Source organism: Halomonas sp. ML-15 (assembly GCF_014779595.1).
In the GTDB taxonomy this organism is placed as follows: domain Bacteria; phylum Pseudomonadota; class Gammaproteobacteria; order Pseudomonadales; family Halomonadaceae; genus Franzmannia.
In genome coordinates this window covers 1456621-1512227 of the sequence record NZ_JACXZT010000019.1, presented here as the reverse complement: position 1 = coordinate 1512227, position 55607 = coordinate 1456621, and the positions used below count along the sequence as shown (strand labels likewise).

General features: G+C 65.4%; 56 protein-coding genes (1 of these 56 running past the window's edge). 19 read left to right on the top strand and 37 right to left on the bottom strand.

The window, feature by feature from the left end; all coding sequences use genetic code 11:
• From IEI94_RS18710 to IEI94_RS18685, 6 genes are all read left to right on the top strand, one after another.
• Window positions 1–1308: the 3' portion of an aldehyde dehydrogenase family protein gene (locus tag IEI94_RS18710; protein ID WP_191168758.1), read on the top strand. 135 nt of this gene lie to the left of the window's left edge; only the last 1308 of its 1443 coding nucleotides appear in the window; its start codon lies beyond the left edge, outside the window; the stop codon is at window positions 1306–1308.
• Window positions 1309–1323: 15 nt separating this feature from the next.
• Complete coding sequence (locus IEI94_RS18705) at window positions 1324–2313, top strand: dipeptidase (protein ID WP_191168757.1); 990 nt, start codon at window positions 1324–1326, stop codon at window positions 2311–2313.
• Window positions 2314–2381: 68 nt separating this feature from the next.
• On the top strand, window positions 2382–3965 hold the full coding sequence (locus IEI94_RS18700; RefSeq protein WP_191168756.1) for a BCCT family transporter: 1584 nt from the start codon (window positions 2382–2384) through the stop codon (window positions 3963–3965).
• Window positions 3966–5723 carry a hypothetical protein gene (locus IEI94_RS18695; RefSeq protein WP_191168755.1) on the top strand — a complete coding sequence of 586 codons (1758 nt, stop codon included), beginning with the start codon at window positions 3966–3968 and terminating at the stop codon, window positions 5721–5723.
• Window positions 5720–6487 carry an Ldh family oxidoreductase gene (locus IEI94_RS18690; RefSeq protein WP_191168754.1) on the top strand — a complete coding sequence of 256 codons (768 nt, stop codon included), beginning with the start codon at window positions 5720–5722 and terminating at the stop codon, window positions 6485–6487. The genes IEI94_RS18695 and IEI94_RS18690 overlap by 4 nt, the downstream gene beginning before the upstream one ends.
• 14 nt (window positions 6488–6501) lie before the next feature.
• Window positions 6502–6879, top strand: a complete 378-nt coding sequence (locus tag IEI94_RS18685) for a RidA family protein (RefSeq protein ID WP_191168753.1) — start codon at window positions 6502–6504, stop codon at window positions 6877–6879.
• Between the two features lie 18 nt (window positions 6880–6897).
• Here the strand turns inward: IEI94_RS18685 and IEI94_RS18680 are convergent, their stop codons facing one another.
• From IEI94_RS18680 to IEI94_RS18670, 3 genes are all read right to left on the bottom strand, one after another.
• On the bottom strand, window positions 6898–7221 hold the full coding sequence (locus IEI94_RS18680; protein WP_191168752.1) for a hypothetical protein: 324 nt from the start codon (window positions 7219–7221) through the stop codon (window positions 6898–6900).
• Window positions 7222–7308: 87 nt separating this feature from the next.
• Complete coding sequence (gene gdhA / locus IEI94_RS18675) at window positions 7309–8661, bottom strand: NADP-specific glutamate dehydrogenase (RefSeq protein ID WP_191168751.1); 1353 nt, start codon at window positions 8659–8661, stop codon at window positions 7309–7311.
• Window positions 8662–8883: 222 nt separating this feature from the next.
• The gene (locus tag IEI94_RS18670; RefSeq protein ID WP_191168750.1) at window positions 8884–9612 is read right to left on the bottom strand and encodes an ABC transporter substrate-binding protein; all 729 of its coding nucleotides are present in this window, start codon (window positions 9610–9612) and stop codon (window positions 8884–8886) included.
• A gap of 159 nt (window positions 9613–9771) precedes the next feature.
• Here IEI94_RS18670 and IEI94_RS18665 point away from each other — a divergent pair, with 159 nt between their 5' ends.
• The gene (locus IEI94_RS18665; protein ID WP_191168749.1) at window positions 9772–10578 is read left to right on the top strand and encodes a sulfite exporter TauE/SafE family protein; all 807 of its coding nucleotides are present in this window, start codon (window positions 9772–9774) and stop codon (window positions 10576–10578) included.
• 24 nt (window positions 10579–10602) lie between these two features.
• Here IEI94_RS18665 and IEI94_RS18660 read toward each other — a convergent pair whose 3' ends face one another.
• From IEI94_RS18660 to IEI94_RS18600, 13 genes are all read right to left on the bottom strand, one after another.
• Complete coding sequence (locus IEI94_RS18660; RefSeq protein WP_191168748.1) at window positions 10603–10809, bottom strand: DUF3820 family protein; 207 nt, start codon at window positions 10807–10809, stop codon at window positions 10603–10605.
• A 93-nt stretch (window positions 10810–10902) separates the two neighbouring features.
• On the bottom strand, window positions 10903–11619 hold the full coding sequence (locus IEI94_RS18655) for an ABC transporter ATP-binding protein (protein ID WP_191168747.1): 717 nt from the start codon (window positions 11617–11619) through the stop codon (window positions 10903–10905).
• A complete protein-coding gene (locus IEI94_RS18650) occupies window positions 11612–12376 on the bottom strand; it encodes an ABC transporter ATP-binding protein (RefSeq protein ID WP_224750199.1) in 765 nt (254 codons plus the stop codon). The genes IEI94_RS18655 and IEI94_RS18650 overlap by 8 nt, the downstream gene beginning before the upstream one ends.
• Window positions 12369–13616: an ABC transporter substrate-binding protein gene (locus IEI94_RS18645; protein ID WP_191168746.1), complete on the bottom strand. Its 1248-nt coding sequence runs from the start codon at window positions 13614–13616 to the stop codon at window positions 12369–12371. Before IEI94_RS18645 ends, IEI94_RS18650 begins: the two co-directional genes overlap by 8 nt.
• Window positions 13613–14587: a branched-chain amino acid ABC transporter permease gene (locus tag IEI94_RS18640; protein ID WP_191168745.1), complete on the bottom strand. Its 975-nt coding sequence runs from the start codon at window positions 14585–14587 to the stop codon at window positions 13613–13615. Before IEI94_RS18640 ends, IEI94_RS18645 begins: the two co-directional genes overlap by 4 nt.
• Entirely contained in the window at window positions 14584–15441 is an 858-nt protein-coding gene (locus IEI94_RS18635) for a branched-chain amino acid ABC transporter permease (protein WP_191168744.1), read from the bottom strand. Before IEI94_RS18635 ends, IEI94_RS18640 begins: the two co-directional genes overlap by 4 nt.
• A 76-nt stretch (window positions 15442–15517) precedes the next feature.
• Window positions 15518–16351, bottom strand: a complete 834-nt coding sequence (locus tag IEI94_RS18630) for a phosphoenolpyruvate hydrolase family protein (RefSeq protein WP_191168743.1) — start codon at window positions 16349–16351, stop codon at window positions 15518–15520.
• Window positions 16348–17568 (bottom strand): Tm-1-like ATP-binding domain-containing protein, encoded by a 1221-nt coding sequence (locus IEI94_RS18625; RefSeq protein WP_191168742.1) that lies wholly within the window; start codon window positions 17566–17568, stop codon window positions 16348–16350. Before IEI94_RS18625 ends, IEI94_RS18630 begins: the two co-directional genes overlap by 4 nt.
• A 10-nt stretch (window positions 17569–17578) precedes the next feature.
• Window positions 17579–18013 (bottom strand): SRPBCC family protein, encoded by a 435-nt coding sequence (locus IEI94_RS18620; protein WP_191168741.1) that lies wholly within the window; start codon window positions 18011–18013, stop codon window positions 17579–17581.
• 200 nt (window positions 18014–18213) lie between these two features.
• Window positions 18214–19041, bottom strand: coding sequence for a phosphoenolpyruvate hydrolase family protein (locus IEI94_RS18615; RefSeq protein ID WP_191168740.1), 828 nt, complete (start codon window positions 19039–19041; stop codon window positions 18214–18216).
• A complete protein-coding gene (locus IEI94_RS18610; RefSeq protein WP_191168739.1) occupies window positions 19038–20051 on the bottom strand; it encodes a branched-chain amino acid ABC transporter permease in 1014 nt (337 codons plus the stop codon). The genes IEI94_RS18615 and IEI94_RS18610 overlap by 4 nt, the downstream gene beginning before the upstream one ends.
• 2 nt (window positions 20052–20053) lie before the next feature.
• Complete coding sequence (locus IEI94_RS18605) at window positions 20054–20941, bottom strand: branched-chain amino acid ABC transporter permease (protein WP_224750197.1); 888 nt, start codon at window positions 20939–20941, stop codon at window positions 20054–20056.
• An 82-nt stretch (window positions 20942–21023) separates the two neighbouring features.
• Window positions 21024–22256: an ABC transporter substrate-binding protein gene (locus tag IEI94_RS18600; RefSeq protein WP_191168738.1), complete on the bottom strand. Its 1233-nt coding sequence runs from the start codon at window positions 22254–22256 to the stop codon at window positions 21024–21026.
• A 121-nt stretch (window positions 22257–22377) separates the two neighbouring features.
• On the opposite strand from IEI94_RS18600, the gene IEI94_RS18595 reads away from it, so the two are divergent.
• Window positions 22378–23223 (top strand): helix-turn-helix transcriptional regulator, encoded by an 846-nt coding sequence (locus IEI94_RS18595; protein WP_191168737.1) that lies wholly within the window; start codon window positions 22378–22380, stop codon window positions 23221–23223.
• 7 nt (window positions 23224–23230) lie between these two features.
• On the opposite strand, the gene IEI94_RS18590 is transcribed toward IEI94_RS18595, so the two are convergent.
• From IEI94_RS18590 to IEI94_RS18570, 5 genes are all read right to left on the bottom strand, one after another.
• Entirely contained in the window at window positions 23231–23959 is a 729-nt protein-coding gene (locus IEI94_RS18590; RefSeq protein WP_191168736.1) for an ABC transporter ATP-binding protein, read from the bottom strand.
• Window positions 23952–24707 carry an ABC transporter ATP-binding protein gene (locus IEI94_RS18585; protein ID WP_191168735.1) on the bottom strand — a complete coding sequence of 252 codons (756 nt, stop codon included), beginning with the start codon at window positions 24705–24707 and terminating at the stop codon, window positions 23952–23954. Before IEI94_RS18585 ends, IEI94_RS18590 begins: the two co-directional genes overlap by 8 nt.
• Window positions 24708–24899: 192 nt before the next feature.
• The gene (locus IEI94_RS18580) at window positions 24900–25838 is read right to left on the bottom strand and encodes a biotin-dependent carboxyltransferase family protein (RefSeq protein ID WP_191168734.1); all 939 of its coding nucleotides are present in this window, start codon (window positions 25836–25838) and stop codon (window positions 24900–24902) included.
• Window positions 25838–26539, bottom strand: coding sequence for a 5-oxoprolinase subunit PxpB (gene pxpB, locus IEI94_RS18575; RefSeq protein WP_191168733.1), 702 nt, complete (start codon window positions 26537–26539; stop codon window positions 25838–25840). Before pxpB ends, IEI94_RS18580 begins: the two co-directional genes overlap by 1 nt.
• The gene (locus tag IEI94_RS18570; RefSeq protein ID WP_191168732.1) at window positions 26536–27288 is read right to left on the bottom strand and encodes a 5-oxoprolinase subunit PxpA; all 753 of its coding nucleotides are present in this window, start codon (window positions 27286–27288) and stop codon (window positions 26536–26538) included. The genes pxpB and IEI94_RS18570 overlap by 4 nt, the downstream gene beginning before the upstream one ends.
• 338 nt (window positions 27289–27626) lie before the next feature.
• Here IEI94_RS18570 and IEI94_RS18565 point away from each other — a divergent pair, with 338 nt between their 5' ends.
• The 4 genes from IEI94_RS18565 (at window position 27627) to IEI94_RS18550 (ending at window position 31597) form a co-directional block, all read left to right on the top strand.
• Window positions 27627–28595, top strand: a complete 969-nt coding sequence (locus IEI94_RS18565) for a LysR family transcriptional regulator (protein ID WP_191168731.1) — start codon at window positions 27627–27629, stop codon at window positions 28593–28595.
• 35 nt (window positions 28596–28630) lie between these two features.
• Window positions 28631–29620 carry a TRAP transporter substrate-binding protein gene (locus IEI94_RS18560; RefSeq protein ID WP_191168730.1) on the top strand — a complete coding sequence of 330 codons (990 nt, stop codon included), beginning with the start codon at window positions 28631–28633 and terminating at the stop codon, window positions 29618–29620.
• A gap of 78 nt (window positions 29621–29698) precedes the next feature.
• Window positions 29699–30262: a TRAP transporter small permease gene (locus IEI94_RS18555; RefSeq protein WP_191168729.1), complete on the top strand. Its 564-nt coding sequence runs from the start codon at window positions 29699–29701 to the stop codon at window positions 30260–30262.
• Between the two features lie 30 nt (window positions 30263–30292).
• Window positions 30293–31597, top strand: a complete 1305-nt coding sequence (locus IEI94_RS18550; RefSeq protein ID WP_191168728.1) for a TRAP transporter large permease — start codon at window positions 30293–30295, stop codon at window positions 31595–31597.
• On the opposite strand, the gene IEI94_RS18545 is transcribed toward IEI94_RS18550, so the two are convergent.
• Window positions 31594–32166 carry a hypothetical protein gene (locus IEI94_RS18545; protein ID WP_191168727.1) on the bottom strand — a complete coding sequence of 191 codons (573 nt, stop codon included), beginning with the start codon at window positions 32164–32166 and terminating at the stop codon, window positions 31594–31596. The genes IEI94_RS18550 and IEI94_RS18545 overlap by 4 nt on opposite strands.
• A gap of 229 nt (window positions 32167–32395) precedes the next feature.
• On the opposite strand from IEI94_RS18545, the gene IEI94_RS18540 reads away from it, so the two are divergent.
• From IEI94_RS18540 to IEI94_RS18525, 4 genes are all read left to right on the top strand, one after another.
• Complete coding sequence (locus IEI94_RS18540; RefSeq protein WP_191168726.1) at window positions 32396–34096, top strand: methyl-accepting chemotaxis protein; 1701 nt, start codon at window positions 32396–32398, stop codon at window positions 34094–34096.
• A gap of 81 nt (window positions 34097–34177) precedes the next feature.
• On the top strand, window positions 34178–34609 hold the full coding sequence (locus tag IEI94_RS18535; protein WP_191168725.1) for a hypothetical protein: 432 nt from the start codon (window positions 34178–34180) through the stop codon (window positions 34607–34609).
• A 94-nt stretch (window positions 34610–34703) separates the two neighbouring features.
• Window positions 34704–35954, top strand: a complete 1251-nt coding sequence (gene zigA / locus IEI94_RS18530; protein WP_318153421.1) for a zinc metallochaperone GTPase ZigA — start codon at window positions 34704–34706, stop codon at window positions 35952–35954.
• A gap of 378 nt (window positions 35955–36332) precedes the next feature.
• Window positions 36333–37688 (top strand): D-alanyl-D-alanine carboxypeptidase family protein, encoded by a 1356-nt coding sequence (locus IEI94_RS18525; protein ID WP_191168724.1) that lies wholly within the window; start codon window positions 36333–36335, stop codon window positions 37686–37688.
• Window positions 37689–37699: 11 nt separating this feature from the next.
• Here IEI94_RS18525 and IEI94_RS18520 read toward each other — a convergent pair whose 3' ends face one another.
• The 6 genes from IEI94_RS18520 to IEI94_RS18495 are packed head-to-tail and all read right to left on the bottom strand — an operon-like array spanning window position 37700 to window position 44071.
• Window positions 37700–39157: an ABC transporter ATP-binding protein gene (locus tag IEI94_RS18520; RefSeq protein ID WP_191168723.1), complete on the bottom strand. Its 1458-nt coding sequence runs from the start codon at window positions 39155–39157 to the stop codon at window positions 37700–37702.
• Entirely contained in the window at window positions 39154–39984 is an 831-nt protein-coding gene (locus IEI94_RS18515) for an ABC transporter permease (RefSeq protein WP_191168722.1), read from the bottom strand. Before IEI94_RS18515 ends, IEI94_RS18520 begins: the two co-directional genes overlap by 4 nt.
• A complete protein-coding gene (locus IEI94_RS18510; protein WP_224750196.1) occupies window positions 39981–40964 on the bottom strand; it encodes an ABC transporter permease in 984 nt (327 codons plus the stop codon). Before IEI94_RS18510 ends, IEI94_RS18515 begins: the two co-directional genes overlap by 4 nt.
• Window positions 40961–42493, bottom strand: a complete 1533-nt coding sequence (locus IEI94_RS18505) for an ABC transporter substrate-binding protein (protein WP_191168721.1) — start codon at window positions 42491–42493, stop codon at window positions 40961–40963. Before IEI94_RS18505 ends, IEI94_RS18510 begins: the two co-directional genes overlap by 4 nt.
• Window positions 42494–42522: 29 nt before the next feature.
• The gene (locus tag IEI94_RS18500) at window positions 42523–43392 is read right to left on the bottom strand and encodes a metal ABC transporter permease (protein ID WP_191168720.1); all 870 of its coding nucleotides are present in this window, start codon (window positions 43390–43392) and stop codon (window positions 42523–42525) included.
• 10 nt (window positions 43393–43402) lie between these two features.
• Window positions 43403–44071, bottom strand: a complete 669-nt coding sequence (locus tag IEI94_RS18495) for a DUF1826 domain-containing protein (protein WP_191168719.1) — start codon at window positions 44069–44071, stop codon at window positions 43403–43405.
• Window positions 44072–44247: 176 nt separating this feature from the next.
• Here IEI94_RS18495 and IEI94_RS18490 point away from each other — a divergent pair, with 176 nt between their 5' ends.
• Complete coding sequence (locus IEI94_RS18490) at window positions 44248–45123, top strand: DMT family transporter (RefSeq protein ID WP_191168718.1); 876 nt, start codon at window positions 44248–44250, stop codon at window positions 45121–45123.
• 6 nt (window positions 45124–45129) lie between these two features.
• Here IEI94_RS18490 and IEI94_RS18485 read toward each other — a convergent pair whose 3' ends face one another.
• From IEI94_RS18485 to IEI94_RS18475, 3 genes are read right to left on the bottom strand one after another with little or no spacing between them, the layout of a single operon-like run.
• The gene (locus IEI94_RS18485; protein ID WP_224750310.1) at window positions 45130–45999 is read right to left on the bottom strand and encodes a metal ABC transporter permease; all 870 of its coding nucleotides are present in this window, start codon (window positions 45997–45999) and stop codon (window positions 45130–45132) included.
• A gap of 43 nt (window positions 46000–46042) precedes the next feature.
• The gene (locus tag IEI94_RS18480) at window positions 46043–46831 is read right to left on the bottom strand and encodes a metal ABC transporter ATP-binding protein (RefSeq protein WP_191168716.1); all 789 of its coding nucleotides are present in this window, start codon (window positions 46829–46831) and stop codon (window positions 46043–46045) included.
• On the bottom strand, window positions 46824–47735 hold the full coding sequence (locus IEI94_RS18475; RefSeq protein ID WP_191168715.1) for a metal ABC transporter solute-binding protein, Zn/Mn family: 912 nt from the start codon (window positions 47733–47735) through the stop codon (window positions 46824–46826). Before IEI94_RS18475 ends, IEI94_RS18480 begins: the two co-directional genes overlap by 8 nt.
• A 155-nt stretch (window positions 47736–47890) precedes the next feature.
• On the opposite strand from IEI94_RS18475, the gene mntR reads away from it, so the two are divergent.
• Window positions 47891–48370: a manganese-binding transcriptional regulator MntR gene (gene mntR, locus IEI94_RS18470; RefSeq protein WP_191168714.1), complete on the top strand. Its 480-nt coding sequence runs from the start codon at window positions 47891–47893 to the stop codon at window positions 48368–48370.
• A gap of 9 nt (window positions 48371–48379) precedes the next feature.
• Here mntR and IEI94_RS18465 read toward each other — a convergent pair whose 3' ends face one another.
• Window positions 48380–48877 (bottom strand): C40 family peptidase, encoded by a 498-nt coding sequence (locus IEI94_RS18465; RefSeq protein ID WP_191168713.1) that lies wholly within the window; start codon window positions 48875–48877, stop codon window positions 48380–48382.
• Window positions 48878–48967: 90 nt separating this feature from the next.
• On the opposite strand from IEI94_RS18465, the gene gloA reads away from it, so the two are divergent.
• On the top strand, window positions 48968–49501 hold the full coding sequence (gene gloA / locus IEI94_RS18460) for a lactoylglutathione lyase (RefSeq protein WP_191168712.1): 534 nt from the start codon (window positions 48968–48970) through the stop codon (window positions 49499–49501).
• 54 nt (window positions 49502–49555) lie between these two features.
• Here gloA and IEI94_RS18455 read toward each other — a convergent pair whose 3' ends face one another.
• From IEI94_RS18455 to IEI94_RS18435, 5 genes are all read right to left on the bottom strand, one after another.
• Complete coding sequence (locus IEI94_RS18455) at window positions 49556–50578, bottom strand: type I asparaginase (RefSeq protein ID WP_191168711.1); 1023 nt, start codon at window positions 50576–50578, stop codon at window positions 49556–49558.
• Window positions 50563–51981, bottom strand: a complete 1419-nt coding sequence (locus tag IEI94_RS18450) for an aspartate ammonia-lyase (protein WP_191168710.1) — start codon at window positions 51979–51981, stop codon at window positions 50563–50565. The genes IEI94_RS18455 and IEI94_RS18450 overlap by 16 nt, the downstream gene beginning before the upstream one ends.
• Window positions 51982–52050: 69 nt before the next feature.
• Window positions 52051–53526 carry an alanine/glycine:cation symporter family protein gene (locus IEI94_RS18445; protein WP_191168709.1) on the bottom strand — a complete coding sequence of 492 codons (1476 nt, stop codon included), beginning with the start codon at window positions 53524–53526 and terminating at the stop codon, window positions 52051–52053.
• Window positions 53527–53762: 236 nt separating this feature from the next.
• Window positions 53763–54734 (bottom strand): Bug family tripartite tricarboxylate transporter substrate binding protein, encoded by a 972-nt coding sequence (locus tag IEI94_RS18440; protein ID WP_191168708.1) that lies wholly within the window; start codon window positions 54732–54734, stop codon window positions 53763–53765.
• Between the two features lie 88 nt (window positions 54735–54822).
• Window positions 54823–55607: tripartite tricarboxylate transporter permease (locus IEI94_RS18435; RefSeq protein WP_191169663.1), on the bottom strand; the 785-nt coding region annotated here is incomplete at its 5' end.

The window sequence follows — 55607 nt, the reverse complement described above, 5'->3', positions numbered from 1 at the left end:
GCCATCGTCGCCGCCAGGCAGGGCCAGCGCGAGTGGGCCAAGAGTGGTCTGGAGCAGCGCTATACGCTGCTGATGGCCATCGGCGATGAACTGGCGGTACGTAAGGAGGAGTTGGGACGCCTGCTGTCCCGGGAGGAGGGCAAGCCGTTGGCCGAGGGCATCGGTGAAGTGGGCCGCTCGGCGCAGTTTTTCCACTACTACGCCGCCGAGGTACTGCGCCAGATCGACGAGCGGGTGGACTCGGTGCGTCCTGGGGTCGAGGTGGAGACCCGCCGTGAGCCGGTGGGGGTGGTGGGGGTGATCAGTCCCTGGAACTTCCCCATGGCCACGGCGGTGTGGAAGATCGCCCCGGCACTGGCTTTTGGCAATGCGGTGATCTTCAAGCCCGCCAACCTGGTGCCCGCCAGTGCCTGGGCACTCACCGAGATCATCAGTCGCCAGCCGCTGCCTGCCGGCACCTTCAACCTGGTAATGGGCGCCGGTGGCAGCGTTGGCGAGGCACTGATCTCGAGCCCCGAGATCAATGCCCTGACCTTTACCGGCTCGCTGGAGGTGGGACGCCGCGTGGCGGCGGCCACCGCCGGCAACCTGGTCAAGTGCCAGCTGGAGATGGGCTCCAAGAATGCGCTGATCGTCGCCGCGGACGCCGATCTCGACCTGGCCGTGGAGGCCGCTTTCAATGGCGCTTACTCGGGCACCGGTCAGAAGTGCACCGCCTCGTCACGGCTGATCGTGCATACGGCGATTCATGACGCCTTCGTCGAGAAGTTGGTGGCCCGGTTGGCCAGCGCCAAGGTGGGACCGGCGCTGGTGGAGGGGGTGCAGATTGGCCCAGTGGCCGAGGCGCGCCAGCTGGAATCCAACCTGGCCTGGATCGAACGCGCCAAGGCCGACGGCGCCGTGCTCGCCTTCGGCGGCGAGCGACTCGACTGCGGCAGCGACGGCTATTTTATGGCACCGACCCTGTTCACCGGCACCACCAACGCCATGGCCATCAACCGTGAGGAGGTGTTCGGCCCCATCGCTTGCGTGATCAAGGTCGCGGATATGGACGAGGCCATCGACACCCTCAACGACACCCATTTCGGCCTCACCGCCGGGATCATCACCGACTCCCTGGCCTTGGCCAGCGAGTTCAAGGCTCGCGCCGAGACCGGCTGCGTGATGGTTAACCTGGCCACCGCCGGCACCGATTATCACGTGCCCTTTGGCGGTCGCAAGGACTCCAGCTTCGGCCCCCGCGAGCAGGGACGCTATGCGCGCGAGTTCTACACCGTGGTCAAGACCTGCTACGTCAAAGCCCGCTGACGCGAGGAGCGTTCCATGTCCAAGCAACTTCTGACCGTCGACGGCCTGCAGTACTCCCACTGGTCCCGGGAGATCTTTCAGCAGATGCGTGAGGGCGGCGTCGATGCCGTCCACGCCACCCTGGTCTACCATGAGACCACCCGCGAGACCCTCTCCCGGATGGGGGAGTGGAACCGCCGCTTCGAGCAACACGACGACCTGATCATGCCGGTGCTTGTTCCCGGCGATATCCTGCGTGCCCAGGAGGCCGGCAAGGTGGGGATCTTCCTGGGTGCCCAGAACTGTTCGCCCATCGAGGACGATATCGACATGGTGGCGGTGATGCGCCGCCTGGGCCTGCTGATCATGCAGCTCACCTACAATAATCAGAGCCTGCTGGCATGCGGCTGCTACGAGAACGAGGATAGCGGCATCACCCGCTTCGGGCGTCAGGTGATCCGCGAGATGAACCGGGTTGGCATGGTCATCGACATGTCGCATAGCGCCGAGCGCTCAACCCTCCAGGCGATCGAGCTTTCTGAGCGCCCGGTGATCATCTCCCATGCCAATCCCAGCTTCTTCCACGAGGCCAAGCGCAACAAGTCCAACCGCGTACTCTCAGCGATTGCCGAGAGCGGCGGGCTGTTGGGCTTCTCTGCGTATCCGTTTCATCTCAAGGATGGGCCGGACTGCACCCTGGAGGCCTACTGCGAGATGATTGCCCGCACCGTGGATCTGATGGGCATCGAGCATGTGGGCCTGGGCACCGACCTGTGCCAGGAGCAGCCGGTCGCGGTACTCGAATGGATGCGCAACGGCCGCTGGTCCAAGGAGATGGACTACGGCGAAGGCAGCGCCAGCAACGCCGGCTGGCCGCGACCGCTGGCCTGGCTGCGCGACAGCCGCGATTTCCCCCAACTGATCGATGGGTTGCGCAAGCACGGCTTCGCCGAGGTGGACGTCGAACGCATCATGGGACGCAACTGGGTGGCGCTACTGGAGCGTGCAACCACCCCCTCCGGCTGACACACCCAGGTTGCCCAGCCGCATCACGCCCGCTTCTCCTTATAACAACGCACAACGAGGCAAACCTCATGAGCAGTCAACTCGACTCACCGGCCAGCCAGTCTGCCGCCGCTCGCCCGGCCCAGGGCCTGGGCGACCCCGTCGTCCTCGGTCTGAGCGGCGGCTTTATCGTGCTCTTCGTGCTGCTGTCGCTGTATAACCCGGAGGGCATGGCCGACGCCATCGGCGCCGGCTTCGCCTGGACCGCGGCGGTGTTAGGCTCCTACTTCCAGCTACTGCTGTTGCTGACCTTCTTCATCGCCATGGGGCTGGCGGTCTCGCCAGCGGCCAGCGCCAGGATCGGCGGCCTGGATACTCCGGAGCTGAGCACCTTCAAGTGGCTCTCGATCATCATGTGTACCCTGTTGGCGGGGGGCGGAGTCTTCTTCGCCGCCGGCGAGCCGGTCTATCACTTCGTGGTCACCCCGCCGGCCTTCGACAGTGAACCGGGCACCGTAGGGGCGGTAGCCGGGGCGCTGGCCCAGTCGTTCATGCACTGGGGCTTCCTGGCCTGGGCGGTGCTGGGGTCGCTGACTGCGGTGGTGCTGGCCTACTGGCACTATGACCGCGGCCTGCCGCTGCAGCCGCGCACGCTGCTCTATCCGGTGCTGGGGGAGCGGCTGATGCGCGGCTGGGTGGGTGGCGTGGTGGATGCCTGCTGCGTAATCGCGGTGGTGGCGGGCACCGTGGGCCCCATCGGTTTCCTGGCGACCCAGGTCAGCTTCGGGCTGCATGAGCTTTTTGGGGTGGGCTCGGGCTATGCCACCCAACTGGTCATCCTGGTGGTGCTGGGGGTGCTCTATGTCACTTCGGCGGCCACCGGTATCCATCGCGGCATCCAGCTACTGAGTCGCTTCAACGTCTTCCTGGCGCTGGCCATCGCCGCGGTCATCTTTCTGTTCGGGCCGACCCTGTTCCTCACCAACGCTTATCTGCAGGGCTTTGGTGAGTACCTGAGTTCCTTCCTGGCCATGGCCACCATGACCTCGGAAACCGCCCCCGGTTGGTGGATGCAGTGGTGGACGGTGTTCTTCTTCGCCTGGTTCATCGGCTACGGCCCGCTGATGGCGATCTTCGTGGCGCGTATCTCCCGGGGGCGCACCATCCGCCAGATGATCCTGGCGGTGGCGGTGATGGCACCTATCGCCACCACGGTGTGGTTCACCTTGCTGGGCGGCTCGGGGATCCACTACCAGCTCACCGGCGTGATCGACCTCGGCGAAGCGCTCAACAACTTCCAATTCGATGTGGCGACACTCACTGTGGCCCAGGCGCTCCCCGGAGGCACGGTGATGGCCCTGGCGATCCTGCTGCTGACCACCATCTTCGTGGCTACCACCGGCGACTCCATGAGCTATGCCATCGCCGTGGTCTGCACCGGTCATGATCACCCGCATACCGCCGTGCGCGTCTTTTGGGGCGTCACCATGTCGCTGATGGCGGCCATCCTGCTCTATATGGGGGCCGGGCAGATCGGTGTGCTGCAGCAGTTCATCGTGATCACCGCGATACCCGTCTCCCTGGTGCTGCTGCCTTCACTGTGGCTCGGCCCCCAGGCGGCCTATGCCATGGCCCGGGAGCAGGGACTGACCTCGCGCAGCAAGGTGGCATGAATGATGAATCCCGAGTTTGCCTTGACGCCCCTGAGCCTGCGCCCCGCCAATGTGGTGATGTGCCTGGAGCGCTTGGGGAGTCTATATGCCTGTCGGCTGAGCTTCGTGCGCACTCTGGTGCGCCAGATGGGGCGCCAGCGCTGGCAGATCAGCCGGGTACGCTTCGATCTGAATGCCGAGGGGCACGGCACCGCCATCTATCGCCTGCAGACGCCCCATGGCCGCTATCACGGGGTGATGTTCGCCCAGCCGCTGGAGGATGAGCGGCGCTCCGATCGGGTCATCGCCGAGGCCTGGGACGTCACCTTCGGCCTGGTGGAGGGAGACGTGGACGACGAACTGTTGGAGCAGATGGCCGCCAACGTGCCGCTGCAAGAGGCGGGGCGTCAGCATCCGAAGGTGCTGGTACTGTCGCGGGCCAACAAGAGTCTGCGCAACTTCGCCCACTTCGTCGACGCCCTGGCGGAAGGCGAGCAGCCCGACCCTGCCTGGCTGACCCGGGTCGGCTATCTCTATCGCACGACGGCAGTCTACGGCAACGGTAAGTTCGGCATCGCCGATTTTGCCCGCCTGCATGACAACCCGGACTTCCGCCGCCCCTTCTCGGCGCAGATGGCCGGGGTCTATCTGCTGCGCCACTTCTCCATCGAGCAGGTGGAGCATTTGGCGGCCTGCCGGGCGCCTGCGACCGCTTGTCCACTGGCCACCGAGCTGCGGCGCTACCTGGGTATCGGCAACTCCACCGGGCTCGGCATGGCGCCCTTCCTGATCAATCACCCGCAGCTGATCGCCCAGTGGATCACCCAGCGGGAAACCGCGCTGGCCCTGGCGCTGCGCCAGGTCCCCGAGGAGCACGACCGGAAACGCTTGATCGCGCTTACGCGGCGTGCCAAGCAGCACCTGGCAGAAACGGTGACCGAAGATCGCGAGCAGAGCGAGCGCAATGCTGCCAGCGTGGCGGCATTGCCGGACGTGCTGACCTGGCTGGCCAGCGTGCCTCTGGAGCCGGACCTGTGGTCACAGCTGGTAGCCTGGGGGGCGCAGACTCTGCCCCTGGAAGCCCAGGAGCTGATCAATACCCTGCTGATCGAGCTCTACCCGGAGGTGGTCGATCCTCTGGAGGAGCAGATGGGCGTTGACGAGAACCTCGACCTCGAACCGGATATGCCGCTGATGCGCCTGCGCCAACTGATCGAGACCCACTACGGCTGGGCGCTGTCCCACGACTATCAGAGCGCCGAGGGAGCCTACTGGTTCTGGTATCGCTCTGCGGAGAAGGAGGAGCCCCGCCTCGGGGTGCGCCACGTCGAGCCTGGCGTGGAGAAGGAGATGTCCATCGCCATCGGCCCACGGGTGGCGCATAGCCACCGGGCGATCTGTGACTTCCTGGAGGCGGCGCCCCGCGCCAAGGTGGTCGACTTCCTGCTCGAGCGCCCGCGGCACAAGGAGATCGTGCGCCGTGTGCAAAGCCTGGTGAAGGCGCCCTACGGCGATATTCACGCCAACCTCTGGCATCGCGACATGAAGCCCATGCATCTGCTGCGTGCCAAGCTGGCCTTCTTCGGTGCCAGCCGCTTCGATCCCAAGTCGGACCGCTGGGTCAGGATCACCCTTTTTCAGGGCGCCCCGCTGGTCGAGGAACTCAACGCCGAGCCGCAAGACCTGGCTGATTTCGATGACTGGAGCTTTCCCCTAGAGCCCCGCCGCGAGGGCAAGGCAGTATGTCCCCAGTCGCTATCGGGGGAGATATCCACATGAAGGTGTCATTCAATGAGCTGCAAGGGCTCTGCCGCAAGGCCTTCGGAGGGATCGGCTTCGACGAGGGCGACGCCGCCGACGCCGCCGACATGGTGGCCTGGATGCAGTGCCACGGCTTCAACGGCGTCGATCAACTCAATCGAGGCCTGGATTTCCTGCTCGCCGAAGATCCGGAAGCCCTGCCCCGGGTGATCTATCAGGATGGCGACCTGGCGGTGCTCGACGGGCAGGGGCAAAGCGTACTGCGCAGCATCAGCCTGGCCACCGAGCTGGGTTATGCCAAGGCGCGAGCGCGTGGGCTCTCGGTAGTGAAGATTCGTCGCTGTCACAACCGCCAGCTGATCATGGGCTATCTGGCGCGCCTGGCCGGACGCGGTATCAATATCAGCGCATTCTGGCGCAATGCCCAGGAGCCGCTGACCGAGCAGGTGGTGGGCTTCCGCGCCGGTCATACCACCCCGGAGATGCGGGTCTACTCGGTGCGCGAGGTGCCCGAAGAGAACGAGCCCAACGACGGCATCACCCTGGTGATGGCCAACCACGTAGAGCTGCTGCCCTCCCTGGGCGCCGACCACGACCTCGACCTGCTGGCCCACCACTCCGAGTCGGAGCTGCTGGCCTGCCGCCAGCGGGCGCTGCAAGACGGCATCGAGGTGGACGACGCCATCTGGGCGCGGCTCAAGGCGCTGGCCCATCGCCTGCTGGTGGAAGCCAGCGAGGCTTCCCGCAGCGGCGCCGGCAGCGGCGTCAACGACAACGACTGATCGAGCGAGATCTCATGATTTATCCTGTAAGCACCGACCTCTTCGCCGCCAAGGCGCCCCTGGAATGGGCCGTGATCGGTAACGGCATTCTGTTTACCGCCCAGATCCCCATTGGAGCCGATGGGGCAGTGGTCGAGGGTGGCATCGAACTCCAGGCTCGCCAGACCCTCGAGAACCTGCGGCATACCCTGGAGTGTGCGGGGGGCAGCATGCTGAACCTGACCCAGGTGCTGATCTATGTGACCCGTCGCGAGGACCTGGCCACGGTCAACCGCCTGTATGCCGAGTACGTCACGGCGCCTTACCCCAACCGCGCAGCTATCATCGTCTCCGGCTTTGCCCGCGAGGAGATGCTGGTGGAGATGGTGGCCTATGCTGCGGTGCCATCATAGCGGGGGTGAGCGCGTGTCCTACAGCCGCTGAATATCGATCACGTAGCCGACGATGGGGTAGCCAGCCTTGCGGGCGGCCTTCTCGGCGTCCATCTGCGCTTCCAGCTTGGAGATGCTGGTGGAGTGGTACTCGAAGGCGGTGTCCATCTCGAGCTGCTTGGTGCGTACCGCCAGCTTGACGATATGGCCGGTCTTCATCGACTTGGCGTCTTGCTTGTCGAGCTTGACGGGGCGCTCGGCGCGTTTGGTCGGGGTGGTCTGCTTCTGCTCAGCGTCAGGCTTGAGGAAGTTCTCGATCTCCCGCTGCATGCGCTGTTCGAATTCGGTCAACTCTGAGCTCATGGGCTTCCTGTGGGTGACTATTGGATGCCTGCATGATAGCCGAAGAAGCCCAAGCCCGGCTATCGCCGGGCGGTGGTGGTTGCCTGCTCAGCAGACGCCCTGTTCGATCATGGCGTCGGCGACCCTGCGGAAGCCGGCGATATTGGCGCCCAGTACCAGGTTGGTGGGCTCGCCGAACTCCTCGGCGGTGTCGGCGCACTGCCGGTGAACGTTGGCCATGATCTCCTTGAGCTTGGCGTCGACCTTCTCTAGCGGCCACTGCTGCATGCTGCCGTTCTGGGCCATCTCCAGTTGGCTGGTGGCCACGCCTCCCGCGTTGGCTGCCTTGCCGGGTCCGTAGGCGATCCTGGCGGCCAGGAAGAGGTCAACGGCATCCGCGGTGGAGGGCATGTTGGCGCCCTCGCTGATGCAGCCGACGCCATTGTCGAGCAGCGCTTCGGCATCGCCCTTGGTCAGCTCGTTCTGCGTGGCGCAGGGGAAGGCGGCATCGGCCGGGATGCGCCATACGGCATGGCCATCGGCCGGGTAGTCGCTGGCCGGGATGTAGTGGGCCTCGGGGTGCGTGGCCAGGTATGCCTCCAGCGAGACGCGCTTGACCTCCTTGAGCTCCTTGAGCAGCTCCAGGTCGATGCCGCGCGGGTGGTGGAGTGTGCCGCGGGAGTCTGAGCAGGTGATCGGGGTGGCGCCCAGCTCGTAGAGCTTCTCGATGGTGTAGATAGCCACGTTGCCGGCCCCCGAGACCAGGCAGCTCTTGCCGTCGATGTCCTCGTCGCGGGCTGCGAGCATGCTCTGGGCGAAATAGACCGCACCATAGCCGGTGGCCTCCTTGCGGCCCAGAGAGCCGCCCCAGCTCAGTCCCTTGCCGGTGAGCACGCCTTCGTGGCAGCCGGTCAGGCGCTTGTACTGGCCGTACAGGTAGCCGATCTCGCGGGCACCCACGCCGATATCACCGGCCGGCACATCGGTCGTCGGGCCGATATGGCGATAGAGCTCGGTCATGAATGACTGGCAGAAACGCATGATCTCGTTGTCGGACTTGCCCTTGGGGTCGAAGTCCGAGCCACCCTTGCCGCCGCCGATGGGCAGGCCGGTCAGGGCGTTCTTGAAGATCTGTTCGAAGCCGAGAAACTTGATGGTGCCCGAGGTGACGCTGGGGTGGAAACGCAGGCCGCCTTTGTAAGGGCCCAGCGCCGAATTGAACTGCACCCGATAGCCCTTGTTGACCCTCACCTTGCCGGCATCATCGGTCCAGCAGACGCGGAACATGATCTGGCGCTCAGGTTCGACGATGCGCTCGATGATGCTGTGGTCGTGGTAATAGGGGCTGTGTTCGAACAGAGGACGCAGGCACTCGAGGACTTCTTCGGCGGCCTGATAGAACTCGGTCTGGGCGGGGCTGCTGTGGCGCAGCTGAGTAATGGTGTCATGGACGTAGGGCATTCACGTATTTCCCGAGCAGTAACAAGCGATATCTGATTGCACCATTATGCAGCGTGGGCATGGCCCATGTCGGAAATGGTCGTCATCTCGGGACGAAAATCGGCAAAAAAGGGAAAAAACAGCACCAAATCGGTGCGGAGGCGAATGTAGGACAAACGCTGATTTAACGCCCCGGCAGGGCGAAATGCCAGGGCGACCACAGGGTGTGGCGGGGTATTGGGGTCAGGGCGCTACGCTGGCGCCCCGGATGCCGTGGCGCTCGAGCGCATCGGCGACGAAACCGCTGGTCTTCATCTCCTCGACGAACTTACGCAGGCAGTCGGCGGCTTGCTCACCGCGGCCCTTGGGCAGCCCCATGGCCTGCTGAATCACCATGAAACGGCCCGGCAGCAGGCGCAGTCCGTCATGCTGCTGGCTGTCCTGCTCGAGCTGCTGCTTGACCCCGGCGGCGACGTCGAGCTGCTGCTCGACGAACTGTGCCACCACGGCGGTGGAGGTGGGGGCACGGACGATCTCGGCCTGCTTGAGTTCGCGGCTCAGGTAGAGGTCGTAGGCGCTGCCCTTGCCCACCACTACCCTGGTGCCGGCGCGGTCGACCTGGTCGTTGTCGGTCAGGGGGGAGTCGTTGCGCACCAGATAGCAGCCCTCGATCAGCACATAGGGGGCGGTAAAGTGGATGCCCTCGCCGCGTAGCGGGTCGACGGCGAAGAAGCCGATATCGGCACGTTCGGCGGTGACGGTCTCCACCGACTGGCTGGCGGAGTCGAAGGCCAGCAGTTCGAGCTCGACACCGAGTCGCTCGGCGAAGGCGCGAGCCAGGTCGACCGAGACGCCGCAGGGCTCGCCGCTCTCGGAATCGCGGCCGGCGAGGATCGGGTTGCCCAGGTTGATGGAGGCGCGGAGCACGCCGGTGGGAGCCAGGGTGTCGCGTAGGGCGGGGGAGATCTGCATGTAAGCCTCTCGAACGATCAGTGGTCGATAGTCGCCAAGGTAAGCAATCGCCGCGCCGGTGGGAAGCCAGACCTTGTACGGGGGCGGCCGCGGCAGCGTGGTTTTGCTCTACACTAGCCGACTTTGGCTATGTGCGGCCCGAACAGAAGGAGTGCGACCTTGGATCTCGTATGGTGGTTGGCCTATATGGCGCTGGGTGGTTTCGTGGGGCTGATGGCGGGGCTGCTGGGTATCGGCGGTGGCGGCATCATGGTGCCGGTGCTGACCTCGCTGTTCGTGCTGCAGGGCGTGCCCCACGAGCATCTCGCTCACCTGGCCCTGGGTACCTCGATGGCCGCTATCGTGCCATCGTCGCTGTCGAGCCTGCGCTCGCATCATCGCCACGGCGCGGTGCACTGGCAGGTGGTGCGCTATATCACCCCGGGCATTCTGGCCGGCACCTTCCTGGCGACCTTCGTTGCGGCGCTGATTCCCACCCGCGGGCTGGCGATCTTCTTCGCCTGCTTCATGCTGCTGATGGCGGCGCAGATGCTGGTCAACCTCAAGCCCAAGCCGTCGCGGGGTCTGCCGGGGGCGCTCGGGATCAGCGGTGCCGGCGCCGGCATCGGCGGCATCTCGGCGCTGGTGGCGATCGGCGGCGGGGCGCTCACGGTACCCTTTCTCACCTGGTGCAACATCAAGGTGCAGCACGCCATTGGCACGTCAGCGGCGGTGGGTCTGCCGATCGCATTGGCCGGGGCGCTGGGCTATCTGATCAACGGCTGGAGCGTCAGCGGTCTGCCGAGTGCTGCGCTGGGCTATATCTACCTGCCGGCGCTGCTGCTGATGGCGCCGCTGAGCATTCTTACGGCCCCCCTGGGGGCACGGCTCGCCCATCGGTTGCCGGTGGCGACCCTCAAGCGGGTGTTCGCCGTCATGCTGGTGCTGCTGGCCGTGCAGATGGTCTATACGGTCTCGACGGCCTGAGTGCAGCCCTTTTCTAGGCACCCCCTAACGAAGGGGATCGAGCAGCTCGCTTAGCCCATTATGATCGATCTCGTGCATCAACTGCAGTAGCCGGCCGAGTTCGCCCGGAGGAAATCCCTCGCGGGCGAACCAGGCCAGGTAGGGGCCGGGCAGGTCGGCGATCAGGCGACCGGCGTACTTGCCGTAGGGCATCTTCATGGTGACCAGGGTCTGCAGGTCTTCGGGGTGCATCGGCAGCGGTCCTCGATGGGTGAATCGCCGCCACTCTACGATGCCTGCCGTGGCAAGGCCATCCTCCTGCGGTCCAATCCGGCAGTCGTCACGCTATACCGAGACCCCGAGATAGCGCCCCAGCGTCGCTTCATCGGACATCGATTCACCGTCGACGGTCTCATGCACGATCTGGCCCTCCGACATGAAGTAGGCGCGATCGGCGGCCAGTACGGCGGCCTTGACGTTCTGCTCGATCAGCAGCACGGCGACCCCCTCGCGGCTGAGCGCCTTGAGACTCGCAGCGACATCCTCGACGACTGCCGGTGCCAGACCCTCGGTGGGTTCATCGAGTATCAGGCAGCCCGGGTTGGTTACCAGGGCGCGGCCGATGGCCAGCATCGAGCGTTCGCCCCCGGAGATCTGATCGCCGTAGGCCTTGCGGCGTCGGCCCAGTGAAGGGAACAGCTCGAATACGCGATCTGCCGACCAGCGCTGCCCGGCGGGGCCCTTGCGCGCATTCAGCTGCAGGTGTTCATCGACGCTGAGCGACGGAAAGAGGCGCCGCCCCTGGGGCACGTAGCCGACCCCGAGGTGGGCGATACGCTGCGGCGACCAGCCCAGGACCTGCTCGCCGAGCAGTTCCACCGACCCCCGCGCCTGCGGCGGGTCGAGCCCCATCAGCGCGCGCGCCAGGGTGGTCTTGCCGACCCCGTTACGCCCCATCACCGCGACGCACTCCTTGCCGACGCGGAAGTTGAGGTCCTGCAGCGCCAACCCGAGCCCGTAGTGGGCCTCGAGATGTTCGACGCATATCATCGTGTCAGCCATTGGCACGCCCCAGGTAGATATCGCGCACGCCCTCGTGGGCGGCAATCTCGTCAGGCGACCCTTCGGCGAACATTTCGCCCTGATGCAGCACCGAGATGCGATCGCTGAGTGCCAGCACCATCTCCATGTCGTGTTCGATCATCAGCAGGGTCACTTCCTTTGGCAGCGCTTGCAGAATGCCCTGAAGCACCTGGCGCTCGGCATGGGAGAGGCCGGCGGCAGGCTCGTCGAGCAACAGTAGCCTCGGCTTCTGGGCCATCACCATGGCCAGCTCCAGCTGGCGCAGGGTGCCGTAGGAGAGGTTGGCCACCGTCTCATCGAGCACCGGCGTCAACCCTAACTGGTCGGCGGTGGTCATCAGGTCGTCGTCGAGGCGCGACTGCCAGGGCTGCCACAGCGATGGCAGCCGGCCGTCGCCCCGCGCCAGGGCCAGGTTCTCCCTGACCGTGACCGAGGGCACCAGCGTCGACACCTGATAGGTGCGGCCGAGCCCCTTGAGGGTGCGCTGGATGACCGAGTCGCCGCTGATCTCATCGCCGAAGAAGCGAATCGTGCCGCGATCGGGCTTGAGCTCGCCGGCGATCATGTTGAACAGCGTGGTCTTGCCGGCGCCGTTGACGCCGATCAGCCCGCGCCGCTCACCGGGGGCGACGCGCAGATGGACATCGCTGGCCACCATCAGCGAGCCGAAGGACTTGGCCAGGCCGGCGACCTCCAGCGCCGGCTCAGGGCTCATCGAAGGCTGTGCATCAGTCATAGTAGGGATCCGCACAGTTGCCCGGCGGGAAGTCGCGGCTGTCGGGCTCCCCGGCCAGATACGCCTCGGCCTCGAAGGGGCCGAACTGGCTAACGTCCTCGTAGGTCTTGATCGGCACGTTGACCAGTCGGCCGTCGACTTCCTGGACCTCGTTGATGTAGATGTTCTGCACCGGGTTGCCGTAGTCGTCGAGGTGGAAGGGGCCGCGTGGCGCATCCGGCATCTCGGTGTCCCGCAGTGCGGCAATCACCGCGTCGCGGTCGCCGCCGTTGGCGCTCTCGAAAGCGTTCACGGCCATCATGAAGGCCACATAGCCGTGCTCGGCCGGGGCCAGCGGCATGACGTCATCGCCGTGCATGTCCCAGAAGGCGTCGCGGAAGGCCACGAAGTTGTCCGTCTCCAGCCCCTCGGCATACTGCAGCGCCGAGAGTCCACCGATAGCCTGCTCGCCCATCTCCGGCAGGTCGCCCACGGCGTAGAAGTTGGAGCCGCCCAGCAGAGGCATTTGTGCGTCGATGCCGAAGTCGTGGTACTGCTGGAAGAACGCCAGCCCATCGCTGCCGGCGCCGTTGTAGAGCAGCGCATCGCCGTCCGGCAAGGTGGCCAGGATAGAGCTGTAGTCCGAGGTGCCGGTGGGGTGCCAGATGCGTTCCACCGACTCCCCCCCGGCGGCGCAGAAGCCCTTGAGGAAACCGCCCAGCTGGTTATAGGGGAAGGCGTAATCCTGACCCACCATGACGATGCGCTGGTGGCCGAGCTCCTCGGCGACATATTCGCCGAAGGCGAACATCGGCTGGGCGCCGGTCCAGCCGGCGCGTACCACGTTCTCGGCGCGATCACGCATGGTGATGTCTTCCGGTGCCGAGTAGGAGATCACCGTCGGCATACCCGAGCCCTTGGCCCACTCCAGCCCGGCCAGGCCGGTGCCGCCGAGCACCGGTCCGATCACCAGGTCGACATCGTCGCGGGACTCCATGGCCCGCAGTCGATCCACGGTGGTCTCGGCGTCGCCCTGGGAGTCGTAGAAGTCGACCTCGATATTGAGCGCCTCGAGCCGCTCGGCTAGCTCCTCGGCGGCCAGCTCCACGCCCATGCGCTGCTGCTCGCCGAAGAAGGAGAACACGCCGGTGGTGGGGCCGATCACCCCGATGCGCAGGGTGTCGTCGGCGTGCAGGTGGGCGGTGGCGGCCAGCGAAAGGGCCGACACTCCACCGATGATTAGCGTCTTGGCGTACTTCATGGTTCGTCTCCTTGGGGAGTTGTTGTCATCGAAGCCGGTGGCTTCGCCTTGCGCTTGAAGCGCTGCTCCAGCACGTCTGCCAGCCCGCGCGGCATCAGCAGAATCGAGAGCAGCAGGACCAGACCGATCACCATCATGTGGCGGTCGGTAAACTGGGCAACCAGGGTTTCCAGGGTAATGAGTACCGCCACGCCCAGGGCGGGGCCCAACAGGCTGCGATAGCCGCCCAGCACCGCGGCAGTCAGCACCCAGACGGCGTGCCCCAGGCCCAGCGGCGATGGCGACATGATGCCCATGTCGTAGACCAGGAAGACGCCCGCCACCCCGGCGATGACGCCGGCCAGTACGAAGGCGCTGAAGCGAGCCAGGGCAACCGGATGGCCGAGGGCGCGCATACGCTGCTCGTTCTCCTGGATGCCCAGCAGCAGCAGCCCGAAGGGCGAGCGGTAGAGGCGCCACACGGCGAGGAAGATGGCCACCGTGACCGTGGTCACCAGCGCGTAGAAGACCCGGGTGTCGTTGAGGTCGACACCGCCATAGACCGGCATGCGCACCCCGGCGATGCCGTTGTAGCCGCCGGTGACGTCGACCCACTGGAACGATAGCGCCCACACCATCTGACCCAGTGCCAGGGTCAGCATCAGGAAGCTGACCTTGCGTGAGCGCACGGTGAGCAGGCCGAAGATGACGGCACTCAGCGTGGTGAACAGCAGCGCCAGCGTCACCACCAGTGGAAAGGGCAGGCCGAAACGTACCCCCAGGATGGCGATGGTGTAGCCGCTGATGCCGGCGAAGGTGGTCTGGCACAGCGAGAACCAGCCCAGCCGGCCCGCTAGCAGCGAGAAGCTCAGCGCCGCCAGGGCGTAGATCATGGCCCGGCTGCCCTGGGAGACCGCATAGTTGCCCATCAGCAGTGGCCAGGCCACCAGGGCGGCGAGTATCGCCAGAATAAGCACGTATTCACGTTTCATGCGGTCCTCCCGAACAGTCCTTGAGGCCGAAACACCAGGATCAGCGTCATGGGCAGAAACAGGAAGAACAGCGCGAACTGCGGCAAATAACCGGTGGCGAAGCTGGACACCATGCCGGTGATCAGCGCGCCGACGGCTGCCCCCTTGAGTGAGCCCATGCCGCCGATGATGATCACCACCAGTGAGAGCATCAGCACGCGCACGTCGAGCCCCTGGGTCAGCGACATGTAGGAGGTACCCACCACGCCGGCAACGCCGGCCAGGAAGCTGGCCACGGCAAAGACGCCACCGAACAGCAGCGGCACGTTGATGCCCTGGGACATGGCGGTTTCGCGATCATCGACCCCGGCGCGAATCGCTGCCCCGATGCGGGTATAGGTCATGACCAGCCACATGGCGATGCCCAGCAGCACGGCAAAGACCATGATCAACACCCGGAAGTAGGGGTACATCATGACGCCCAGGTCTACCGGCGCGCGCAGCTCTCGGGGCAGCGGCAGGCTCACCGGCTGCCCGCCGTATATCACCAGCAGGGCATCGGCGATGATCAGCCCCACGGCGATGGTCAGCAGCGCCTCGGAGAGGTCCATGCCGCGCACCCGCTGCAGCAGGAAGCGCTCCATCAGCAGCCCGCCCACCAGGGCGCTGATGCCGCCGGCCAGGATGCCCAGGGTCAGGCTGCCGGTGTCGCGGATCACCTGGACCCCGACATAGCCACCCAGCAGATAGAAGGCGCCGTGGGCCAGGTTGACCACCCGCATCAGCCCGAAGGCCAGGGTCAGGCCGCTGGCCATGATGAACAGCAGTGCGGCCATGGTCAGGCCATTGAGGGTCAGAAAATAGAAGGTGTTCACGGCTGCACCTCCTGTCTGGACGAGCATGGCGTTGCCGTTGCCTGGCGGCAGTTATTATCGTCACAACACATGGCGATCAGCCCCGGCGGATATTCTTGAAAGCCCGCGTCTGTTCGGTCAGGGCGCGCTCGGTGGGCAGGCGCTCCATGCTCGAGGCGCCGTAGAAGCCATGACAGTCGTGGCAGCGCGCCAGGATATACTCGGCATCCTGCGGATCGGCGATGGGGCCGCCGTGACAGAGCACGATGACATCGTCACGCACGGCCCTGGCCGCCGCGGCCCAGTCGTTGATGGCCGTGACGCAGTCGTCGAGGCTCATGGCGGTCTCGGCGCCGATGCTGCCCCCGGTGGTCAGGCCCATATGACAGACGATGATGTCGGCGCCGGCCTCGGTCATGGCGCGTGCGTCGTCGGCGTTGAACACATAGGGAGTGGTGAGCAGTCCGGCCTCCCGCGCCTGCCGGATCATCTCCACTTCCTGGGCATAGCGCATGCCGGTCTCTTCCAGGTTGGCGCGGAAGGTGCCGTCGATCAGGCCCACGGTGGGAAAGTTCTGCACCCCCGCAAATCCCATTGCCTTGAGCTCGGCGAGAAAGGGCTCCATGAACACGAACGGGTCGGTGCCGCAGACGCCGGCCAGTACCGGGGTCTTCTGGGTCACGGGCAGTACCTCGCGGGCCATCTCCTTGACGATCTCGTTGGCGTTGCCATAGGGCATGATGCCTGCCAGCGAGCCTCGACCGGCCATGCGGTAGCGTCCGGAGTTATAGATCACGATCAGGTCGATACCACCGGCCTCTTCACACTTTGCCGACAGGCCCGTCCCGGCGCCGCCGCCTACGATAGGCTCGTCGCGTGCCACCATGGCCTGGAAGTGCGCCACTAGCGTTTCTCGATTCCACTTCTTCAATGTGATCTCCTAGAGTGTGTTGCCATGACCCCGCGGAACTGCTCGACCAGCTGCGCGGCGAAGGCCGGGTCATTGATGTGATGGGGCGAGCGAATCAGCTGTCGCTCAGGGGTCTGCTCGACGGTCTGCTCCAGCGCCTCGAACAGCGCCGCGTCGGCGTCGGGGTCGTGGAAGCGCTGTCCAGGTGCGTCGAGCGCCGAGATGCCGCCTTCGGGGAGCAGAAAGCGCACCGGCCCGCGGCTGCGGTTGAGCTTCTCGCCGATCCAGCGGCCCATGCGCGCATTCTCCTCGGCGGTGGTGCGCATCAGGGTGATCTGCGGGTTGTGCTCATAGAACAGGCGCTGGCGATAGGCCGAGGGCACCGTGTCCGGCGCGCCGAAGTTGACCATGTCCAGCGCCCCCACCGAGCCGACGTAGGGCAGCGCCGTGCGGGCGATGACGTCGAGGCGCTGCTCGCCAGCACTGAACACGCCGCCCATGAACAGATCGCAGATCTCGGTGGTGGTGACATCCAGCAGCCCTTCGATCATGCCGCTGTCGGCCAGCTTCTCCAGCGAGCGGCCGCCGGTGCCGGTGGCGTGGAACACCAGGCAGTCATAGTCGGCCTCGAGGGCGCTGATGAGCTGATTGACGCAGGTCGTGGTCACGCCGAACATGCTCAGGCCGATGGCCGGCTTGTCCTCGGCGACCTCGGGTATCTGACTCTGCAGCATGCCGGCCAGGGCGTGGGCGGCATTGCCCAGCACGCGGCGCGAGATGCGGTTGAGGCCGGCGACGTCGGTGACCGAGTAGAGCATGGCGATATCGCTGGGCCCGACGTAGGGCGCGACGTTGCCGGAGGCGATGGTCGAGACCAGCAGCTTGGGTACGCCGATATCCAGCTCGCGCAGCGCCGGGGCGATCAGTGCGGTGCCGCCGGAGCCGCCGATGCCCATCACGCCGCCGAGATCGCGCCGGGTGGGCAGCCAGTGGCGCAGCGCCTCGGCCATGGCGGCCACCGCGCGGCCGCGGTCGTTGACGAAGACGGTGGCGGGGCCCTCGGGGTGACAGGCCGCCACCTCGGCAGCGCTCACGTCGGCGACGCCCTGGTCGTCACCCTGGGTGCCCACGTCGACGATGCAGGCAGCGACGCCGGCGGCTGTGAGGCGCTCGCGCAGGTAGCGCAGCTCGCTGGCCTTGGTGTCGCAGGTGCCGATCAGATAGGCGATAGATTGCATGACATGTCTCCTAGCTGGCGCGTTCGGCGGCGCCTTCGAAGGCCAGGCGGAAGGTGTCGCCGACGCGCTGGACCACGTCGTCGTGGTCGCCGTCATCGACCTCGAACTCCGCCCACCACTCGCCGAAGCAGTGGCCGCTGGTGGTGATTGGCTTGAGGCGCATCTCCGACACATAGCCGCGCACCGGCAGCGCCGGGGCATCGAGAATCCGATAGCAGCAGAGATGCTCACGGTCGGAGAGCGACAGCAGCTCTTCGCGGATGGCGTTGCCGTCGTGGTCGTGGAAGTGGCGTACGCAGCCCACCTGGTCGGCGGGCTTGCCGTCCTCGATATAGCTCTTGGCGAAGAACGGGTGATAGTCGGGCAAGCCGTTGAAGTCGCGCAGCACGCGCCAGGCTTGCTCCAGGCTGATTGGCATGACGGCACTGACATAGACGCGAGTCATGGTGTGCTCCTTATTTTATGTTTATGGCGATATCTTCAGGGCGACTGCATGGCTGCACCGCTCGGGACTGATCTGCCGGCAGGCCTGCGAGGAGGCGCTGTAAACCCATCCCTGGGCGCTACCTACGCCATCCATGGCGTAGAACCTCCTCTGCGGCCTGCCGCCAGCGTCCCTCGCTATCTGCAGTGGCCCTAGCTGAGTCACGAGATGGCCTTGAACTGGCGGATTTGCTCGGTAAGCGCGATCTCGGTGGGCAAACGCTCCATGCTCGAGGCGCCGTAGAAGCCGTGGCACTGCTGGCTGTTGCGCATCACGTAGGCGGCGTCCGCCGGGGTGGCGATGGGGCCGCCGTGGCACAGCACCAGGACGTCGTCGCGCACCTCGCGTGCCGCGGCTGCCCAGGCGTCGATCAGCCGTACCGACTCGTCGAGGGTCTTGGCGGTGGCGGCGCCGATGGTGCCGCCCACCGTGACGCCCATGTGCGCGACGATGATGTCGGCGCCGGCCTCGGTCATCGCCACCGCCTCCTCGGCGGAGAACACATAGGGGGTGGTCAGCATGTCCATCTCGTGGGCCTGGCGGATCATCTCTACTTCCTGGGCGTAGGTGATCCCGGTCTCCTCCAGGCTGATGCGGAAGGTGCCGTCGATCAGGCCCACGGTGGGAAAGTTCTGCACCCCCGAAAAGCCCAGGTCCCTCAGCTCGCGCAGCAGCTTGGGCATGATCACGAAGGGGTCGGTGCCGTTGACCCCGGCCAGCACCGGGGTGTGCTTGACTACCGGCAGCACCTCCAGCGCCATCTCCTGGACGATCTGGTTGGCGTTGCCGTAGGCCAGCAGCCCGGCGGAGGAGGCGCGGCCGGCCATGCGGTAGCGCCCCGAGTTGTAGATCACGATCAGGTCGATGCCGCCGGCCTCCTCGCACTTGGCCGAGATACCGGTGCCGGCGCCGCCGCCGATGATCGGCTGGCCGCGCTCGGCCATATCGCAAAAGCGCTCCATCAGGGTGGTTCTATCGAGTGAGCTCATGGGGTACCCCGGTCATTGTTGGAGAGCGAGTTGAGGGATGGGCGGCGCTCGGTGGCTGGCGCGGGCGGCGCGGGACGCCGCCGCTTCAGCAGCCGCTCGAGCTCACCGATCACGCCCTGGCGGAACATCAGCACGCAGGTCATGAACACCACGCCGATGATCACCGTGACCCAGGCCCCGAACGGGTCCAGATAGTGGTTGAGGGCGGAGACGATGGCGGCGCCCACGGCGGGACCAAACACGGTGTTCATGCCGCCCAGCAGGGTCATCAGGATGACGTCGCCGGAGGTGTGCCAGTGGACGTCGTAGAGCGCCGCGAGCTGGAAGATGATCGCCTTGAGCGAGCCGGCGATGCCGGATAGCCCCGCCGACAGAGCGAACACCAGCACCTTGTAGCGCGCCACCGGATAGCCCAGTGAAATGGCCCGCGGCTCGTGTTCGCGGATCGCCCGCAGCACCTGGCCGAAGGGTGAGTTGACGGTGCGCCACACCACCCACAGCCCGGCGCCGACGATGCCCAGCACCACGTAGTAGAGGGCGGCGTCGTTGTTGAGGTCGAGCACCCCCAGGAAGGTGCCGCGGGGGATCCGCTGCAGGCCGTCCTCGGCGCCGGTGAAGGGCGCCTGGAGGAAGAAGAAGAACACCAGCTGCGACATTGCCAGGGTGATCATCGCCAGATAGATGCCGCTGCGGCGAATCGCCAGGGCGCCGATTACCGCGCCTAGTACGGCCGCCACCAAGCCACCAGCGAGGATGCCCAGTTCGGTCGGCACGCCGTAGGCCTTTACTAGCTGGCCGGTGACATAGGCACCGGTGCCGAAGAAGGCGGCATGGCCGAAGGAGAGAATCCCGGTATGCCCCAGCAGCAGGTTGAAGGCGCAGGCGAACAGCACGAAGCACAGCGTCTTCATCACGAACACTGAGTAGATCAGCTGCGGGAAGAAGGGCACCGCCAGTAGGGCCAGCAGGCCAACGGTCAGCAGTGGCCAGATCAGGGCGCGTAGGTGCATGGCTAACCCTCCTCTCGGCCGAACAGGCCGGCGGGGCGAAGCAGCAGCACCAGCACCATGACCAGGAAGACGATGGTCGAGGAGAACTCCGAGTAGAACACCCGGGTGAAGCCCTCCACCACGCCCAGCCCCAGGCCGGTGACGATGGCGCCCATGATCGAACCCAGCCCGCCGATGACCACCACCGCGAAGATGATGATCACCAGGCTCGAGCCCATCGACGGATTGACGTGAAAGATCGGCGCGGCGAGCACGCCGGCAAACGCCGCCAGCCCCACCCCTACGCCGTAGGTCAGGGTCACCAGCCGCGGCACGTTGATGCCGAAGGCCTGGGTCAGTTCGGCGCGCTCGGTGGCGGCGCGCAGGTTGGCGCCCAGCGAGGTGCGCTCAATCACGAACCAGGTCACCAGGCACACCAGCAGTGCCGCGACGATCACGAAACCGCGATACATCGGCAGGATCATGAAGCCGAGGTTAATGGTGCCGCGCAGTGCCTCGGGGGTGGCGAAGGGCTGGCCGGAGGAGCCGAAGGCGACCCGGAAACCGCCTTCCAGCACCAGCACCAGGCTGAAGGTCAGCAGCAGGCCGTAGATCGGGTCGAGGCCGTAGAGCCGGCGCAGGAACAGCCACTCGAACAGCATGCCGAACAGCGCCACGGCCAGCGGTGCCACCAGCAGGGTGGTCCAGTAGTTGGCGCCGAGGTGCTGGGCGAGCAGAAAGGCGGTGAAGGCACCCAGCATGAAGAAGGCGCCGTGGGCGAAATTGACGATCTTGAGCACGCCGAAGATGATCGCCAGGCCGAGGCTCAGGACGGCATAGAAGGAGCCGTTGACGATACCCAGCATGAGCTGACCCATCAGGGCCTGAATGGGTACACCGAAGATATCCATGATTGACTGCTCACAGAGAGAACGAAGGGGCGACGGTTGGCATCACACCGCTGCCCGGGGAGCCCCCGGGCAGCGGCCGCGCTCACTGGTCGTTATCGAGCAGGTGGCAGCTGCTGTCCTCCAGCGGCTGGAAGGCCTCCTCGCCGGGGATGGTGCTGACCAGGCGCAGGAAGTCGTAGTCGTACTCCGACTCGTCGGGCGACTTGACCTCCCACAGGTACTGGTCGTGAACCATACGGCCGTTGGGGCGGATATAGCCGCCGCTGGCGAAGAAGTCGTTGATCTCCAGTTCGCGCATCTGTTCGGAGACGGCGTCGGGATCATCGGTGCCAGCGGCTTCGACGGCGTTGAGGTAGTGCATGGTGGAGGAGTAGTTGCCGGCCTGGGCCATGTTGGGCATGCGGCCGGTACGCTCATAGAAGCGCTCGGAGAACTCACGGGTCTCGTCGTTGGCATCCCAGTAGAAGGCGTTGGTGAGCATCAGGCCCTGAGCGGTTTCCAGACCAAGGCTGACGATGTCGTCATACCACAGCAGCAGGGCGGCCGGGCGTTGATCCGGTGATACACCGAACTCGGCCAGGGCATTGATGGCGTTGATGGCGTCGGCCCCAGTAGAGGCGATGCCGATGATCTCGGCGCCGGAGGCCTGGGCCTGCAGGGCGTAGGAGGAGAAGTCGGTGGTATCCAGCGGGTGGCGAGCTGCGCCCACCACTTGGCCGCCGGCCTCACGCACCACATCGGAGACCTGCTCCTCGAGGCCGATGCCGAAGGCGAAGTCGACGGTCAAGAAGAACCAGGTGTCACCGCCGTCCTCGACGATCGTCTTGCCGGTGCCCTGCGCCAGCGAATAGGCGTCGTAGGTGTAGTGGGTCACATAGGGTGAACAGTAGTCGTTGGTCAGCCCAATGTTGGACGCAGAGTTGGAAATGGCGTGGCGCTGACGCTCCTCGGCCACCGCGGCCACCGCCAGGGCGACCCCGGAGTTGGAGAGATCGTTGATCATGTCGACGCCGTCGTTGTCGTACCACTCCCGGGCGCGGCTGGCGCCGGTATCGGCACGATTGCGGTGGTCGCCGTAGATGACGTCGATGGGCACGCCACCGACCTCGCCACCGAAGTCCTCGACGGCCATGCGCACCGCCTCGACCGCGGCTTCACCGGAGAGGTCGGTGTAGATGCCTGACATGTCGGTCAGCACGCCGATACGCACTACGTCATCGGAAAAGCCGTTGCTGGCCATTGCGCCGGATGCGGCGCCCATGGCGAGCACCATCGACGACAGGGCAAAGGTTTTAAAAGGGATCTTGGCTGGCATTGTATTCTCCTGTGCTCTGAGAGCTATTGTTGTGTGGCGTTGTTGTTATAGTTGGCCTTGAACGGCCGGTTTCTGTTATCTGTTGCTGTTATCAGTAAGGGCCAAAAAGAGTGATCTCGCCATGGCGTCAGAGCACGACTACCTATCCGAAACACACATTGTTGGCGGTGACACTCAGCAGTGGATCGTGCGCGTGGACGACTGCCAGGCGCTGCGCGAACGGCATATTTCCCACGTCGGTGTCGGCGATGCCGCAGTGCCCTACCGGATCGTGCGCACACGGCTCAGCGGCGCCTATATTCACGGCTCGCTGGGCGGCGAGGGGCGCATGCTGCTCGACGGTGGCTGGTGCACCATGCGCCGCAACATGATGTCCTTCGCCCCCGCTCACGGCCTGCACGCCTTCCATGCCGTGCCCGGCAGCCGCTGGCAGTACTGCTGGGTGCGTTATCTGCCCAGCGCACCTCGCTCGGTGGTGGGCACCATCGCGCCGATCATGCAGCACTTCGATCCCGAGCCGATGAAACACGCCATTCTGGGACTCTACAGCGAGGTGTTTCACGGCCAGGGTGATACCGCCAGCTGCGAGATGTGGGGGGACACCATCGAACGCTATATCTCGCGATTCGCCGACCCCTGGCGCCGCGACCCGCGCATCGTGGCGGTGTTCGACGCGGTGATCCCGACCCTGGAGAAGCACTGGACCATCGAGGAGATGGCGGAGATCGCCCACGTCAGCAGCGAGCATCTGCGCCGCATCAGCCGCAAGGTGTTTGGCCGCAGCCCCATGCAGCAACTGACCCAGCTGCGCATGCAGCATGCCGCCCACCTGCTGGCCACCAGCGCGCTGCCGGTGGAGGAGATCGCGGTACGGGTCGGCTATCAGAGCCCGTTCGCCTTCTCCAAGACCTTCAAGCGCATGAAGGGCGTTTCGCCGTCGCATTTCCGCCACCACTCTCGCGAGTGACGCCCGGCTAGACGCCGAGCCGAGCCAACAGTGCATCGGCGTTGTGTTCGACGCTCTGGCGGTCGTAGCTGGCCACTACCTGACCGTGATCGACCAGGTAGTGGTGGTCGGCCAGCGACATCGCGAAGCGCAGGTTCTGCTCCACCAGCAGGATGGTGTAGCCCTGCTCCTTGAGATGGCGAATGGTGTTGCCGATCTGCTCGACGATGGCCGGTGCCAGGCCTTCGGTGGGCTCGTCGAGGAGCAGGAAGCGTGCCCCGGTGCGCAAGATGCGGCCGATGGCCAGCATCTGCTGCTCGCCTCCGGAGAGCTTGGAGCCGGGGCTGTGCAGGCGTTCGCGCAGGTTGGGGAAAAGATCGAGGATCTGATCTGTGGACAGACCGCTGGCATTGATGCGCCGCGGCAGCTCGAGATTCTCGCGCACGTCGAGGGTGGCGTAGATACCGCGATCCTCGGGGCAGAAGGCGATCCCCTGGCGGGCGATCTTGAAGGAGCGTTGGGCAATGGTCTCGGCGCCCTGCAGGCGAATGCTGCCCTCGCGTCTGGGGACGAGGCCCATGATCGACTTCAGGGTGGTGGATTTGCCGGCGCCGTTGCGCCCCAGCAGCGTCACCACCTGGCCTTCGGGGACCTCGAGATCGATGCCGTGCAGCACGTGGCTCTCGCCGTACCAGGCGTTCAAGCCGCGAATGCTGAGCATCGTTGCGGGCTGCTGATCGAGCGCTGCTTCAGCCATGGGCGGCCCCTCCGATATAGGATTCGATGACTCGCGGATCCTTGGACACCGTGGCGTAGTCGCCCTCCACCAGCACTTCGCCGCGGGCCAGCACGGTAATGCGGTCGCAAAGCTCGGCCACCACCCCGAGATTGTGCTCCACCATCAGCACGGTGCGCCCCTCGGCCACGCGACGGATCAGGGCGGCAATGCGACCCACGTCTTCGGTGCCCATGCCGGCCAGCGGCTCGTCGAGCAGCATCACCTGCGGATCCAGCGCCAAAGTGGTGGCCAGCTCCAGGGCGCGCTTGCGGCCATAGGGCAGTTCGGCGGCTGGGGTGTCCACCTCATCGCCCAGGCCGACGTCGTCGAGCAGCGCCTCGGCGCGTTCGCGCTGATGGTCGAGGCGGCGGTGCGAGCCCCAGAAGTCGTAGGACTCGCCGCGGTGGCGTTGCAGCGCCAGCTTGACGTTCTCCAGCGCGGTCAGGCGGCCGAATACCGCCGAGATCTGGAACGAGCGCACCAGGCCCAGGCGGGCGATCTGATCCGGCTTGAGGGCGGTGATATCCTGGCCCTTGAACAGAATCTGGCCGCTGGTGGGGCGCAGGAACTTGGTCAGAAGATTGAAACAGGTCGTCTTGCCGGCGCCGTTGGCGCCGATCATGGCGTGGATGGTGCCCGGCAGCACCTGAAATGAAATGTCGTTGACCGCCTTGAATCCCTTGAAGCTCTTGGTCAAGCCGGTGGTCTCGATGATTGCCTCTGGCATCACAGGCTCCGCCGCTATTGTCGTTATCGGTGCGTATTGGCCGCCGGGCGGGTTCACCCGGCCCTTCAGTTATGGTGCATGGACGGCGTTTTCGCCATGACCATAGCGCACGACAAACTATCCGAAACCCACATCGAGATAGCGGGGCGGTTTGCGGAGCTTTCTATAAATCATTGAAATGTAATAAAAATATCAAGACTTCCAGGCTCTTAGCTGGCGCAGATGCGCCTCCTGCGCCTGGCTCGGGGTCAGCGGTGCGAGGCGCACCTCGCTGCCTGGCAGGCACTGGGCGAGGCTGGCGCAGGCGCCGGGGGTGAGGGCGCCCAGGCGCGGGTAGCCGCCGATGGTCTGGCGGTCATTGAGCAGCACGATGGGCTGACCGTCGGCGGGCACCTGCACCGCGCCCAGGGGGATACCCTCCGACACCATGCCAGGCAGGGAACAGCGCAGCACCGGCCCGGTGAGGCGCACGCCCATGCGGTCGGCGCGGTTGTCGACCCGCCACGCCATATTGAAGGCGCGATAGAGGCTGGCGCCGCTGAAGTGGGCGATCTGCGCGCCGGGCACTAGAGCCAGGCGGCAGCCCGGCTCGGGCATGCGCGGTCCCAGGCCCTCAGGCAGTTGGCGCTCGGCGGCTGCCTTGCCGGGCCACGTCAGGCGGTCGCCGACGATCAACGGCTGGCCATCGTCGTGCAGGCCGCCCAAGCGCTCGCGGGCGGTACAGGCGCGGCTGCCCAGCACCTCAGGTGCATCGAGTCCGCCGGGGAACGCCAGGTAGGCGCGCAGTCCGGCCAGCGGCTGACGGAACACCAGCCGCTGGCCGGAACGCACGGTGAAGCTGGTGCCGGGCGCTAGCGGCTGGTCGTCGAGGGTCGCGCCAAGGTCGGCGCCGGCCAGGGCCAGCCGGGTGGCGCGCTCCACCTCGAGGGTCAGGCCGCCGCCCATGACGATTTCCAGGGCGGCACTGTCGAGGGGGTTGCCGAGCAACCAGTTAGCCCAGCGAAAGGAGATCCAGTCGGCGGCGCCGCCCTGGGTCACCCCCAGGTGGCGCACGCCGAAACGCCCGGCGTCCTGCACCAGCGCCAGCGGACCGGCCTGCTTGACGACGATACCGCTAGACGTCTGGCTCATTAGCGCTCCTCCAGGGGGGTTGTGTCGCCGCCGTCGGCTTCGAACTCGGCGCGGGAGACGGCCTTGAAGCGGACGCGGTCGCCGGGACACAGCAGCGGCTCGCCGCGTCGCGCATGCTCGAACAGCGGCACTGCGGTGCGGCCGAGGATATTCCAGCCGCCGGGGGAGAGCAGCGGATAGATCGCCGTCTGACGGTCGGCGATGCCGACGCTGCCGGCGACCACCTTGCGTCGCGGTGTTTGCAGGCGCGGGGTGGCCAACGCCTCGTCGACCAGCCCCATGAAGCCGTAGCCGGGAGCGAAGCCCAGCGCGAACACGCAGTAGTCGTGGCTGCAGTGGCGTGCGATCACCGACTCGACGTCGATCCCGGCGCGCTGCGCGACCCGCGGCAGCTCAGGGCCGACGCTCTCGTCATACCACACCGGGATCTCGTGAAGCTGCCCGCTCTGGGTATCGGCGGGCTGCAGGCCATCCAGAGCCTGGAAAATGCGGGTACGGGCCTCGCGGTGTCCGAGCCGTTGGCAGTCGTAGTGCACCAGCAGAGTGGTATAGGAGGGTACCAGGTCGATCAGCGCCTCGCCGAAGGCCTCGCGCAGGGCGCGATCGGCGGCCATGACCCAGGCCATGTTGGTTTCGTCGATGGCGTCGAACAGCCGCACCATCAGGGCGTCCATGGCGGTGGTGTCGATACGCGGCGTCACGCCTGCTCCAGCGTCTGGAAGGCCTCGCGAATGGCGCGCACCGCGGCCACCGATTCGGGATTGTCGCCGTGCACGCAGAGGGTATCGCTGGGCAGTTGCAGGACGGTACCGTCGAGGGCGGTGAGCGGCTCGCCCTTGGCCAGCGCCACGGCCTGGGCGACGATGGTGGCCTGATCGTGATGCACCGCATTCGGCAGGCGCCGGGACGCCAGGTGGCCGTTACCGTCGTAGGCGCGGTCGGCGAAGGTCTCGAACCAGATCGTCACCCCCATCTGCGCGGCCAGCTGGCGGCTCGGCGCAGGATCGGCGGTGGACATCAGCATCAGCGGCAGCGCCGGATCGTAGGCGCGCACGGCGCGCATCACGCCCTCGAGCAGCGCCGGATCGCGGGCCATATCGTTATACAGCGCGCCGTGGGGTTTGATGTAGTGCAGTCGGGCGCCCTCGGCCTGGCAGATGCCGGCCAGCGCGCCGACCTGGTAGAGCACCAGGTCTTCGGCTTCTGCGGGGGTACAGGCCATGGAGCGGCGACCGAAGCCCATCAGGTCGGGGTAGCCGGGATGGGCGCCGATGCGCACCCCGTGCTCGACGGCCAGTGCCACGGTGCGGCGCATCACGTGGGGGTCGGAGGCGTGGAAGCCGCAGGCGATGTTGGCGCAGTCGACATAGGGCATGGCGTCGGCGTCCATGCCCAGGGTCCAGTTGCCGAAGCTTTCGCCCATGTCACAGTTGAGCAGGGGGATGGCCATGAGGACTCCTGTTATTATTGAAGGCAAATATTTCTCGAAGTGGACTCCAATATATGAATTCGATTCGTCGAGTGCCAATCGTTTTTGGCGATATCGAATATCGGCAGCTCCTATCATGTTGTTATTAGGTGGAAAAATGGTTGACGTCGAGGCGCGATAGGATTATCAATTGATGAGCGTGACTTCTCACAACATCAACAACAAGTGTTAGCGAAGCGGTGGAGCTTGAGCCAATAAAAGCATCCACTTGTTTAGCGCTAGCCGTGGAGTAACAGATGAACTCAATAGACCATTCTTCTCTTTATTCGCACCCCAAGGCCTGAGACGAGCTCGGCAATATGCTCGATTTCAAGGAACTTGAAGCCTTCGTCTGGGCGGTAAAGCTAGGCTCCTTTCGCAAGGCGGCTGCCAGGCTTCACCTGACTCAACCGTCTGTTTCCGAGCGTATTTCACGGCTTGAAGGAACGGTGGGGGAGCTGCTGTTGGAGCGTTCGATGCGCCCTATTCAGCCGACCATGCGTGGTCGAGAATTTTTTCTACATGCTGAACGTATGCTTGAACAGCGCGATGAAGCCATGGCCCTGTTCGACACTGATGACGCCTTTTCTGCGCCACTGAGGCTGGGCACTATCGAGACGATTGCCCACAGCTGGTTCCCTGATTTTATGCGTCGTCTGACCGAGCGCTATCCGCGCTTGACCATCGAGCTGACGGTGGATTATTCACCGGCGGTCAATCAGCGGCTGATTGGCAATGAGCTGGATATCCTGCTGGCAATGAACGGATATTTGCCAAGCGATCAGATCGAACAGATGCCACTTGATCCCTATGAAATGGGCATGTTTGTCTCTCCCCAGCATGCCAAAAGCTTGGGTGGCAATCCGGACGATTGGATGACCAAGCTGCCGTTTATATCGTTCGGCAAGCAGGCCCGGCCCTATACAGAGCTGGTCGATTATCTTGCCGATCGGGGGCTGCAGAGCCCGCGCATTCACAGCGTGAATACGCTGATGACTATTGCACGGATGACCATGGAAGGGCTGGGGATTGGCGCCTTGCCGGTGGCCACGGTACTCGACGAGTGGCGTCGTGGCGCGCTCTATCGCCTGGCGCTGCCGGTGCCGCTACCGGCCATGCACTACGATGTGATTTGGCGCCAGGCCAATCACCCACGTTTCTGTCGCGGCGTTGGGCAACTGGCACAGCAGTGCGCTGCTGCCTACGCCGAGGCACGCCGCGACGACATGGCGGATTCCGCCTTCGCAGTACGCTGGGTTCGTCCCGATCCGGCGTCCTCCACATCCTGAGTACGACCATCAACGTGAACAAGAGGTCTTTCACCATGCACAAGACGATTGCATCCCCGCTACTGCTGGTCACCGCCTGCAGCCTTGCTGCCGCCGCTACCGCCCAGGCCGCCGAGTGGACCATGGCCACGCCCTATGGCGATGCCAGCTTCCATACCCAGAACACCAATCAGTTCGCCGAGGACGTGGCCGAGGCCACCGACGGTGAGCTGACCATTAACGTGCACAGCGGCGGCTCACTGGTCGCTCACGGCGAGATCAAGTCGTCGGTGCGGCGCGGCACCATCGAGGCCGGCGAAGTGTTCATGTCGGTGCTCTCCAACGACGACCCGATCTTCGAAGTCGACACCCTGCCCGGGGTGGCCGGCAGCTACGACGAAGCCATTGCGCTGTGGGAGGCCACCAAGCCGCTGGTCACCGAGCTGTTCGCCGCCGAGGGTCTCATGCCGCTGTACGCCGTGGCATGGCCGTCCCAGGGCATCTATACCGCCGACGAACTCACCGATCCGGCGCAGTTCGAAGGCCTGCGGGTGCGGGCGCCCAACATCAATACCCAGCGCTTCGTGCAGAATCTCGGCGGTAGCCCCACCGAGACCGAAGAGTCGGACATCCCCACCGCCTTCAGCACCGGGCGCGTGGATGCCATGATTACCTCGGTCTCCACCGGCAACTCGATGACCGCCTGGGACTACGTCGACCACTACACCGATGCCAATCTGTGGCTGCCCAAGAACATCATCTTCATCAATCAGCGCGCCTTCGACGGCCTCGACGAGGCGACCCAGGAGGCGGTGCTCGAGGCGGCGGCGCGCGCCGAAGAGCGTGGCTGGCAGATGAGCCGTGATGACGCCGCCGAGAGTGCTGGTGTGCTCGAGGAGAACGGCATCACCATCTCCGAGCCCAACGACGCGGTGGCGGCGGCGCTGCAGGCGGCCGGTGACAAGCTGTTCGAAGACTGGCTGGAGCGCGCCAGCGACGACGCCCAGCAGGTGCTCGAGGATTACCGCGCCGGGCTCGACGACTAAGCCTTGGCGAGTCTGCCTGTCGGGGCGGCGATCCTGTCGCCGCCCCGCCTTGCCCACGCATGCATCGAGACTGCGACCATGACCTTCAAATTCGACAAACTCTATCGCCTCGGGGCCTGGGGGGCGGCGGCGTGCATGGTGCTGATCTGCACCCTGGTGGCGCTGCAGGTCACCTTCCGGGTGGTCGACGCGCTGCTGGTGCTGGTCGGCCTGCGCCGGCTGGGGTTGAGCATCACCGGGGTCTCCGAGATTGCCGCCTACCTGCTGGTCGGGGCGACCTTCCTGGGGCTGGCCTACACCTTCGTGCACCACGCCCATATTCGCGTCACCCTGCTGATCTCGCGCCTACCCTCGGCCATACGCGTGTGGTTCGAGGTGTTCGGCCTGATCGTGGCCCTGGCGATCAGCCTGCTGCTCTGCTACGGCTTGATCGAGCTGGCCCGCGAGAGCCTGCAGTACAACGACGTCTCATCGGGCTTCTTGTCGATCCCGCTGTGGATTCCTCAGACCGTGCTGGCGAGTAGCGTCGGCCTGCTGTGTCTGGCCCTGGGCGAGGCGCTGCTGATGGCGCTGCGCATCGCCGCCCGCGACCCCTCGAGCTTTCGTGAAGCCACCGCCACCGACGACAGCGAGGTGCGCTGAGCCCATGCCCGCTATTCTGGAGACACCCTCGTGTTGATACTGAGTCTGGCTACCATTGTTACCCTGGCGGTGCTGCTCGGCAGTGGGGTGTGGATCGCCTTCGCGCTGATCGGCACCGCCTGGGTCGCGCTGGAATTCTTCAGCCCCTTCTCGCCGGGGCCTATCCTCGCCTCGGATTTCTGGGGTGCCAGCTACGGCTGGGATCTTACCGCCTTGCCGATGTTCATCTGGATGGGCGAGATCCTGTTCCGCTCCGGGCTCGCCGATAACATGTTCCGCGGCCTGTCGCCGTGGCTCAATCGCCTGCCGGGCCGACTGCTGCACACCAATATCATCGGCAGCGGCATGTTCGCGGCGGTGTGCGGCTCATCGGCGGCGACCTGCGCCACGGTGGGCAAGATGACCCTGCCGGAGCTGGAGCGCCGCGGCTATGACAGCAATATGGCCATCGGCACCCTGGCCAGTGCCTCGACCCTGGGGCTGCTGATTCCGCCGTCGATCGTGCTGATCGTCTATGGCGTGGTCACCGAGCAGTCGATCTCGCGCCTGTTCATGGCCGGCATCGGCCCGGGGCTGATGATTCTCTCGCTGTTCATGACCTACCTGATCCTGTGGTCGCTGCTCAAGGGCAAGCGCGAGGGGCTCACCGGCTACGATGAGCCGTCGATGAGCTTCGTCGAGAAGCTGCGCAACACCTGGTCACTGGTGCCGATTCTGCTGCTGATCGGCGGTATCATCGTATCGATCTATGGCGGGTTGGCGTCGCCCACCGAGGCGGCAGCGGTGGGCGTGGTGCTGTCCATCGTCATCGCACGCCTCACCGGCAGCTTCAGTATGGCCACCCTCAAGGATTCGCTGTTTGCGGCAGTGCGCACGGCCTGCATGATCGCCTTCATCATCGCCGGCGCCTCCTTCCTGACCTCGGCGATGGGCTTTACCCAGGTGCCGATGGAACTGGCCCGCGCCATCGGCGAGATGGGACTGTCGCCGACCCTGCTGCTGATCATGCTGACCCTGCTGCTGTTGGTAATGGGCTGTTTCCTCGACGGCATCTCGCTGATTCTGCTGGTAACGGCCATTCTGATGCCGCTGGTCAGCGCCGCCGGTTTCGACCTGATCTGGTTCGGTATCTATCTGGTCGTGGTGGTGGAGATGTCGCAGATCACCCCGCCGGTGGGCTTCAACCTGTTCGTGATCCAGGGGCTTACCGGCAAGGACATCCTGACCATCACCAAGGCCACGCTGCCGTTCTTTCTGCTGATGATGCTGTCCATCGCGCTGATGCACCTGTTCCCGGAGATTGCGCTCTATCTGCCCCAGGCGATGAATCGCTAGTCAAAGAAATCCTCTGGCTGCTGGCTGGTGCGACGGCACTGGTCGGCGGCCAGCGGCAGCGCCTGGTCGGCGCCGTAGAGGCTGAACTCCATATACCAGTAGTTCTCCTCCTCCCCTTCGAAGCGTAGCCGCATCACCTCCCCGCGGCGCATTTCACGCAACAGCTCGGCCTGATCCTCGATATAGAAGCGCGCATAGAAGCCGTCATCCCCGGCGCGGGTCGCAAATTCGGCGGCGGCGTTATGGGTTTGCAGGCGGTCGATGCGGATCTCGGTGGGTGCCAGATTGACCACCTCCGTCTCTTGTTGGGTCTCCTCCAGCGTCACGCGCATCTGCAGATCCGGCAGGTCGCAGACCCCTGCCCGGTAGTTCACCGCCAGATAGGCATCGCTGTAGTCGCTGGCATTGAGCGCACGGTAGATACGCTGGTCGCCATCGCCGAGGGTGGCCACGGCCCAGGCATCGATCACCTGCAGGCGCTCATCGACGAGGTCGGCATCGGCGGTGGCACTGAAGGGCAGTAGACACAGCAGGGCGGCTGTCGAGAGGTGGGTCGCGAAGCGGGGCATGGCGTGATCCTGAGGGTAATGACCAGAAAGGGCGTGTGACGGAAGATTATCAGAATCGTAAACGGCTGGCCCAGCGCGGGGTATGAGTGACCTGTACGTAAAAAATTGTACAAATATCATATAAAGTTATACATCAGCTTATATCTCGTATAGCTTTGTCGTCAGTTAACCTCTTACGTGCCGTCACCCAAGACGCAAGATCTCAATAACGAAGAAAAGGAACACCGCCATGCAGGGCCGCCTCACACTCCTCAAGGGTCGCAGCATCAAGACTCGACTGCTCTCATGCTTCGCTGTCATCGTTGCGCTGATGGTTGCCCTGACCGCGGTAGGCGTCGGTCAAGTCAACAGCATCGACACCAGCCTGACGCTCATCAATGACGTCAACGGCGAGAAGCAGCGCCACGCCATCGACTTCCGCGGCAGCGTGCACGACCGTGCCATTTCCCTGCGTGATGTCACCCTGGTCGACAGTAGCGCTGCGCTGGAAACCGCGCTGGGCGAGATCGCCAGCCTCGAGGAGGACTACCAGCAGGCGGCGGCCAGTATGGCCAGCATGTTTGCCAGTCGCGACGATATCACTGCCGAAGAGCGCGCCGCGCTAGCCGACATCGAGGCTGTCGAAGCGCGCACCATGCCGCTCGTTGAGGCGGTCGTGGAACGCCGACTCGATGGTGACGTGGCCGGCGCGCAGGCACTGCTGCTCGAGCAGGCCAGCCCGGCCTTCAGCGCCTGGCTGGCCAGCATCAACACCTTTATCGACCTGCAGGAGAGCATGAACGCTGCCGAAGCCAGCGACGCCCGTGCGCTGGCCGGCGGTTTTCAGATTCTGATGCTGGTGCTGTGCGGGGGGGCGGTGATCATCGCGCTGCTGTTGGCGGCCCGTCTGACGCGTCAGCTGCTGCGTGAGCTGGGTGCCGAGCCCCATGAAGTGCGCGCCTTTGCCGAAGCGGTAGGGCGCGGCGAGCTGGTCAATACCCGTCAGCTGCGCAAGCACGATAGCGGCAGCATCATGGCGAGTCTGGTGACGATGTCGCAACAGCTGCAGACCACCGTATCCAGTGTGCGCCAGTCGGCGGAAGCCGTGGCCAGCAACAGTGAGCAGATCGCCGAAGGCAACAACGAGCTGGCGGCACGCACCGAGCAGCAGGCCAGCGCGCTAACCGAAACCGCCACCGCCATGGAGCAGCTCAGCAGCAGCGTCAAGCTCAACGCCGATAACGCTCGCCAGGCCGACCAGCTGGCCGGTGCGGCGACGCGCGTCGCCGGTGAGGGCGGCGAGTCGGTACAGCAACTGGTTACCACCATGCAGGATATTCGCGAGGGCTCTCAGGAGGTATCGGAGATCATCAGCATGATCGACGGTATCGCCTTCCAGACCAATATTCTGGCACTCAACGCCTCGGTGGAAGCGGCGCGAGCCGGGGAACATGGTCGTGGCTTTGCGGTGGTCGCCAGCGAAGTGCGCAATCTGGCGCAGCGCAGCGCCGAGTCGGCCAAGCAGATAGAAGCGCTGATCTCGGCCAACGTCTCACGCATCGAGCAGGGCGCCGAGCTGGCCGGCAACGCCGGACGCAGCACCCAGGAGATCATCGCCGCGATCGATAAGGTCACCCAGTACGTCAGTCAGATCAGCCATGCCACCGCGGAGCAGAGCGTTGGCGTCTCCCAGGCCGGCCAGGCGGTCAGCGAGATGGATCATGTGACCCAGCAGAATGCCGGCTTGGTGGCGGAAAGCGCCAGCGCTGCCGGTAATCTGCGCCAGCAGGCGCGGCGGCTGGTGGACGCGGTGGCGGTCTTCACCCTCGACGAATCGAGCGAGCGTCAGGCCGGCAATCACGCCGCGGCAGGGGCTTCCAGCTCACCCCGGGCCACGGCGCCGCGTCGCGCCGTGCCGGGTCAGCCGCTGCTGGCATCGCACTCGCGCTGAGCGAGTTTCTGGTATAGAACCACGGGAGCCATTTTTGGCTCCCGCTGTCGTTATAGCATGTACCTTTCACAGGAGGCCCTCATGATGTCCCACTACCTGAGAGTCCTGATGGTCATGACCCTGCTGGCGTTGTTGGCCGGTTGCGCCGCCTCGGCACCCCATGAGCAGCGTGCCATCAGCCTGCAGGACGGCGACGAGATCGAGGTTGTCTCGGCGGGCGCGCGCTACTTCACCTTCACCCTGGACAGCCCTTCCACGGTGGTGTTGGAGAGCCACACCCATGTCGGCCAGCAGACCCAGGTGATACCCAATGCCCGGTTGCTGGACGCCGAGGGCCAACAAGTGGCGCGTGCCTGGGACGGTGGGCGTGGGCATAACTTTCGCCTCGAGCAGCACCTCGAGCCGGGCGTCTGGTTCCTGCACGTGATGAACCCCTTCGCCTGTGACGGCGAGCGTCGCTGCAGCGATCTCGACTATCGCTACCGTGTCAGCCTCGACGTCATTCCCGACTGAGGCGTCGCCACCGAGGGGTGGCGCCGGCTTGATAATTGTTACAATATAACATATCTTGTTTGGCATTCCGTGATGACGTCTGAGGAGACTCGCCATGCCAATGCCTGCCTTATCCCATCGCCTGCCGGTGACGGTTCTGTCGGGGTTTCTCGGCGCCGGTAAGACCACGCTACTCAATCATATTCTGACCAACCGCGATCAGCGCCGCGTCGCGGTGATCGTCAATGACATGAGCGAGGTCAATATCGATGCGGCATCGGTGCGCGGCGCCACCGCCGACAATGCCATGGGGGAGATCGCCCTCAATCGCGTCGATGAGTCGCTGGTCGAGATGAGCAACGGCTGCATCTGCTGCACGCTACGCGAGGACTTGCTGATCGAGGTAGCGCGGCTGGCCCGGGAGGGCCACTTCGATGCCCTGGTGATCGAGTCCACCGGCATATCCGAGCCGCTGCCGGTCGCCGAGACCTTTACCTTCGAAGATGAGCAGGGCCAGAGCCTGTCGCAGCTGGCGCGCCTCGACACTCTGGTCACGGTGGTCGACGGTGCCAACTTCCTGCACCAATACTACCAAGCCCAGTCGCTGGCCGAGGCCGGTGAGAGCCTGGGCGATGAGGACGAGCGCAACGTGGCCGACCTGCTGGTCGATCAGATCGAGTTCTGCGACGTGCTGCTGATCAGCAAGACCGATCTGATTGACAGCGCTCAGTTGGAAGAGCTCAAGGCGGTGCTGCGCTCGCTAAATCCGGATGCTGAGCTGATCGCCATGTCCCACGGCAAGGTGCCGTTGGAGCTGGTGCTCGACACCGGACGCTTCAGCTTCGAGCGTGCTCAGCAGTCGCCCGGCTGGCTAAAGGAGATGCGCGGCGAGCACGTGCCCGAGACAGAGGAGTACGGCATCTCCAGTTTCGCTTATCATGCGCGTCGCCCGTTCCACCCCCAGAAATTCTACGATCTGCTGCATGGCGACTGGTTCGGCGGCAAATTGCTGCGCTCCAAGGGGTTCTTCTGGCTGGCGACACGCCCCCAGTATGCCGGCCAGTGGAGTCAGGCCGGCGGCATCGCCCATCACGGCTACGCCGGGATGTTCTGGAAGGCGGTTCCCGAGTCGCGCTGGCCGGATGACCGCGAGTACCGCGGCTATATCATGGAGAAGTGGCAGGAACCGTTTGGCGATATGCGCCAGGAACTGGTCTTCATCGGCCAGCATCTGGATAAGGACAAGCTACGTGAGGCGCTGGATGCCTGTCTGCTGAGCGATGCCGAGCTGGCCGCCGGGGTCGAAGTCTGGCGCCGTCTGCCGGATCCCTTCCCGGCCTGGGAGGAGCAGCCGGCGGTCGCCTGAGCGATGAGGTAACTGCGCTGGTCGAGTGCCTGGCCAGCCTTTGGCAAGTACTATTCGGGCAATTAAGGGTGATAATTCTTACCAATTCCTGCAATTAAACAGGATAAAGTACTGCTTTAATGATTAACTGACAGTGACCGCACCCGCTCGGTAGCTCGAGACGCGCTTCCCTCGAGGCCCTGTGTCCTGCGGCGCTGAGCAAGGCAACGTGCAAATACCCACGATGCGACTGGACAGATGGCAAAGATAGCGCATAAATTCCTTTATGGAGCCGCCTGGCACAGGTAGCAGGGAAAGTCAGCGACGCGGATAGGGCTCACTGTGAAAACAACTCTCGTGACCATAACCACAATAATCGGTCGCCGAAGTCTCTGGGGCATGGCTACCCTGGTACTTGGCATACTTCTATCGGTCTCCTCGGCGCAGGCCAATCCGCGCTATGCGGCGATTGTCATCGACAGCCAGAATGGCGAAGTGCTGCACTCGGCGAATGCCGATGCGACCCGCTACCCGGCGTCGCTAACCAAGATGATGACGCTCTACCTCGCCTTCGAGGCGTTGGACGAGGGGCGTATCAGCCTTGATCAGCCGCTACCGGTCTCCTCCTATGCGGCCTCGATGCAGCCCTCCAAGCTGGGCGTGAAGGCCGGCGACAGCATTACGCTGCGCAATGCCATCCCGGCATTGATCATCCGCTCGGCCAACGATGTAGCCGTGGTGGTGGCCGAAGCCTTGGGTGGCACCGAGCGTCAGTTCGCGGAAATGATGACCGCCAAGGCGCGCAGCCTGGGCATGAAAAACACCTACTTCCGCAATGCCAATGGGCTGCCTGATCCGCTGCAGACCTCTACGGCGCGAGAGTTGGCCACGCTGTCAGTGCGGCTGATGAACGATTTCCCGCATCACTATCACTACTTTTCCAACTCCAGTTTCAGCTACCGCGGCCAGACCATCAACGGCCACAACCGCCTGCTGCGCAACTACCCTGGTGCCGACGGCCTCAAGACCGGCTTCATTCGCGCCTCGGGGTTCAATGTTGCGACCTCTGCGGTGCGTGACGGGCGACGTATCGTTGCCGTGGTGATGGGCGGCTTTACCGCTCAGTCCCGCGACGACCATATGATGACGCTGCTCGACCGCGGCTTTATGCGCGCGGCGCTAAACGATCAGAATGGCTGGGTAGCGGAAACCAGTATCGCCCAGCCCATGGAGACCCTGGTGGCATCGGTGCAGGGTGCCTCCAGTGAGGTGGCGTCAGCTCCGCAGGCGACCACGGCGATGGCCGATCTGCAGACTCAGCCGGCGGCCAGCAGTGAGCCGCTGCGGCTGATTGCTGCGCTGGATGCCCGACCACGCAGCAGTGAACCCAGCACGCTATCCGACGCGCCGACCCGTGCCGAGCCATCGTTTGACTATCGTGACGATAACGACCCCATCCTGGCGGTACTCAGTGCCACGGGCGTGGCCTCGGAGGGCAGCATCGAACAGGCCGACTGGGCAATACAGGTCGGCGCCTATCAGGACTTCGACAAGGCCCGCGACTCGGCGTCGCGCGCCGCCGACTTCCTGCCGAGCATCGATCAGCCGCTGTCACGTGTGGCTGTTACCGAAGTGGAAACCAGTGATCGCAAGATCTTCCGGGCCCGCCTGGTGGATCTGCAGGAGAATCAGGCCCGCGAAACTTGCCACCGCCTGGCCCAGAACGGCCTGGATTGCCAGGTGGTCACGCCCTGAACGCCTAGAGCTCACGCTGATGTACATTCCAACGGCTCCGCATATGCTGCGGGGCCGTTGGCGTTTGCATCCCCCTCTAGTGCCAGTTGCCGATCACACAGCCGCGCGATCAGCGCCGGGTCGTGGCTGACCAGCATCACCCCGCAGTGCCGCTCCCGGGCCAGCTCCACCAGCAGGCTCAAGGTCTGCTGCTGGGTGATGGGGTCGAGGCGCGAGGTGGGTTCGTCGGCGAACAGCAAGCGCGGCTCCAGTAGCAGCACGCGCAGAATGGCGAAGCGCTGCAGCTCGCCACCGGAGATCTCGCCGGGACGCCGCGCCAGCAGGCGCTCGTCGAGGCCCAGGCGCTCCATCAGCGGTGCAATGGCAGTGCGGTCGAGGCGGTGCCGGCGCACCAGGTCGTCGAGCAGCCGTGACAGCCGCCAGTGGGACGAGAAGGCCGCCGGCGGATCCTGGTAGAGCTTCTGCAGACCCAGCCGATGGCCTGGCGCGTGCTCGATCTCGCCGGCATCGCTGCTTGCCAGGCCCAGCAGCATATCGCCCAGGGTGCTCTTGCCGCAGCCGGAGGGGCCGACCACGCCGACGATCTCGCCGGGGCGCACGCTGACGTCGAGATCGCGGAACAGCTGGCGTCCGCCGCGGGTCTTGGCCAGCCCGCGCGCCACTACCGCAGGGGTGGCATCCGGCGCGGTGGTGTGCGGCGGGGGCGCCGGCCAGCGCGAGGGTTCGGCGCTGAGCAGACGTCGGCCATAGTCGGTTTGCGGGTCGCTCAGCACCTGCTGCGCCGGCCCGCGCTCGACCACCTGCCCCTGACGTAGGATCACCACCTCACCGCCGAGGCGGCGGGCGACATCGATATCGTGGGTGATGGTCAACAGCGCGCCGCCGGCCCTTGGTGTTCTGGCCAGCAGCTCGACCACGGCGTCGCGGCGCGGGGCATCGAGCCCCTTGGTGGGCTCGTCGGCGATCACGATGGGCGCACCGCCGGCACTGGCGGCGGCAAACGCCACGCGCTGCGCCATGCCGCCGGAGAGCTCGCCGGGCAGCTTGCCGCCGGCGTCCTCCAGGCCCAGCTCGGCGAGGTCGCGCTGGGCGGCCTGGTGTGCCTTGGCGCGGGGCAGACCGGCCACGTAGCGATGGCTCTCGACGATCTGGGCGGCCGCACGCATGGTGGGATCGAGGGCGTGCCAGGGCTCCTGGGGCAGCAGCGCCAGGCGCTTCCCCCACAGGGCGCGGCGGGCGGCGACATCGGCGGCGGCGTAGGGTTCGCCGTCGATGACGAGGTGGCCGTTGGGGGTAAGGCCGCGCGGCAGCGTGCCCATGATCGCCTGGGCAATCAGGCTCTTGCCCGAACCGGTCTCGCCGAGCAGGGTCAGGCGCTCGCCCGAGGCCAGGTTGAGGGAGAAGGGGGCGATGGTCACGCCGTCGCCCTGAATGGTCAGGTCGGTCACCTGAAGGAGGGGCTGGCTCATCGTGGATCCTTCCCGGCGAGTAGGTTGAGACTGAAGACCAGTATGAACAGGGCCAGGATCGGCTGAGCCATGGCCCAGGGTGCCTCGTGGTAGTAAGGCAGCAGTTCGATCATCATCAGGCCCAGCTCGGCGGTGGGCGGGCGCAACCCCACGCTGACGAAGCCCAGTGCGGCCATGGCCAGGATCGCGCTGGCGGCGCCGAAGGCGGCCAGGGTCAGCACCTGGGGCGCCAGCTCCGGCCACAGATGGCGGCGAAACAGGTAGAGCGGACCGAAGCCGAGCAGGCGGCTCGCCTCGAGTTGGGGCGAGGCGACCAGCACCCGGGTGCGCGCCCGCACCACCCGGAAGTACTCGATCCACAGCACCAGCGAAATGCCCACGTAGAGCGCCCAGAAGTTGCCCGGGGCGATAGCCACCAGCAGCAGCACCAGCAGCAGGCCCGGCAGCGCCAGGCAGGCGTCGGCGACACTGCCCAGAATGCGGTCCAGCCAGCCGCCGCGCCAGCCGGCAATCACCCCGAACAGCAGGCCCGGCACGGCGGCCGTGACCACGCTGAGCAGCGCCATGCCCAGTGACAGGCGCAGGGCGGCGGCGGTGCGCGCGAGCATATCGCGGCCCAGATGATCGGTGCCCAGCGGCGCGGCCAGCGAGGGCAGCTCGAGAATACGCACCAGCTGCTGGCGGGCCGGGTCGGCGTCGTGCCACCAAGGCACCAGCCAGGCGAAGGCCAGCAGCAGCGCCAGCAGCAGCGCGCCGAGGCGTTGGCGGGCGCTCAGCGATGGCCAGGCGAGCTGGCGCAGGGGAGCGGTGAGAATCGATTGCATCATGCCTCACGCCTCCTCGGGTCGAGCCAGTGGCAGATAAGATCCACGGCGGTGTTGAGGGCCACGAACATCAGGCCCATGACCAGCGCGGTGCCCTGGATCATCGGCACGTCGCGGGCGACGATGGCGTGCACCAGGGCGTGGCCGATGCCGGGCCAGGCGAATAGCGTCTCGACCACCACCACGCCCTCGATCAGATAGACGAACTGCACACCCAGGTAGGCGACCACCGGCAGGGCGGCATTGCGCAGCCCGTGGCGCAGGAAGCTGAGTCGCGCGCCCAGCCCCTTGGTATGCGAGAAGGCGAAGTAGGCCGACTCTGAGACCTCGGCCATGGCGTTGCGCGCCACCCGGCTGGAGACCGCCGCCAGCGCCAGTGCCAGCGTCAGCGCCGGCAGTACGTTATGGGAGAAGCGGCCGTGGCCGGCGGCCGGCAGCCAGCCCAGCGCCACTGAGAACAGCAGAATCAATAGCAGGCCCACCACGAAAGGCGGTAGCGCCCGCAGCACGCTGGCGGCAACTTCGCTGCCACGGTCGAGTAGACCCGCTGGCTTGCGGCCGGCCAGCAGCCCCAAGGGGGGGCCGAGCAACAGCGACAGTAGCACCGCCATCACGGCCAGGCTCAGGGAGTGGCCGAGCTGATGCCACAGCTCATGAATCACCGGCTGGCCGCTGACCAGCGAGCGCCCCAGGTCGAATTGCAGCAGGTCCCACAGCCAGCCGAGGTAGGCGGTGAGGGCCGGCTGGTCGAGGGCCAGTTCGGCGCGCACCGCCTCGGCGGCGGCACTGTCGACCATATCGTGGCCGTAGCGGCCGGCGGCAATGCGATAGGCCATGTCGCCGGGCAGGGTGCGGGTCAGCACGAAGGTCAGAGTGCCGACCATCCACGCCACCAGCCCGGCCTGGAACAGGCGCTGGAGCAGCAGGCCGCGCAGGCCGCTGCTCCAGCGCGACGCGTAACGGCTCAGAGTCAGGCTGCTCATTCGGCCCACCTCAGCTCCTCAAGACGGTAGCTGCGTTCCAGCGGATCAATGCTAAAGCCTTCGAGGTGAGTACCGACGGCAGCCGTCTGCTGGTACCAGGCCACCGGTATCACCGGCATCGACTCGTTGAGTCGGGTGGCGATACGCCCGGCCAGCTCGCTGCGCACCTCGGGGTCAGTGTCGTGGCGCAGGGTGGCCAGCCAGCCGGCGACGTCGGCGTCCGACCAGCCCATGGCGCCCCAGTCGCCGCCCATGTTGTCCGGGTCGCTGCCGAAGTCATCCAGCAGGGTGCCCAGCGGGTCGGGCACCAGGCCGTAGTTGCGCGCCGCCAGGCCGAGTTCCAGGCTACCATCCTGATGGCCGGAAGGAATGCCGCTGGCATTGCCCACCGCGACCTCGAGCTCGACGCCCAGCTCGCGCCACTGATCCTGCAGCGCGGTAGCGACCAGCGGCAGCTCTGGGCGGTCGGAGAAGGTGCGCAGGGTCAGGCGGAAGGGCTCGCCGTCGCGTTCGAGGATACCGTCGCCGTTGGCCTCCCAGTCCAGCTCGGCGAGCAGTTCGCGGGCGCGCTCGAGGTCCTGGGCCTCGCTGGCATCCAGGCCCAGATGCCAAGGGCCCAGGGCGTCGGGGAAGAGTTCGGCGGCGGCCGATTCGGGGTGGCGCAGCAGGCCGCTGGCGATGCCGTTACGGTCGACGGCCAGGCTGAGGGCCTGACGGGCACGCTGATCGTCGAGGAAGGGGTGGCCGGCATTGACCTTGAGCACGATGGTCCGCGGCAGCGGCTCGGCGTGCAGGCTGAGCCGATCGTTACGCGACAGCCTGGCGCGGCTCGCCGGATCGAGAGTAAAGACGATATCGGCATCGCGGCTTTCGGCCATCAGGGCGCGGGTCTCGCCGCGGCCCACTGCCAGGTAGCTGGTCTGTCCGATGGCTGCCGCCTCGCCCCAGTAGTCGTCGAAACGTTCGGCGGTGAGCCGCTGCGGCGGCGCCACTGATGCCAGACGGTAAGGGCCGGTGGCAATGAGCTCCTGTACGGCGCCATCGTCGTCGTAGGCGCTCGGCGCCAGGATCAGGGTGGTGGAGTGGGCGAGTAGCGCCGGCAGCGGCGCGAAGGCCTCGTCGAGGCGGATCACTACCTCGTTGTCCTCTGCCTCGATGGCCACGATCGGCGCCGAGTCGAGCATGCCCGGCTTGCGCCAGGCGTGGTCGAGGCTCTCGGCTGCCCCCGCAGCGTCCAGTGGAGAGCCGTCGTGAAAGGTCACATCGTCGCGCAGCGTGAAATGCCAGGTCAGGCCATCATCATCGACCTGCCAGGCGGTGGCCAGCCCCGCGCTGGGCTGGCCATCCTCATCGGTGTCGACCAGCGTCTCGGCGATGCCCATGCGGGCAAACACATAGCCTGATGTGGAGGGATCCAGGCCGGTGATCTCCCAGGGGGCGACCACATCCAGGGAGCGGTCGTCGGCGCTGGCGGTCAGCGGTAGCAGGCCTAGCAGTAAGCCGAAGCCGATAGATCGTGGTGCAAACATCGTAACGTCCTTTGACATTGATGATGGAATCAAGAAGAGGGCAAGCGGCGCCAGCGCGACAGCATGCTGTCGTGACGGCCGCCGATCACCGAGAACACATAGCCGGCGCCGAGCAGCAGCACGATGGCGGGGCCCGACGGCACGGCATAGTGGTAAGAGAGCAGCAGACCGAGCAGGCTGGCGGCCATGGCGGAGCTGGCAGCGACCACGACCATGCCCTCCAGGCGTCGACTCCAGAAGCGTGCCAGGGTCGCCGGCAGGATCATCAGGCCCACGGCCATCAGCGTGCCCAGCGCCTGGAAGCCGACCACCAGGCTGAGCACCACCAGGGTCATGAAGGCGCCTTGAACCCACGCCGGGCGGGCGCCCTGAACACGCAGGAAGCCGGGGTCCAGGGCCTCGACCATCAGGGCGCGCATGCCGATAGCGAGGCCGGCGACCACCACGCTTGCGGTGATCACGATGGCCAACAGGTCATCCCAGCTGACCGCCAGGATCGAGCCGAACAGCAGATGGCTGAGGTCCAGGGCGCTACCCGATGAGTAGATCAGCAGGACCGCCAGCGCCATGGCGGTGAGAAACAGGCTGCTCATGGCGGCGTCCGACTTGAGGCCGCTGATCAGGGTGATGCCGCTGGCCATGAAGACCGTGATCAGCCCGGCGGTCAGCCCGCCGAGCATGATCCAGGGCAGCGATAGCCCGGTCAGCAGGTAGGCGATGGCCACTCCCGGCATGATGGCGTGGGAGAGCGGCTCGCCGATCAGGCTCAGGCCGCGCAGGGTGAGCAGTACGCCGATCACGGGTGCCGTCAGCGACAGCGCCAGGCAGGCCACCAGGGCACGCCGCATGAAGCCGTAGCCAAACGGCAGCATGAACCAGTCGGCGATCACTCCCAGCATTCGGCGATCCTCAGCCTGGATCCAGCGCCAGCAGTAGTCGCCGTTCGCCAGGTGACGGCTGCGGACTGCGATGCACCAGGCCACGGCCCTCATTGCCGATCCAGCCGCCGCCCTTGAGCAGTGCCAGGTCACCGACGCTGAGCTGCTGGATCGCCGCGGGGTCGCGCAGTGGCTCGGGTTTGTCGGGGTGCGGGGCGCCTAGCCCGGCGCGCTCAACCGCCGATTCCGGCAGCCATTCGCTGGCCGGGCCGGCGTAGGTGGTCACCAGCCGCACGCCGAGGTTGTCGACGTGGAAGCGCGGGCACATGGCGCCCTCCAGGGTGCGCAGGCGCACCCCGACGGTCTCGGTGTCGAACAGATAGGCCATGGCCTCGGCGATGGTGCGGATATCCTCGACCAGTGCCGCCCCTTCGTCCGGTGCGGGCAGATGGCACAGCAGGTCGTCACCGAGGCGCTGGTCGACGCCGCCTCGCCAGTGCCACGACAGCGGGCGCGTGCCCGTCAGCTGGGCATCGATGCTGGCAATGAGCGCGGCATCCAGGCGGCGAGTCATCACCGCCAGGGTGATGCCCGGATCGAAGATGCGTGGCAAGACACTGATATCCTCACCAAAGGCCCAGTGAGGGGGCTCGGCGTCCAGCCCGGAGGGGGCGAGGGATGGGGCGGCAGCGGCGGACATGCAGGATCCTCCCGTCGAGAACAATTTAGTTACTATATAACATAACACTCCTGTCGGGAATACGAAGGATTCCGCATTTTGCGCTTATCCATCGCCCCGGGGCGGCGACTCGGCTATGTTAGGAGGCTTAGCTATTGCACCCGATTGGTGCGCTTTAGGGGCTCTAGGGGGGGCGAATGTCACCATCGCTGCAGGGAATATTGTGGATGTGTGCCGGCGTGTTCTGCCTGTCGGTGGGCGACGCCATTTCCAAATGGCTGGGCGAAGTGCACTCGCCGATCCAGATCATCTTCTTCCGCACCCTGATCTCGCTGCCGCTGATTGCGCTGATCGCCCACTTCAACGGCGGCTTGCGCAAGCTCACCACCCGTCGGCCGGGCGTGCATCTGGTGCGCGGCCTGCTGGCCACCGGCACCATGCTCTGCTTCGTGTTTGGCCTGGTGCTGCTGCCGCTGGCCGAAACCACCGCCATCGCTTTCGCCGCGCCGCTTTTCGTCACCCTGCTCTCGGTACCGCTGCTTGGCGAGAAGGTCGCACGCCTGCCGCTGGTAGCGGCCATCGTCGGCTTTCTCGGGGTGCTGGTGGTGGTGCGTCCCGGAGGCGCCGGCTTCCAGCTCGGTGCCCTTGTGGTGGTGGCGGCGGCGATGTTCTATGCCCTGGTGATGATTACCGCGCGGCGCTATGGGGTGCGCGAGTACCTGTGGGCGATGGTGTTCTACGTCACCCTGGTGCCGCTACTGGTCACCGCGGCGATGCTGCCCTGGGTGTGGCAGACGCCGTGGCCGGCTCACTGGTGGGGGTTTATCGGTGCCGGCATCTTCGGTATCGGCGCCATGGCCTGCCTGACCCTGGCCTTCCGCCACGCGCCGGCGGCGCTGGCCGCGCCCTTCGACTACACCGGCATGCTGTGGGCGGTGCTGCTGGGCTGGTGGTTCTGGGGCGAGATGCCGGACCTGTGGGTCTACATCGGCACCGCGATCATCATCGGTAGCGGTCTGGCGATCGCCTATCACGAGCGCCGGACTACCCTCAAGCGGCGCCCCACGGCGTGATATGCATCACTCCTGCAGGCGGTTGCGTCGCCAGACGCGCACCAGCAGGCCGTGCTTGGGCGCGGCGATCAGCGCCAGGCAGAACAGCGCGGTAGCGACCAGCACGATGGCGCCGCCGGAGGCGACGTCGAGGTGGAACGACAGCAGCAGCCCGGCGACGGCCGAGATGATGCCGACCAGCACCGCGATGGCCAGCATCGGCTTGAAGCGGTCGGTCAGCAGATGGGCGGTAGCGCCCGGGGTGATCAGCATCGCTACTACCAGGATGATGCCCACGGTTTCCAGGCTGGCGACGATGGTCAGCGTCAGCAGCAGGATCAGCCCGTAGTGAATCAGGCCGATATTGAAACCTAGCGCCTGGGCCTGTTGGGGGTCGAAGGTGTAGAGCAGCAGCGGCCGATAGGCCAGCCAGATCGCCAGTATCGCAATCACACCGGCCAGCAGGGTAAGCATCAGTGCCGAGGTCTGCACGCCGAGCACGTTACCGAACAGGATATGCATCAGGTGGGTGCTCGAGGCGATCTTGCTGATGATCACGATGCCCAGCGCAAAGGCGGCGGTGAACATCAGCCCCATGGCAGCATCCGACTTGATGCGCGTATGGCGTTCGATGGCGCCGATACCCAGGGAGGTCAGGGCGCCGGTGATAAAGGCGCCGATAAAGAACGGCCAGCCGAGCAGGTAGGCGATGGCGACCCCCGGCAGCACGGCGTGGGAGATGGCATCCCCCAGCAGCGACCAGCGCTTGAGCACCACGAAGCTCGACAGCAGGCCGCAGATGGCGCCGACCAGCACCGAGGTCAGCAGCGCACGCTGCATAAAGCGGTACTCGAACGGCGCCGACAGGCTGTCGGGCAGCAGGCCGATAGGTATCATCAACAGCCCGATCAGGGCCTCGATAAGGTCGCTTCCCAGGCTCTCAAGCAGCGGCACGCACGCCTCCCGCAGTGGACCGGGGGGCAACCCCGACGGCCAGCTGTGCCAGCATGGCATCGCTGAGCATCTCGGCGGGCGGCCCCATCCCCACCAGCGTCTGGTTGATCAGCGCGACCTGATCGGCGTGGCGGCGGGCGCTGGGCAGGTCGTGAGTCACCATGATAATGGTGCGGCCGGCACGACGTTCGCGCTCGAGCATGTCGAGGATGAGCCGCTCGCTGGGGGGGTCGACGCCGGCCAGCGGTTCATCGAGCAGCAGGATATCGGCCTGTTGGGCCAGCGCCCTGGCCAGCATGACCCGCTTCTTCTGGCCACCGGAGAGCTCGCCGATGGGACCTGCAGCGTGGTCTCGCATATCGACGGCCTCCAGCGCCTCTTCGACGGCACGACGGTGCGCTGGATTGGCCCAGTGGTCGGGCATCAGGCGTTGCCACCAAGGGTCCTGGCGCATCAGGCCGTAGCGCCCGGTCATTACCGTCTCCCGCACCGAGACCGGGAAATCCCACTCCATCTGTTCCTGCTGCGCCATGTAGGCGATCTTGCCTGCACGACGCTGCTGGTTGGCGCTGCCACCGAGGATCCGCAGTTCGCCACTCAGCGGCTGCAGGCTACCGGTCACCACCTTCAGCAAGCTCGACTTGCCGGCCCCATTGGGGCCGACGATAGCGGTCCACTGGCCGGCGGGCAGCGCCAGGGTGATATCGGTGAGCACCGGTTGGCGGTGATAAGCTGCGCATAGTCGGCGTGCCTCGATGGCGGGCGTGTCAGTCACGGCTGGCTCCCAGTGCCTCGCTCAGAAGGGCGGCGTTATGGCGCAGCATGGCATCATAGTCAGGCGCCTCGCCATCGGCGGCGCTGGTCGAGTCGACATACAGCGGCCCGGCGATGACGACACCGGTCTCATCGGCAACGCTGCGCACATGGCGGTCCGAGATGGTGCTCTCCCAGAAGATGGCGGCCGGCTGGCGCTCCTCGATCAAGTCCACGATTCGCATCAGCTGCCTCGGGGTGCCTTCCTCCTCGGCATTGGTGCCCCAGATGCCGTCATGCTCGAAGTCGAAGGCGTCGGCAAAATAGATGAACGCCGCCTCGCTGGTGATCAGCAGGCGCTGCTCTGTGGGGATGTCGGCCAGCGCTTCCAGGATCTCGGCGTGCAAGGCGTCTAGCGATTCGGCAAGTGCTTCGCCGCGTGCCTCAAACGCCTCGGCAGCCTCTGGTTTGGCCTCGCCGAGTGCTGTGGCAATCACCCGGGCGTATTCTGCGCTGGCGCGGGGATCCATCCACAGGTGCGGGTCGGGTTCACCGGCAAGGTCGCCGGTGACAATCGGCTGGGTGTCATAGCCCGATGCCTCGGCCACGGCAATGACCGGGACCTCGTCGCCGACGCTCGACTCGACCTGGGCGATCCACTGTTCGAGGCCATAGCCGTTGTAGAACACCAGGTCGGCCTGTTCCAGGTCGACGAAGTTGCTGGGCACCAGCTCCCACTCGTGGACTTCCGCGCCCACCGGGGTCAGGGTGGTAACGTCAGCATCGTCGCCCGCGACGCGTTCGACCAGGTCTCCCAGTACCGAGAAGGTGGTGGCCACCTTCAGCGGCTGTGTCTCGGCCTGAGCGATGCCTCCGACGCTGATAGCCAGTATGCCCAGCAAGGTAAAGCGCTTGCCATATTGCATCGTTGCCTCCCGTTGGATAGCCGCCCAGCGGCCGAGCGTTGAACAAGGGTCAGGATTGAGTAGCATGTAAATAACTTAGCAAAGGCTAACTGTATTGCGCAAGGCATTAATGATGTGAGGTTGCTGTGTAGAGGCAGGTTGGCTATATTCGTCGCATGATTGATACCCCAGATGAAGCACCCTTCCCGAGTTTGAGCGAGGCTGATGCGCTGCCGCCAAGCGAACAGCATGCTCAGCAATATGCTGCCGTGCGCAATGCGCATGAGACCGAGTTACTGGAAGACTATGTCGAACTGATCGGCGACCTGATCGTGCATCAGGGCGAGGCGCGCTCGGCGGATATTGCGCTACGCATGGGGGTCAGCCAGGCCACCGTCTCCAAGATGGTGGGGCGCTTGAAGAGCCTCGGTCTGGTGGCCAGCAAGCCCTATCGCTCGCTGTTCTTGACCGAGGAAGGCGAGACGATGGCGAGGATGTCCCGCGAGCGGCACGCCATCGTGTTGCAGTTCTTGCGTGCTCTGGGCGTCAGCGACGACACGGCGCGGATCGATGCCGAAGGCATGGAGCATCACGTCAGCCAGGAAACCCTCGATGCCATGCAGCGCTTCTCGCGACAGCGCGGCATACCCGACTGATGGGCACGCTCAGGGCGCCGGGGCCGCCGCGCCCAGGAAGCGCGTCTGCCAGTAGTCGATGTCGAGCGGCACGCTGACCACTTCGCGGCCGCGGCCCGGGGCGTGAATCATCTGGCGATCGCCCTGATAGATCCCTACGTGTGTCGCCTTGCGCCCGCGGCCAAAGAACAGCAGATCCCCCGGGCGAGCCGTGTCGACCTGCGGCAGTTGCCGGAACTGGTCATCGGCAGTACGCGGCACCCGAATACCGGCGGCGCGATAGGCCATTTCCACCAGTCCCGAACAGTCGAGCCCTCTGGGGGTGTTGCCGCCAAAGCGATAGGGCGTGCCCAGCGCCTGCTGGGCGTTGGCCAGGATCATGGCGCGCTCGATGGAGAGCCCGTCGCCCGTGCGTGGCGTATCGCGGGTGGCGATATCGCGGCTGGCGCAGCCGGAGAGCAGCGCTATCAACAACAGAGCCCAAACGAACGGCAGTACGTGTCGGGGTGAGGCGTAGCAGGGTGTCATCGTGGGGCTCCGGGCTTGAATTTGCGTTGCCGCATACTTAGATACCCTAGTATTCCTTAATGCATCTTTTGATTAATAGAGGATTTTCGGATGAGCTTCAACGGTGAGCAGCATCCTGGCGTACAAGCCCCCACTGCCGAGTCGCAGGGCTTCCGGCTCAACCACACCATGCTGCGTATCAAGGACCCAGAAAAGTCGCTGGCCTTCTACACCCGGGTGTTCGGCATGCAGGTGGTGCGTCGGCTAGACTTCGAGGAGATGCAGTTCAGCCTGTATTTCCTGGCCAAGCTCGAGTCCGGCGACGCGGTACCCGAGGATGACGGCCAGCGCACGGTCTGGACCTTCAGCCAGAAGGGGCTGCTCGAGTTGACCCATAACTGGGGCACCGAGACCCAGGACGATCTCAGCTACCATGATGGCAACGCCGAGCCTCAGGGTTTCGGGCATATCTGCTTCAGCGTGCCGGATCTCGACGCCGCGGCGGCATGGTTCGATGCCAATGACGTCGAATACGTCAAGCGCCCCGATCAGGGCAAGATGAAGGACGTCGCCTTCGTCAAGGATGTCGACGGCTACTGGATCGAGGTGGTACAGGCCGACCGCTTGGCTGGCCTGGGCGATTGACCCCGCTGCTGTCACAGTACGCTTCTGGGCGGCAGCAGCGCCTGTGCTGTCAGCTCATGGCGCCAACAGGGTCATCTCGCCGCGTAGCGGACGGGTCATGGCCTGGCGCAGTGCATCTCCCGTAAGTCCTTTGCCCAGCAGCACTTGCAGCTTAGTCACTGCGGCTTCCACGGTCATGTCCTGACCGGCCACGACACCCGCGGTATTCAGGGCGGTGCCGGTGGCGTATGCGCCCTGTTGAACCCGCCCCTGGTGACACTGCGTCAGGTTGATGGCTACCACGCCCCGCGCCGCGGCGCGCTCCAGGCCTGCGAGGAGTCGCCCCTGCGATTCAGGCGGATTTCCCACCCCATAGGTCACCAGCACCAGCCCCTGTAGGTGAGGATCGTCGAGTAGTGCTTCGATCAGCCGCGTCGACAAGCCGGGATGGCAATAAAGCAGGCCCACTCTGTCGGGCTCGAAAGCTATCGTTGAGAAGTCCGGGCGCCCAGCGGGCAGGGGCTGTCTCGGGAAGAAGCGTAGCTCGATGCCGGCTTCGCCGAGCCAGGGGGCATTGGGTGAGTCGAAGGCATCCATGCCCTGGCTGCTGACCTTGCGCGCGCGGTTGCCACGCAGCAAGCGATCGTGGAAAGCGAGGCACACTTCGTGGGGGGTGGCAGGGTGCGCGGCTGCCTGCATGGCCAGGATGATGTTGTTGAGGGCGTCGCTGCGCGGTTCGCCTAGGGGGATCTGCGACCCGGTCAATATCACCGGCTTATCGAGTGTGCCGAGCAGAAAGGATAGCGCCGAGGCGGTGTAGGCCATGGTGTCGGTGCCATGCAGGATCACGAAACCGTCGTAGTGCTCCCAGGCCGTGGCCAGCACGGCGACCATGCGCTGCCAGCATCCCGGAATAAGGTCGGCGCTGTCGATAAGTGGCTGCAGGCTGTGCAGGGCGTAGTCCGGCAGCGTCCCGGGCGGATAGGCTGCCAGGGCCGTGTCGAGACGCTCGTCGAAGTCGGCAGAGGGCACATAGCCCGCCGGGGACGCCTGCATGCCCAGGGTACCGCCGGTATAGAGAATCAGCAGTCGTGGCATGGTCGATCCTCCTGCATGGGTGCCAGCATGGCGTTGGGCAGCAACAGCGCATCGAGGCGCTGGGGATCCAGCAGCCCTTCGGCGATCACCAGTTCGCGGATTGTGGCACCGCTATGCAGGGCCTGGCGGGCGATACGCGTGGCGTTGGCATAGCCGATGTGGGGTACCAGCGAGGTCACCACGCCGATGCTGCGCTCGACGTGCTGGGCGCAGGTCTCGCGGTTGGCCTCGATGCCGACGATGCAGCGGGTGCGCAACATATGACAGGCCTCGCCCAGCATGCGCATGGCATTGAGCAGGTTGTAGATGATCATCGGCTCCATGGCGTTGAGCTGCAGCTGCCCGGCCTCGGCGGCCATGGTCACGGCGAGATCGCTGGCGATCACCTGGTAGGCGGTCTGGTTCACCGCCTCGGGAATCACCGGATTGATCTTGCCGGGCATGATCGAGGAGCCGGGTTGTACAGGGGGCAGGGTGATTTCACCCAGTCCGGTGCGCGGCCCGCTGGAGAGCAGGCGTAGGTCGTTGCACAGCTTGCCGAGCTTGATGGCGAAGCGCTTGAGCATCCCCGACAAAAACACGAAGGCGCCCATGTCCGACGTGGCCTCGATGAGGTGTGACGCCGGCACCAGCGGGCGCGCCGACAACTGCGCCAGGTGCTCGACGGCCAGTGCCTGATAGCGTGCCGGGGCGTTGAGGCCGGTGCCGATGGCGGTGCCGCCGAGGTTGATCTCGCACAGCAGGCGCTGGGCTTCCCGCAGGCGCTCGATGTCCTCGCCGAGGTTGACCGCGAAGGCCTCGAACTCCTGCCCCAGGGTCATGGGCACGGCGTCCTGCAGTTGGGTGCGCCCCATCTTGACCACGTCGGCGAAGGCCACGGCCTTCTCCTGCAGGGCATCGCCCAGCTCACTGATGGCGGTGATCAGCGGCTCTGCGGCGAACTGCAGGCTCAGGCAGGCGGCAGTGGGGTAGGCGTCGTTGGTCGACTGGGAGCGGTTGACGTCGTCGTTGGGGTGCAGGTGCTGGTAGGCCCCCTTGGGGTGGCCAAGCTTGGCCAGCGCCAAGTTGGCGATCACCTCGTTGGCGTTCATGTTGGTGGAGGTGCCGGCGCCCCCCTGGATCAGGTCGACCACGAACTGGTCGTGCAGCGCGCCGTCGATGATCTCCTGGCAGGCGGCCTGGATCGCTTCGGCCTTGTGGGGCTCGAGGGTGCCCACCGCCTGGTTGGCGCTGGCGGCGGCCGACTTGACCATGGCCAGGGCCTGCACCAGCTCGGGGAAGTGGCTGATCGGGATCCCCGTGATACGAAAGTTCTCCAGCGCGCGCTGGGTCTGGATGCCGTACCAGGCGTCCGCTGGCACGGCGCGTTCGCCTAGCAAGTCATGTTCGATGCGTGTGGTCATGGCGTAAGCGCTCTTGGGTCAGACGGCAACGCCAGCCCTGCCGAGGGCGGGGCTGGCGCGGGGTGTTGATCACTCTGTGGCGGGGGTGCCGGGCGCCTTGGCGGCGCCTGCCTGCAGGCGTTTCCGATCCTCGGGTTCGAGGTCCCAGGCGTGCGGGTAGAGGTTGAGGTCCGGGTGTTGGCCGGCGTCGAAGACCGGCTGGCTGACGCCCTGGCGACGTTGGTCGTCGTAGTCCTTGAGGATGCGCAGCCCCTTCTTGAACAGCAGGATCAGTGCCACCAGGTTGGTGACCGCCAGCAGTCCCATGGTGACGTCGGCGAAGCCGAACACCGTGCTCAGGTCGGCGGTGGCGCCCCAGCACACCAGCAGCACGATGGCCACACGGAAGGCGTTGAACAGGTTCTGGTTGTCGCGACTGAAGAAGTTCAGGCTGTTCTCGCCCAGGTAGTAGTTGTAGAGGATGGTGCTGAAGGCGAACAGCAGCAGTGCCACGCTGACGAAAGTGCGGCCCCACTCGCCGACGTGGTCGGCCAACGCCACCTGGGTTAGGGCGATGCCCTCGATATTGCCACTGGCGCCTGGGTCATAGGCACCACTGAGCAGGATCAGGAAAGCGGTGGAGGAGCAGATGATCAGGGTGTCGATGAACACCGAGAAGGCCTGCACGATACCCTGGTTGGCCGGGTGTGGCACATAGGCTACGGCGGCCACGTTGGGGGCGCTGCCCAGGCCGGCCTCGTTGGAGAACAGGCCGCGCTGGAGGCCTATCATGATGGCCGCACCGATGCCGCCACCGATGGCCGGCTCGAGGCCGAAGGCGCTGTTGACGATCAGGGTCACGACCTCGGGGATGCGCTCGAGATTCAGGCCGACGACAATCAGTGCGATCAGCAGATAGCCGACGGCCATGAAGGGCACCAGTACCTCGGAGATGCGGGCGATCCGTTTGATCCCCCCAAAGATGATCAGGCCGACCAGCATGGCCAGGGCGATGCCACTGTAGAGCACCGGCACACCGAAGGCGTCGTTGAAGGAGGTCGACACGGCGTAGGACTGCAGCGCGGTGAAGGCAAAGCCGAAGGTCAGCAGCAGTAGCACCGAATAGAAGCCGGCCAGCCAGCGCCAGTTGCGGCCGAGACCCTTGACGATGTAATAGGCCGGCCCACCGCGATAGGTACCGTCACCCTGAGGCTGCTTGTAGGTTTGTGCCAGGGTGCATTCGAGGAAGCTCGTGGCCATGCCCATCAGGCCGACCAGCCACATCCAGAAGATGGCACCCGGGCCGCCCAAGGTGATGGCCACGGCGACGCCAGCGATATTGCCGCCGCCGACGCGACCGGCGACAGACAGCACCAGCGCCTGGAAACTGCTGAGGTGGCCGTGTTTGTCATGGCGGAAGGCCTGGCGAGATCCCAGGATCTGGAACATGCGGCCGAAGTAACGAAACTGGACGAAGCGTGAGGCAACGGTGAAACCGATGCCCACGCCGACCAGCAGGACGAGAAGGACTTTGCCCCAGAGGAGCTCGTTGAGCAGATCAAGCATGAGGGTTCTCCGCTGTTGTCTTATTGGTAGCGATTCCCGATTAAACCAGTTGATCTGACTGGAAAAGCTTGGCACAACGATGCACTACGCTGCATTTTTTGCGTCACATAGTGCAGCAGACTGCACCGCCTGCCTGGTGCATTAGGTGCCATCACCAAAAAAACGCCCGAGGCCACTCTTTCACTGGCCTCGGGCGCCGTCGTCACTGCCCGCTCATGCTGGGCGGTGTGCGTCGATCACTCCTCGTCTTCCGGCAGCCCGCCCAGCTCCTCGAGCAGGGCCTGGTAGCCTTCGACCTGATCGCTGAGGGTCTGGGTGACCTCGTCCTCGGGCATCCAGGTCACCGGCATCAGGATGCGCTCCTCGGTGATCTCGATGAAGCGCTCGTCCTGGGTGGCGACCTCGAGAGCCTCGGCGAGGCGCTCGACGTGGCTGTCCGGGGTGTTCTGCGGCACCATGGCCACGCGTATCTCGGCGGCGTTGATGTCGTAGCCGGCCTCCTGCAGGGTCGGTGCATTGGGGAAGGCCGCCAGGCGATCCTCGGCCAGGCTCAGCAGCACCGGCATCTCGCCGGAGTCGGCATAGCCCGAGTGGGTGCCGCCGCTGTAGGCGAAGTCGACGTCGCCGGAGAGGATCAGCGGGGCCATGCCGGCGCCGCCGGAGGTCGGCACGATGCGCAGATCGAGGTCTTCCTGCTGGGCGATGTATTCGATGATCATGCGGTCCAGGGCGGTCTGGGTCGCATAGGTGGTGCCAGGATTCTCCTTGGCGTAGTCGATCAGACCTTCCCAGGTATCGCCGAAGGGACGGTCCTCACCGGTGACCATGGCCGACTGGCCGAGGGTCACGCCCGCCACGTAGCGGAAGTCGTCGAGCTGGTAATTGGTTTCGGTGGAGAGCGGGCCGAAGGTGATGGTCATCGAGGTACCGAAGACGAAGGTATAGCCCTCGTCGTCGCTGACCGCCAGGCGCGACAGCGCCACGCCGCCGCCGGCCCCCGGCTGGTTGACCACGTTGACCGGCTGGCCGAGCTCCTCCTCGAGCACGTTGGCCAGCACGCGGGCCTGGATATCGGTGCTGCCACCGGCCCCCCAGCCGACCACCAGGGTCAGCGGCTTGCTCGGGAAGTCATCGGCCTGGACCTGTCCGGCCACGCCAACGACCATGGCGGCGGAGAGGACGGCAGTACCCAGCAGTTGCATTTTCATGATCGGAACCTCTTGGTTGCATTGTTGTGTTGGTTGGGCGCATTGGCCCTGGGGACGTGATAGGGGCCGGCCCGAACGCCGGCCCCTATCACACTTGCTTGGCCTTGTACCTTGCCTGCATCCAGCGCCGGTAGCTGCTCCAGCTCAGGTGCAACACCAACAGAATGGTGATGATGACGAAGGCCAGGGCGATGGGCCGCTGAAGGAGGATCGAGACCTCCCCGCCCGACAGAATGATCGACTGGCGCAGGTTCATCTCCAGCATCGGCGTGACGATGAAGGCGACCAGGAAGGTGACGAAGGAGAAGTCGAACTTCTTCAGGAAATAGCCGAACAGCGCGAAGCCGAACACCGTGATCAGCCCGAAGGTGCCGTAGCCCTGGACCTGAATGCCGGCCAGGCACAGAAAGATCACCACCGGAATCACGATATTGGGCGGCACGCTGGTGACCCGGGCAAAGATGCGCAGGCCATACCAGCCCACCGCCAGCATCAGCAGGCTGGCGACGATCATTCCCGAGAAGATGGTGAACAGCATCTCCGGGTGGTCGCGCAGCATCAGCGGCCCGACCTGGATGCCGTGGATCATGAAGGCGCCCACCAGCAGGGCCGCCGACACGCTGCCCGGGATACCGAGACCGAACAGCGGGATATAGCTGGCCGGAATCACCGCATTATCGGCGGACTCGGCGGCGGCGATGCCGTTGGGATTGCCCTTGCCGAAGCTGTCCGGATCCTTGGCCTGGCGCTTGGCGAAGCCGTAGGCCATGAACGCGCCCACCGACGGGCCGAGGCCGGGCAGGGCGCCGACGAAGGCGCCGATGCCGGTGCTCTTGAAGATGGTCGGCAGCGTGCCTCTGAACTCCTTCCAGC

Bases quoted from the DNA above. Each gene is read 5' to 3' on its own strand.
- IEI94_RS18655 (WP_191168747.1), bottom strand. From the start codon at position 11,619: ATGGCTGACACGATGATATGCGTCGAACATCTCGAGGCCCACTACGGG.
- IEI94_RS18650 (WP_224750199.1), bottom strand. From the start codon at position 12,376: ATGACTGATGCACAGCCTTCGATGAGCCCTGAGCCGGCGCTGGAGGTC.
- mntR (WP_191168714.1), top strand. From the start codon at position 47,891: ATGATTGATACCCCAGATGAAGCACCCTTCCCGAGTTTGAGCGAGGCT.
- IEI94_RS18515 (WP_191168722.1), bottom strand. From the start codon at position 39,984: ATGATGCAATCGATTCTCACCGCTCCCCTGCGCCAGCTCGCCTGGCCA.
- gdhA (WP_191168751.1), bottom strand. From the start codon at position 8,661: ATGCCCTACGTCCATGACACCATTACTCAGCTGCGCCACAGCAGCCCC.
- IEI94_RS18695 (WP_191168755.1), top strand. From the start codon at position 3,966: ATGATGAATCCCGAGTTTGCCTTGACGCCCCTGAGCCTGCGCCCCGCC.
- IEI94_RS18625 (WP_191168742.1), bottom strand. From the start codon at position 17,568: ATGCAATCTATCGCCTATCTGATCGGCACCTGCGACACCAAGGCCAGC.
- IEI94_RS18560 (WP_191168730.1), top strand. From the start codon at position 28,631: ATGCACAAGACGATTGCATCCCCGCTACTGCTGGTCACCGCCTGCAGC.
- IEI94_RS18685 (WP_191168753.1), top strand. From the start codon at position 6,502: ATGATTTATCCTGTAAGCACCGACCTCTTCGCCGCCAAGGCGCCCCTG.
- gloA (WP_191168712.1), top strand. From the start codon at position 48,968: ATGAGCTTCAACGGTGAGCAGCATCCTGGCGTACAAGCCCCCACTGCC.
- IEI94_RS18615 (WP_191168740.1), bottom strand. From the start codon at position 19,041: ATGAGCTCACTCGATAGAACCACCCTGATGGAGCGCTTTTGCGATATG.
- IEI94_RS18455 (WP_191168711.1), bottom strand. From the start codon at position 50,578: ATGCCACGACTGCTGATTCTCTATACCGGCGGTACCCTGGGCATGCAG.
- IEI94_RS18645 (WP_191168746.1), bottom strand. From the start codon at position 13,616: ATGAAGTACGCCAAGACGCTAATCATCGGTGGAGTGTCGGCCCTTTCG.
- IEI94_RS18505 (WP_191168721.1), bottom strand. From the start codon at position 42,493: ATGTTTGCACCACGATCTATCGGCTTCGGCTTACTGCTAGGCCTGCTA.
- IEI94_RS18705 (WP_191168757.1), top strand. From the start codon at position 1,324: ATGTCCAAGCAACTTCTGACCGTCGACGGCCTGCAGTACTCCCACTGG.
- IEI94_RS18450 (WP_191168710.1), bottom strand. From the start codon at position 51,981: ATGACCACACGCATCGAACATGACTTGCTAGGCGAACGCGCCGTGCCA.
- IEI94_RS18475 (WP_191168715.1), bottom strand. From the start codon at position 47,735: ATGCAATATGGCAAGCGCTTTACCTTGCTGGGCATACTGGCTATCAGC.
- IEI94_RS18565 (WP_191168731.1), top strand. From the start codon at position 27,627: ATGCTCGATTTCAAGGAACTTGAAGCCTTCGTCTGGGCGGTAAAGCTA.
- IEI94_RS18670 (WP_191168750.1), bottom strand. From the start codon at position 9,612: ATGCAGATCTCCCCCGCCCTACGCGACACCCTGGCTCCCACCGGCGTG.
- IEI94_RS18510 (WP_224750196.1), bottom strand. From the start codon at position 40,964: ATGAGCAGCCTGACTCTGAGCCGTTACGCGTCGCGCTGGAGCAGCGGC.
- IEI94_RS18485 (WP_224750310.1), bottom strand. From the start codon at position 45,999: ATGATACCTATCGGCCTGCTGCCCGACAGCCTGTCGGCGCCGTTCGAG.
- IEI94_RS18500 (WP_191168720.1), bottom strand. From the start codon at position 43,392: ATGCTGGGAGTGATCGCCGACTGGTTCATGCTGCCGTTTGGCTACGGC.
- IEI94_RS18640 (WP_191168745.1), bottom strand. From the start codon at position 14,587: ATGAAACGTGAATACGTGCTTATTCTGGCGATACTCGCCGCCCTGGTG.
- IEI94_RS18465 (WP_191168713.1), bottom strand. From the start codon at position 48,877: ATGACACCCTGCTACGCCTCACCCCGACACGTACTGCCGTTCGTTTGG.
- IEI94_RS18520 (WP_191168723.1), bottom strand. From the start codon at position 39,157: ATGAGCCAGCCCCTCCTTCAGGTGACCGACCTGACCATTCAGGGCGAC.
- IEI94_RS18620 (WP_191168741.1), bottom strand. From the start codon at position 18,013: ATGACTCGCGTCTATGTCAGTGCCGTCATGCCAATCAGCCTGGAGCAA.
- zigA (WP_318153421.1), top strand. From the start codon at position 34,704: ATGCCAATGCCTGCCTTATCCCATCGCCTGCCGGTGACGGTTCTGTCG.
- IEI94_RS18585 (WP_191168735.1), bottom strand. From the start codon at position 24,707: ATGCCAGAGGCAATCATCGAGACCACCGGCTTGACCAAGAGCTTCAAG.
- IEI94_RS18440 (WP_191168708.1), bottom strand. From the start codon at position 54,734: ATGAAAATGCAACTGCTGGGTACTGCCGTCCTCTCCGCCGCCATGGTC.
- IEI94_RS18545 (WP_191168727.1), bottom strand. From the start codon at position 32,166: ATGCCCCGCTTCGCGACCCACCTCTCGACAGCCGCCCTGCTGTGTCTA.
- IEI94_RS18555 (WP_191168729.1), top strand. From the start codon at position 29,699: ATGACCTTCAAATTCGACAAACTCTATCGCCTCGGGGCCTGGGGGGCG.
- IEI94_RS18580 (WP_191168734.1), bottom strand. From the start codon at position 25,838: ATGAGCCAGACGTCTAGCGGTATCGTCGTCAAGCAGGCCGGTCCGCTG.
- IEI94_RS18700 (WP_191168756.1), top strand. From the start codon at position 2,382: ATGAGCAGTCAACTCGACTCACCGGCCAGCCAGTCTGCCGCCGCTCGC.
- IEI94_RS18690 (WP_191168754.1), top strand. From the start codon at position 5,720: ATGAAGGTGTCATTCAATGAGCTGCAAGGGCTCTGCCGCAAGGCCTTC.
- IEI94_RS18595 (WP_191168737.1), top strand. From the start codon at position 22,378: ATGGCGTCAGAGCACGACTACCTATCCGAAACACACATTGTTGGCGGT.
- IEI94_RS18495 (WP_191168719.1), bottom strand. From the start codon at position 44,071: ATGTCCGCCGCTGCCGCCCCATCCCTCGCCCCCTCCGGGCTGGACGCC.
- IEI94_RS18660 (WP_191168748.1), bottom strand. From the start codon at position 10,809: ATGCACCCCGAAGACCTGCAGACCCTGGTCACCATGAAGATGCCCTAC.
- IEI94_RS18680 (WP_191168752.1), bottom strand. From the start codon at position 7,221: ATGAGCTCAGAGTTGACCGAATTCGAACAGCGCATGCAGCGGGAGATC.
- IEI94_RS18540 (WP_191168726.1), top strand. From the start codon at position 32,396: ATGCAGGGCCGCCTCACACTCCTCAAGGGTCGCAGCATCAAGACTCGA.
- IEI94_RS18605 (WP_224750197.1), bottom strand. From the start codon at position 20,941: ATGGATATCTTCGGTGTACCCATTCAGGCCCTGATGGGTCAGCTCATG.
- IEI94_RS18590 (WP_191168736.1), bottom strand. From the start codon at position 23,959: ATGGCTGAAGCAGCGCTCGATCAGCAGCCCGCAACGATGCTCAGCATT.
- IEI94_RS18445 (WP_191168709.1), bottom strand. From the start codon at position 53,526: ATGCTTGATCTGCTCAACGAGCTCCTCTGGGGCAAAGTCCTTCTCGTC.
- IEI94_RS18490 (WP_191168718.1), top strand. From the start codon at position 44,248: ATGTCACCATCGCTGCAGGGAATATTGTGGATGTGTGCCGGCGTGTTC.
- IEI94_RS18610 (WP_191168739.1), bottom strand. From the start codon at position 20,051: ATGCACCTACGCGCCCTGATCTGGCCACTGCTGACCGTTGGCCTGCTG.
- IEI94_RS18570 (WP_191168732.1), bottom strand. From the start codon at position 27,288: ATGGCCATCCCCCTGCTCAACTGTGACATGGGCGAAAGCTTCGGCAAC.
- IEI94_RS18535 (WP_191168725.1), top strand. From the start codon at position 34,178: ATGATGTCCCACTACCTGAGAGTCCTGATGGTCATGACCCTGCTGGCG.
- IEI94_RS18525 (WP_191168724.1), top strand. From the start codon at position 36,333: ATGGCTACCCTGGTACTTGGCATACTTCTATCGGTCTCCTCGGCGCAG.
- IEI94_RS18600 (WP_191168738.1), bottom strand. From the start codon at position 22,256: ATGCCAGCCAAGATCCCTTTTAAAACCTTTGCCCTGTCGTCGATGGTG.